The following is a 57,671-nucleotide window of genomic DNA, read 5'->3' on the forward strand; positions in this document are numbered from 1 at the left end:
CATCGAGACGGTTGTTCCGACGTGTGTGTGAGCCTTCGCTGTCAGGGCGTCGGGTGTCGGGTGGAACCCGTCGGTTTCGAACACGTCGTCTCCCACCCGAATCTTGGCCTCGATCGCTTGCGAGTCCCGGAACCACTGGGGGAGCTCCGAGACGTACGTCCGAACACTGTCGTCGATATCCTTATCGAGGGCAACGAAGAGTTCACTCGCCCGTTCGAGCGCGTCGAACGCATCCGTCCACTCATGGAGTTTTCTTTCGGCCGCCTCTCCGAACTCGGGGTTCTCGTCCGCCCCGTTGTCTCCGTCCGGTGTGTGCGCGTCTGACTCGGAAACGTCGCGGGACGCATCGGAATCGGCTTCGACGGAGTCGGCGCGTTTCGGCCGCTCACCTCCCCCACCGTCCTCCTGCCGATCCTGTCTGTCCATCACACATCAAACGTCTTCACCCATATATAAATAACACGTTGCCGATCGCTGTATTTCGGGACGCTCGCGCCGGTCTACACTCTCTATGAGTTTCGTGACTTCTTCAGAGACGTTCGTCCGTTCCGATCATCCAGTTATTCCGTATTCCCCGCACGCGGAAGGCCAACTTCGACCACACCGCTGCTCGAGAGTTGGATCGTGAGCCCCTCATAAGTGAACTCGACGAGCCGGTCGTTACGGGATGGTCCGGACGGACGGTGTCTCACGATTCGGTCGAGAGCGTCCGGGTCGACGACGTGGTGCAGTGGTTGGAGATCAGCTACCGACTGTCCGGTTATTTTTGTAACCACCGAAATAACTGCGACACTCGGGGACACGTCACCACCGTCGAACTCCGCAGCGTACGTTTCTTCATCGGCGTCGAACGTTAGCGACCGAATGGGGGGATCGCCGTCGATTTCTCCCTGTTGGAAACGATTTCGGTCGCGCTGGGTCGAATCGGGCATAGACGTGCAAACACCGACGGAGAAGGTAAGTCACCCATCTAGATAACGGGAGACGCCCGGAAGCGTACCTCGGATAGCGTCCCTCAGAACGGTTCGAACAGCGAAGCGAGCGAGACGGCCGCCGGTTCTCAGCTGCGATACTCATACTGGTATCTAGAATGGTCAGTTATTGGGTTTGCTGCGGGAGAATAGCTCATGTTAGAACAGGTGAAACTCGATCGGTTCGACTTGCGGCCGAAACTCATCCTGGCGTTCGTGCTCGTGGCGTTGCTGGTTGGTGCAACGGGGCTGGTGGGATACCAAGCGGTCGGTGCCGTCGACGGCGAGGCCCACGTCATCTCCGAGGACGCCGACAAGATCGACGCGTCGATGGAGATGTTGGTCGCCGTCGAGGAACAGCAGGTGGCGGTTCAAGCGGCCCTACTCGGTGAAGACGGTGCCAGAGCCGACTTCGAGGAGGCCAATTCCCACTTCGAAGAGTGGGCAGGGCGGATGGAGGGTAGCGACCTGAGCGAGGACGAACAGCAGGCATTCGCCGATTTGCAGTCCAGACACCGGGAGTACACGGGCGTCGCTCAGGAGGTGTTCGACGCGGCAGAGGCCGGTGAGATGACGAGTGCTAGGCAGAACCTGGCGGAACTGGATCCGATACTGACCGACATGCGCGAGGACGCACACACGCTCGAAGAGCTCGCTGCCGAGGATAAAGACGCAGCAGTCGCGTCGGCAGACAGCACCACGGTGACGGTCCAGCGGTTGCTTCTCGGACTGACCGCCGGGGCGTTCGTCCTGGCTATCGCTGTCGGGCTGTTCGTCGCGGGACGAATCATCCCTCCGATCACCAGGTTGGAAGAGACGGCACAGGCCGTCAGTGCAGGTAACCTCGACAACGACCTCGACGGCCACGTCGAAGACGACGAACTCGGCCGCATGATCGAGGCGTTCACCGAGATGCAGACGAACCTCCGGGGCGTATTCTCGCAGATCGGAACCGCCAGCCGTGGCTTGCGACAGGGCGACCTCGGGTGGGAGTTCGAGTCCAGCTATCCCGGTCGGTACGGCGAAACCGTCGCCGATCTCGAAGCGGGTGCCGACGAACTCGCGGAGAGTTTCGACGAGATTCGAGGTGTGAGTGACGATCTCCAGCAGGGAGTTCTGGACGGAGACGTTGATGCGAACCGCCCCGGCCAGTACGGCGAAGTGCTCACCGATCTCGCGACCGGGACGACCCAGTTATCGGAGAGCTTCGCACAGATATCGGCCGTGAGTCGGGGTCTGAACGACGGGCAGCTCGATCAGGACGTCGACACGGACTACCCTGGAACGTTTGGATCGACATTGAGTGACCTCGAGAACGGGATCGAGCAGTTGGATACGAGCGTCGCACGTGTCCAGTCCATCGCGGACGACGTCGCAACGTCGAGTCAGAGCGTGGCGAGCAGTTCGGAAGAGATCGAGCAGGCCAGCAAGCAGGTCGCGGAGTCCGTCGAAGAAATCTCGCGCGGTGCGGACACACAGAGCGAGAACCTCGACGAGGTGGCCGGCGAAATGAACGACATGTCGGCGACCGTCGAGGAGATCGCCTCATCGGCCGAGGAGGTGGCTGCAACCGCCAGCACGGCCGTCGAGCGCGGCGAGACAGGCCGACAGTACGCCTCGGAGGCGACCGAGGAGATCCAGTCGATCGAAACGCGGGCCGACGAAGCGGCCACACAGGTCGAGGCGCTCGACGAGAAGATGGACCGGATCGGCGAGGTCGTCGAGATGATCGCCGACATCGCCGAACAGACGAACATGCTGGCATTGAACGCCTCGATCGAGGCCGCGAGGGCTGGAGAAGCGGGTGAAGGGTTCGGTGTCGTGGCAGACGAAATAAAGTCCCTGGCAGGGGAGGCGGCCGAGGCGACTACCGACATCGAACAGCGCATCGAAGAAGTCCAGGCGACGACGGACGAGACCGTCGAGGGCATACAACAGATGAGCGACCGCGTCGAACGCGGGTCCGACACGATCGAGGACGCCATCGAGATGTTCGACGAAATCGCCAACACCGTCCAGGAGGCCGAAAGCGGCATCCGGGAAATCAGCGACGCCACCGACGACCAGGCGGCCTCGTCGGAGGAGGTGGTTTCGATGGTCGACCAAGTCTCCAGCGTCAGCCAGCAGACGGCGGCCGAGGCGAGCAACGTCTCCGCCGCAACCGAAGAGCAGACCGCCTCCCTGTCCGAGGCCTCGGAGAACGTTCAACGACTGTCCACGCTCGCTGAGGAACTGCACGATCAAGTGTCGGATTTCGACACCGGATCAGGCGTCGGTGCAGGAGCCGAGGCGACAGCGGGATCGGCGGCCGCAGCCGACGGCGGACACCACATCGACGAGACCGATGGTCGATCGACGGAGTACGATGGAGAAACGTGACCCAATGAGCACACAGCACGTTCCCGTGTCCACACTCGTGGGAGAGCAGTACGCTATCGGCATCGGGTCCGTCTCCGAAATTGTCGGCTGTTCGGAGGACTGGGACGTTGGTTCCGGATTCCTCCCCTCACGTTGGAGCGGGGATGATGAGCATCCTCGATTGCGAAACGGGCTGACGTTCCGGCTGGTAACGGACGGACTTCGAATCTCGGGAGTCGACGCCGAATCCGTCGAGGCGGCCGGTGAGCGGATAGGAAACGGGGTCCGCACCGGGGACGGGTACCCGTCTGGATGGATCCGGACCCGACCTCGGCTGAAACATGAGTGAGGCGAACGTCCTGATCGAGACCGGAGAGGGGGTAGAGGTTCTCCTCGTCGATGACGAATCCGATTTCGCTGATCTCGCTGCGACGTTCCTCGAGCGAGCGGACGACCAGTTCACCGTCGAGACGGCGAGTAGCGCCGACGCCGGGTTGGCGAGGATCGACGATCGGCGGCCCGACTGTATCGTCTCGGACTACAATATGCCCGGCATGAACGGGTTCGAGTTCTTGGAAGCGATCCGAGAAAGGTACCCCGACCTTCCGTTCATCCTGTTTACTGGCAAGGGCAGCGAGGCCATCGCCAGCGACGCCATCTCGGCTGGCGTTACCGACTATCTCCAGAAGAGTCCCGGTACCGAACAGTACGAACTCCTGGCCAACCGGATCCGCAATGCCGTCCGAACGCGATGCGAGGCACAGCGGGCCGACAGACAGCAACAACTGATGCGGCTGACGGAGTTCGCCGGCGATACCGGTGGGTGGGAACTGGATAGAGGGAGTGACAGGATCCTGCTGACGGCTGCTACCCGGCGAGCAATCGGCCGTCCCGACCAAGCCGAGATTCCTCTGGAGGAAGCGATTGCACTATTCCACCCGGATGACCGCGAAGACGTCCGGCAGACGCTCTCCAAGGCCTTCGAAGCGGGCGAGAAACTGGAACGAAGGTGGCGACTGCAGCCAAGTGACCGCGACGAGCGTCTCATAGACATGACGATTACTCCGGTCGTCGAATCGGGGGGAAGGGTAACGAAGCTCCGTGGTGCTGGCCACGATATCACCGACCGCGAGGAGCGGCGACAGGAACTCGAAACGTACGAGACGATCATCGAGGCGCTGACCGATGCGGTGTACGTGCTCGACGAGGAGGGACGATTCACCTACGTCAACGACGAGTTCGTCGAGTTGGTTGGCTACGACCGGGAAACGATTCTCGAAAGCACGCCGTCGCTCATCAAGGACGCAGATGCCATCGAACGGGGCGAAAACCACCTGCGACGGTTGTTATCGAGTGATGGCCCGGAGACGATTCCTTTCGAGGTGACATTGCAACCGCGCGAGGGTGACCCAATCGTCTGTAAGGATCTCATGGGCGTTCTTCCCTACGAGGGCGACCAGTTCCGAGGATCGGTCGGCACGCTTCGGGACGTTACCTCGGCCAAAGAGCGCGAGCAACGGCTGGAACAACAAAACGACCTGTTCAAAAAGGCCCAAGATGTCGCCGATGTCGGCGCCTGGAGTTACGACGTACAGACCGGCGAGGCGTTTTTGACGGACAAAGCGTACGAGATTCACGGCCTTTCGCCGGACGAAGAACTGAATCCCGCGACGAGCCTCGGTTTCTACCACCCCGACGATCGACCGGCAATCCGCGACGCATTCGACCGAGCAGTAGAGACGGGCGAATCCTACGACCTCGAACTCCGACTGATCGACACAGCGGACGACCTCCGCTGGGTGCGCACCCGTGGCGATGCCGAACTCGAAGATGGCAACGTCGTTTGCGTTCGCGGCACCCTGCAAGATATTACCGAACGCAAACGACGGGAACGGGCGCTCGAAGAACAGACCGAGGAACTGGACACACTGACCACCGAACTCGAGGAACAGTACCGGTATCTGTTCGAGGAAGCACCGCTCATGGCGGTCGTTACGCGTGCCGAGGACGGGAGGCCGATCATCGAGGACTGTAACGACCTGTTCGTCGATACGCTGGACTACGAGAGGTCAGAACTCGTCGGAGCGGAACTCGAACGGTTCTACACCGCCGAGTCCCAGCGCGAACTGCTGGACGAAGGCGGCTACGAGCGTGCACTGGGTGGCGAGTTCGTCCGCGAGAACAGAGGCTTGGTGGCCGCTGACGGGGAGACAGTCGAGACACTCTTCCGGGCGGTTCCTCGGAAAAATACACCGGAGGGGTCGCGCGGGACGCTCGCGTTCTACATTGATATCAGTGAGCGTAAACGATTGGAACGGGAACGGGACCGTCTGGAGGAGTTCACGAGCATCGTCAGCCACGACCTCCGGAATCCGCTCACAGTGGCGGAGGGATACACCGAACTCGCACGAGAAGATTGCGATAGCGACCATCTGGCTCGGGTAGACGACGCAATCGACCGGAGCCAAGCACTCATCGACGACCTGCTGACACTGGCGCGTGAGGGGAAAAAAGTGACCGGAAGCGAACCGGTGGAACTTAGCGACGTGGCCAAGCGCAGTTGGGAAACCGTCGATACGGACCAGGCGACGCTGGAAACTGACGCGACACACGTCATCGAAGCCGACAAGAGTCGACTCCAGCAACTCCTTGAGAACTTCTATCGGAACGCGGTCGAACACGGGGGCGATGAGGTAACCGTTCACGTCGGTGACCTGGACGGTGGCTTCTACATCGCGGATACGGGGTCTGGGATTCCCGAGAGCGACCGGGACGAGATTTTCGAAGCCGGCTATTCGACCGCAGACCACGGAACCGGGTTTGGCCTGCGGATCGTAGAGCAGATAGCTGAGGCGCACGGTTGGGACATCCGCGTCGTCGACGGCGAGCGGTGTGGCGCACGCTTCGAGATTACCGGCATCGTGACCGCACGCTGAGCGAAACCAGCGTCAACAGACCGCTTCCGGTATCTCGTTATCTAGACCTTCGACTTATCTTTTCGAAGGCCCGCTTTAGTAACACGATATTCGATGTCCGACGATTCCGGCAGTACGACGACCGAGGAAATCGAGCTGGTAGCGTCGGGTATCCCCGAGTTGGACGGACTACTCAACGGCGGGTTGGTCCGGGGCCGGACGTATCTCGTCCAGGGCGTCTCGGGAACGGGAAAGTCACTGCTCGGCCAGCACTTCCTGCGGGCAGGACTCGATCGAGACGAGACAGTCGTCTACATTCACGGCGAAGAGTCCAGACACGATATTCTCGTTAACGCCGCACGGTTGGGGGTCGATATCCAGGATGCCGAGTTCCTCGACATCGGGCCCGGAACGGACTTTTTCGCCGAGGACAAGTCGTACAACTTGGTCGAGGCGACCGAGGTCGAATCCGAGCGGTTCACGCAGGATATCAAACAGGTGATCGAGGACGTCGACCCGACCCGGATTCTCATCGATCCGATCACACAGCTCCAGTACGTGGAACGGGACGAATACCAGTACCGGAAGCGGCTGCAATCGCTCATACGATTCCTCCGGGATCGGCAGGTGACGACAGTTGCAACGCGAACACTCAACAGGCAAAGTACTCCCGAGACCACGCACGACGATTTCGAATCGCTCAGTGACGGCGTCATCAACCTGTATCTCGACGAGCACGAACGCCGGGTCGCGGTTCCGAAACACCGTGGTCTCGGACAGGTAGACGGCACTCATGGGCTCGAAATCCGCGAAGACGGGATCGAAGTCTACCCACAAACCATCCCGGAACACGACAACCGAACGTTCGATCTGGAACTCATCCCAACCGGACACGATGCCCTCAACGATATCCTCGGTGGTGGGATCGAACGCGGAACCGTCTCGTTTATCAGCGGTCCGACCGGGATCGGCAAATCGACCACTGGCGCACAGATCCTCTCGGGTATCGTCGAACAGGGCGGTACGGCACTCGGATACCTGTTCGAAGAGTCTACCGACCAGTTCGTCCACCGCTCGGAAACTCTCGGACTCCCGATCTCGGAGATGCAAGCGCAGGGATCGATGCAGCTGACAGAAACCGAACCACTCGTGCGTTCGGCCGAGGAACTCAGTCAGCATATCCTTGACCAGGCCGACGAGCACGCACCGGATGCGGTGTTCATTGACGGGCTTTCGGGCTACAAGATCTCGCTTCAAGGCGACGACCAGCGACTCGTTCGCCGGCTGCACGGTCTCACCCGAGTACTCAAGAACCGCGGGATTGCAGTCATCATCACGGACGAGGCGGACCGGCTCACCGGCATCCCGGAAGCGACAAGTACGAACACCAGCTACATCGCCGATAACATCGTCTTTCTCTCGTACGTGGAAGTCGACGGCGAGCTGGACCGTGCGATCGGAGTCGTCAAAAAGCGACTCGGGGATTTCGACAGCCGGTTCCACCGGTTCTCCATCGAATCCGACACAGGACTCGTGATCGAAGGACCGTTCGATAACGTACGGGGGATCATGCAGGGACGTTCAACGCACCGTGTTTCAGACGGCCGCCACCAGCCAACCGATCACTCATGACCGGCCGGTCGAGCCACGAAGCGACTGAGCGACCCACGATACAACTCCTCGTACACGGAGACAACGACCGGGACGCCCTCGAAGTATCGCTCCGCGAACGGTACGACGTTATCGACGGCGAGACGCTCCACCCTGCCGATTGTTATGTCGTTGATGAGCAGATGGTGCCAACGTATCGAGACGTATTGCGAGCACACAAAACGGAGGTCCACCCCACCTTCATCCCAGTACTGTTGATTCAGAAGGAAGGGTCGCGGGGAACTGTCCCACTGCCGTCCGAGCAGAACGGCGACGGCCCACCGCTTATCGACGAAGTGGTGCCAGCTCCCGTCAACCGGAAGACCCTGTTTCGCCGGGTGGGGAATTTGTTGGCCCGGCGAGAGCAGTCGGTGGAGTTGTCCGAACGTTACGAAGACGTCCAGATTCGATTTCAGCGGCTGTTCGAATCGACGAACGACGCTCTCTTCGTGGTTACCCCAACCGGTGATGAGATCATCGAGTGTAATCCGGCCGCGTGTGATCTCGTGGGATATCCGCGCGATGAGTTGCTCTCGTGCTCCCCGACTGAGACGATCTACGCCAACGACCGCGAACGGTTCCAGTCCTTTCTTCGAGACGTACAGGAGACGGGTCAGGGGTCGACCGACGACCTCACGTGTCAAACAAACGAAGGCCAAAAACGACAGTTGGAGGTGTCGGCTGCGGCACTCGAGGACTCCGAACCGTCCTCGATAATCCTCTCCGCACGCGACGTTACGGAACGAACGGAGTACGCACGCGAGCTCGAACTGAAGTCCCGGGCGATGGACGAAGCCCCGGTCGGGATCTCGATTACCGATCCCGATAAAGAGGACAACCCGATGATCTACGTGAACGAGGGGTTCGAGACGCTAACAGGGTACTCCGACTCGGAAGCGATCGGTCGCAACTGTCGGATGCTTCAGGGGGAGGCGACGCGGGAGCACCCCGTTGCCAAGATGCGGCAGGCGATTGATGCAGCCGAACCGGTCTCCGTGGAACTCCGGAACTACCGTAAGGACGGGAGCCAGTTCTGGGACCGTGTCAGTATCGCCCCGGTGAGAGACCAGGACGGAAACGTAACGAACTACGTCGGATTCCAGGAGGATATCACCGAACGCAAAGAGCGCGAGATGGACTTGCAGCTGTTCAAAAACGCTGTCGAGAACGCGGGACAGTCGATATTCATCACCGACAGCGACGGGATTATTGAGTACGTGAATCCGAAATTCGAGGCCCGGTCAGGCTATACTCGTGAGGAAGCCGTCGGTCGAACGCCCCGTATTCTCAAGTCAGGCAAACAGGAGGGCGAGTTCTACGATCGGATGTGGCAGACGATTCTCGCAGGCGACCAGTGGGATGCCCATCTCATCAATCGCCGCAAAAATGGAGAGTTATACCACGTCGACCAGACGATTTCGCCCATAGCGAACGACGAAGGAGAGGTCACGCACTTCGTCGCGATCGAAGCCGACGTGACGAACCGGCGGTTGCGCAAACAGAAACTCGAGGTCCTCAATCGTGTGTTGCGCCACAACCTCCGGAATGGAATGAACGTAATCGAAGGCCATGCGGCAATGCTTCGGAAGGCGCTACACGACGAAGAACTCCGAGCAGACGTGAGAGCGATCGAAGATCGATCGGCGGCACTGTCGAGTCTGGGTGACAAAAGCGCGACGGTGCGCTCCCTGTTCGACAACGAAGCAGCTACTCAGACGGCCTGCGACGTGACTCGGCTGCTGACCGAGGTCGTCGACGAACTTTCCGACGAGTACCCCGATGCGATGCTCACGGTCAGTACGCCCGATTCCCTCCACGCACGGGCCGACGACCGGCTGAAAACAGCACTTGCAGAGCTCATAGAAAACGCAATCGTCCACAACGACCAGTCCACGCCGGAGGTTACGGTTACGACCGGATCACCGAGCGAAGATCGAACCGGCGAGTGGATCGAACTCGTAGTCGCCGATAACGGACCCGGAATTCCGGATCAGGAACAGGAAACGATCGAAAGCGGAGAGGAAACATCCCTGCAACACGGTACCGGAATCGGACTGTGGATCGTCTACTGGACAATCTCTTTGTACGGGGGTGAGATCTCGATCGAAGAAAACGCACCGCGTGGAACGCACGTTGTACTGAGTCTCCCACAGGGGTCGGTCGACTCCTCGCCCCGGATCGCGCCCGCCGATACTCACTGAGCCAATGACGGAACGAAGGACTTCGGAAAAGGAGAGCGAGAAACGAACCCACCGGTATCGGGCGCTCGTTGAAGCGTCGCACGACGTCACCACCACCATCGACACGGACGGAACGATGACGTACGTGAGCCCCCCGCCGTCACACGAGTTCTCGACGACGACTCCGAGGAATTAGTCGGGCACACTGGATACGGATACGTCCATCCCGACGACCGAGAGCGAAACGAAGACGTGGTCGAAGCCGTGCTGTCGGCCCAGGACGAACCCCAGACCGTCGAAGTCAGATTCGAACACGCCGACGGGTCGTGGTGCTGGATCGAAGCCACGATGCGGAATCGACTCGAAGACGATGTCATCTTTCTACAAGCGGGAAACCCCGCCGTTTACCGCGGGGAGGAACGCGACACGGTGAGAAACAACCGCCGTTCGGTGGCCGACCGACTCCCCACACCAAACGCAACCTATATGAATGTAAGGTTCTACATATGAAGTATGGCGGAGGTACGTCGCACGGTCGTCGTCAAACTCGATATGGACGACAGCGACGCGACTCTCCTCCACGGAACCGTCAAGCAGTACCTGTGGGCGTGCAACTACGTCGTCCAAGACGCGTGGCAGGACGACTACAAGCCCACCTCGAAAACCAAACTCCACGACCGGACGTACTCCGACGTTCGCGAACAGACACGGCTTCAAGCCAACCTCGTTCAATCCGCACGCAACAAAGCCGCCGAAGCCATCAAGGGCGTCGTCGCCCGCTGGCAGAACGGCAAGAAGGCGTCACAACCACACTTCACGACCCCATCCGTCAGATACGACAAACGGAGCGCGACGTTCTACGACGACCGCGTATCCCTCTCCACGGTGAACGGACGTATCGAAGCCGAATACGTCTTTCCACCAGAGGGAGACAACCCGCACACGAAGTTCCTCCACGACGACGACTACAAGGTCACGGGTGCGACGCTCCAGTACCGCGACGCGACGGACACCTTTTTCTCCACATCGGAACAAAGGCCGATGTGGAGTCCGAGATACCGGACGAAGGCGACGCCGAGAACAGCACAGTCCTCGGCGTGGACCTCGGTATCGAACAGATTGCCGTCACGTCAACCGGAATGTTCTGGAGCGGCGACTACCTCAATCACCGCCGTCGGGAGTACGAGCGGGTGCGTGGCGACCTGCAACGGACAGGTACGGAATCAGCCCATCGAACTATCGAACGGATGGGCGACCGAGAAACACGGTGGGTCGAAGATTACCTGCACCGGATCTCGAAAGCCATCGTCAAAGAAGCCGTCGCGCACGACTGCGACCGGATAGCCTTCGAGGAGTTGACCGACATCCGCGACCGGATGCCGGGCGCCAAGAAGTTCCATACGTGGGCATTCCACCGTCTGTACGACTACACGGCGTACAAGGCCGAAGCGGAGGGCATCAAAGCCATGCAGGTAGACCCAGCGTACACGTCAAAACGTTGCTCGAAGTGCGGGACGACGCTGGACGAGAATCGTCCGTCACAAGCGAGGTTCTGTTGCCAGAAGTGCGGGTACGAGGTTAACGCGGACTACAACGCGGCGAAGAATATCGGATTTCGGCTACTCCGTGCGGAGCAAAAGTCTCCGCATGGAGGGGCGACACGTCACCTCGCCCTGAAGTCGGGGACGCTGAACGTGAATGGCGGCTACTCGCCTGCCACCCAGTAGGGTCGGCCAGAACGGGAGTTCACCGACAAGCTCCGCCCTTTAGGGCGGAGAAGGTGACTTTGTGTATCTCACCAAGATGTACGAGTATGTGAGTAACAGCGTTTTTCAACAGTCTGTCGAGGAACGGCCGTTCGTGGACGAGGAGGGGGAAGGCTTACGTCATTCCCAGCGATTAATATTATTAACTGAGCATGGCCACCGCTACAGAGCCGCCGGCCGGCGTCGAGTTCGTCCACGAGGAGGACGGGCGAGTGACGGCCCGGCACGTCGAATCCGGCGTTGCATCGTTCGGCGACAGCGAGACCGATGCACTCCGCCAGCTCGCCGACGCTCTTGACAGTCACTTCGGCGCTGGGGAGTCCATCGACGATCCCGAGACTTGGCTCGCCGAGGAAGGGATCGACGCCGAGATCGGCGAGGCCGGCTCGCCACCTTGGCTCGAATAGCGTGGTTCGGACGACGTTCTCCTCGCGGGAAATTATCAAAGCGCTCACCAAGCACGGCTTCGTTCCGGTCGGCGGGAAGGGGAGCCACACAACGCTCCGCTACGAGAACGCCGACACCGGCGAGGTTCGGACGGTGACGGTTCCGAAAGGTGACCCAATTCCGGTCGGGACGCTTCAGGACATCGCCGATCAGGCCGGCGCAAACGACTTCCATGAGTTTTGCCGGTGGGTTGACCGGACATGTTGAACGCGGCAGTAGAGCGCCATGACAGTGACCCGGGGCGAACGTCGGGATTTCGATCGCCTCGCAGCTGACGTTACTCCGGGGTCCAGCCGTCTATGCGTGTCCAGGTGGCGGGAGTTACGCACTCGCTCCCTGCCGATCCGGCGTGTCCACGTTCGATGCCCTATGAATCCCGACAAACCACGTATAGTATTCTTCAACAGTCCTCGGTAATTGAGACTCGATTCTCAAATTCAGATTCGTAATTCCGGGATTCATTTCGACTTGTCTATTACGCGTAACTTAGTCGGAGTTCTTCCCGTCCCCTCATGATCCTGAACATTGTTACAGATGATCTCTCGCAACTCGTAGCCAATTCTGTGATGCTAGGTCTCCACTGGTGGGTATCCCTCTTCACGACGTTATGATCCGTCAATGAAAACATCTATGATGAATTCGTGGAAAGTTCATTCATGGACACAGGCCCCCATAACGATGCTTTGGGGGATAACGGAGAGAGTACCAGCCGCTATAGATCCATCATCGAAGCTGTTCGAGACGGCGTTTTCGTCGTCAATCTGGACGGGACTATCATCTACGTCAACGACTCGCTTTGCTCATTGACTGGACGTGAGCGGAACGAACTGGTTGGCAACACGTTCGACACGCTGGTTGAATCAGGACTGGTTGAATCAGCCGAGTTTGATCGATTCGTTACAACCATCAACTCCATTGCCGACGGAGAAATCCAGGATGAAATTCTGACCTTCGAGATTGACCAGGAAACCGAACAGATGGTAGACGTTCGCGTCTCGAAACATATCCGGGACGACGGCACTGACGATATCGTCGGCGTGGTCCGGGATGTGACAGAGCGCGAACGAAGGGCCCGAGCGGCAGAACAAAAACAGGAGGTGCTGGCAAAACTGTATCAAGTTGGTGCAGAGGACGCTCTCACGTTCGAACAAAAAGCCGAGCGTATCCTCTCCATCGGGTGTGAGTACCTGTATCTGCCGTTTGGGTTCCTGTCGAGAATAAAGGAAGACACACAAGAGATTGTACACGCTGTTGGCGATCATACACTGCTCCAGCCAGACGAAACCGCACCGCTGGAGCAGTCGTACTGTCGGAAAACCATCCAAAGCGACGACCTGGTCGGTATGCAGGACGCACAAGCGGAGTTAGGCGAAGACGACCCGGCGTACGAACTGTTCGACTTGGGCTGTTATATCGGAACGAAGGTCATGGTCGGAGAGAACCTCTATGGGACGTTCTGCTTTGCGGCCCCACACGACCGTGACCGGGAATTCACCGCCGGCGAACGGGAGGTGATCAAGCTCCTTGGACAGTGGGCCGGGTACGAACTCGAACGGCAACGGTTCGAAGAACGCTTGGAAGGTCTGCATCAAATATCACAGCAGTTGCTGGCGGCTGAAACGACGACGGACATCGCAACCATCACGATCGAGATGATTGTGGACCTGTTCGATCTCCCGGTGAGCGCGTTTTGGGAGTACGACGCCAGTGACGACATGTTACGCCCGGTGGCTGAAACCGACGAGGCAGTACGGATCGTCGGGGAGGCTCCGACGTTCGAGCGAGGTGACGCACTCTTGTGGGAGAGTTTCGACAGTGGTGAGATCCGGAACTACGAGGACCTGGCCGAACAACCAGGAGCGTACAACCCGGAGACACCATTGCGGTCAGAGGTCCACGTTCCCTGCGGGAATCATGGAATTATCACGAGTTCTGCGACCGAGCCACGTGCGTTCGACGAGATCGATATCGAGAGCCTCCGACTGCTTGAAGCACTGGTCACGGAGGCAATGACCGCAGTCAAGCGCGAAGAACAACTGGCCGAGCGTGGTGAAGCACTCCAGCGACAGAACGACCGCCTCGAAGAGTTTGCCGATGTCGTGGCACACGACCTTCGAAACCCAATGACGGGGGCGATCGGCTTTCTCGAAATCGCTCGCAAAACGAACGAGTCACAGCATTTCGAGCGCGTCGAACAGTCCCTGGACCGGATGGAGGAACTCATCGACGAGTTGTTGATGATCGCACGCGGTGATCGCCAGGCAGTCAACATACGCACACTTTCGTTGCAACCAATCGTCGAGGAAGCGTGGTCGTATACCGACGCCCCTGAAGCGACGCTGTCCGTAGACGACCCGCTCGGTGAGATACAGGCCGACGAGACACGACTGTTGCAACTGTTCGGTAATCTCTTTCGCAACAGTGTCGAACACGGCGGCGACGACGTTACCGTGGAAGTTGGCCCCCTCGCTGACGGGGGGGGGTTCTACGTCGCCGATGACGGGCCAGGGTTTTCCGACAAGCAACGGACGGAGATCGAAGCACTCGGAGACACGGACGAGATGTCGGGATTTGGAATCGGACTCATGAGCGTTATCGATATCGTGGAAGCACACGGGTGGGACCTCTTAGTCCCCGCCACAGATCAGGGAGCACGCATCGAAATCCGAACTGGTGAACGGAGCGAATGACCCGTGGAACCAAGCGTCGCCGTAATAAAGTGTGGATAGGAGACTCACATGACCACCGAAATAGTCATTGCTGAGGACGATGAGACGACCCGGGAAGTCGTCGAGTTCAACCTGACTGACAACGGATGGGACGTGGTGGCGTTCACAGATGGTGATGCGTGTTGGGAGCATCTCGGATCACGGACCAGCGATCCACCAGATCTCGTGGTGTTAGACGTGATGATGCCCGAACTCGATGGCCTTTCGGTCCTCGAACGTATCCGGGATCACGACGCACTCGTGGATCTGCCAGTCGTCATGTTGACGTCCCGCAACCGGGAGGAAGATATCGTGCAAGCACTCGACGCCGGTGCTGACGATTTTGTGGCCAAGCCTTTCTCGGAAGCCGAACTTGTGGGGCGAATTGAGGTCGTTCTCGACGCAGTCTGAGTGTCGAGTAGTAGTCGTTCATATGCGTAGACCTTTAACTATCAGTCTCGTTTCTTTTTTAATGTGGGTTGCTACGTTGTTGGCCGTCGTAGGGTTACTTGGCGTAGCAGTGACGACACAGTTTACTGGCTACCGACTCGGTGGAACGATCACCGTCCCGGTACTCGCAGTGTACACCCTCAAGAACGTCCTGATGGTGCCGGTGTTCGTCCTCAGTACTATCGCAGCGTACATCGGCCTCTGGTATCTTCGAGAGCGAACTCTGATCTACGGTCGAGACCAATTTGTCGCCGCGTTGGTCATCGGAACGTCAGTCCCGTTGGTAACGCTTCTTGGGCTGATTCAGGTCGGGTTTGATGCAGATCTCATCGTGTTTATCGGCAGTATTCTCCCCGGTCTCGCGGCCTACAACTTCCACAGCATCAAGCCGGAGTTTCGCCGGAACGATTTGCTCGCAACGATAGGACTGTTTACAGGACTGGTCATCATCGGTTGGGCACTGGTCACGCCGGGGATAGCTGCCCGATTCGGGACGGTAACGCCACCGGTGTTGTTCGCAGAAACCGCCGACGTTGCGTTGTTTAATAATGCAGTCGTTGATATTTCAACAGGAACAGTCGTCATTCCGAGGGAAATCGTGGCTGGCCTATTTGTTCTCGGTCTTCTGTTATCTGAGCGTATCCGGGGGAGATTCGGCGTCCGGGTGGGCGTCATTACGGCTGTCCTGTTGGCAGTCTACGCACTCACGAACGTCTGGCTGATCGCCATGTATCTGGTTTTATTGGTTCTTGCATTCGGCTTCGTTCAGGCGATGAACTCCGCAACACTGCGGTATGGCCGGGTACTGCTCGGGACCACCACCGCGTTTGCACTTCTCGTGGCAGTGCCACTCACGCTCTCGCTCCCGATTAGTCGTGGGCTGTCTGCGTTTTTTATTGCCTTCCTCGCGGGCATCACAGCATATAACGCTCACGTGACAGGCTCGTTTGATCGGCGTCTGGTACTACCTCTCCAGGCAGTCGTATTCGTTCCAGCGTTGCTCGTGGCGCGACTGTTCGCTACACCGGAACCGAAGGGAATCCCAAAGGAACTCACGCTTCCAGTGATACTGATAGGCGTGTTCGTCGTGTTGGTCGGCTTGGGTATCGGGCGCTGGTATGCGGTTGACAAGCCTGACGAGTCCGAGGTCCTGTCGGCATCCGTTCTTTCAGGGGGTAACTCATGAGTACGAATGCATACGAGATATACGGGCGAGGGTTCGGCTGGTCGTGGCGACTTCGGACTCAGGAACGCGTGGTAGCGACCGGCGGCCATCACTACGATACATCACGCGAGGCCCGACAGGCTGTAGACCGAGTTCGAGGAGCAGTTGCTTCGCTCACTGGTGATGACGAGGCGTTCGAAAGCGAGGATATCAGCGACCCGCGAACGATTGTCAGAGAGGACCCGACGCCGTCCGGCGAGCTTCCACAAGATCGGAACAATTGGGTGTGGCAATTACAGATACCCGAGCGCACCCTCGCCAACAGCGCAGACCGGTTCCCTACCGAGAGCGATGCCAGGCATGCGTTGGATCGGTTCCTAGAGCGGGCCGCGGGTGCCCTCCCCATGTTCATGGTCGGTGCCGAATACGAGTGGCGGGACGGACCACGATCTATCGAGGTCGGAAAGCCGAGCCTGACCGGTATCATTAAAGAGTTAACACGAGGGTTCCGTCACCGCAAGGCACTCCGACGCCTGGACACTCGCATCGCCGTGGCGGGGAGCCGTGGCAAGACATCGACGACCCGCCGCCTCGACGACGTGTTCAATCGCCGGGGCTACGATACGCTGACAAAGATCACCGGGAACCACCCGACACTCATCCACAACGGCGAGGTTCACCCCATCGACCGACGCGGGCCTCGGACGACGCTGTACGAGAACATCAGCGTCATCGGGGAGTTCGCTCCGGAACTCGATGCCTATGCCGCCGAGGATATCGGCATCTTCGAAAACCAGGGCATCACCGAGTACACCACCCGGCTCATTAATCAACAACTCATCGATCCGGACATCGTCATTCTCACCAACGTCCGCCAGGATCACAACGACACGCTTGGCAAGACGCGGACCAATATCGCCCGATCATTCGCACGGTCGGTCTCCGCCGGGACACACGTTATTAGTGGGGAACAACACCCTGTTCTCCACGAGTATATGCGAGAGGAGATCGAACGGCGGGGCGGTACCATCGAACAGGTCGAGATTCCAGAACGACACGAGGGGATGATCGGGGCAGAGACTGCGCACGCGATTGACGCGGTCCTGTCGTTTCTCGGCGAATCGCCTCTGCCCGACGGTGAACTCGAAGCGTTTTTAGATGCGATCCAGCCGGAGTGGACCCGACTTCCTGACGGTCGTGTGTTCAACGCAGCACAAGTGAACGACGTCGAGAGTACGGAAATGGTCCGTCAGGCACTCGTTTCGGAAGATGAACAGATACTGCCGTTCGTCTATCTCCGGCGAGACCGGCGCGGTCGAACCGCCTCGTTCGCAGAGTACGTTGACCTCCTCCACGATCAAGGCCACGTCAATGAAGCCCACGTTGGTGGGGCCAATACGCGTGCGTTCGCTGAGAATACCGAGCTGCCGGTCATCCGACACGACAAAGGAAGCGACGCCGAGACTGTGCTGACCGATCTTCTTGCAGAGGGCGAGCCTGTCGTCATCATGGGAAACACCGTCGATGAGTTCATGCGTGAGTTCGAGGAGGTTGTACGTACTCAGGAACAGGAAGCAACCGAATCTATCAAACCGACGTAGAACTCTATTACTGCTCATTGACTGAATAGGTTGTGCCGACGAGTACGATGCCAGCAACGACCGGGAAGAAGCCCAATACCGGAGCCCGTCGCAGTACTACGGTGCGGAGGATGAAGTCAAGATGGATGATAGGTGACACCTGCTAATTTATAACCTATACAGCAGTAACGTCCCGGAAGCGTGCCGAATCCTCCACAGGAGTTTGGATCTATCGATCTCGACTTTTCGTCGAATCCCGAGCTGGCGGCAGAGTTCCCTGATAACTCGAAGGCACTCCTGATGCTTGGTTTCGAGCTGCTACACGCAAAGAGGTGGCCGATGGCATCCATCTCGGAGCAACTTCAGGCCTACCTGAACCAGGGCTTCGATCCAGCCGAAGCCGTTGGCGAGCTTGACCTCGTCACCGACACCCTCCCGTTCTGGAAGCTGGAGAAGAACTGGTACAAACTCGACAGGGAGGACGCCGCACGGCTCTATCTCTACCGGTCCCTCACCGCCTCGAAGGACTACGCCATCGAAGAGGAGTTGAAGGACGGCGTTGCGGAACATCTCGGCCTGAACGACACCGTCACGGAAAATACCATCGAGCGCATCAGCGAGGAAGTCGAGAAACAACTTGGCGGTGAGGTACGTACCGAGGTTCGGGAGGTCCTAGAGGAACTGGAGGACAACGACGAGGTCGTCACGCTGCCGGAATCCTCAGCCGACGGGCGCGGAGAGCCGCCGCTCGTGCTCATCTCGCGCGAGATGCGGAAGAGAGCGTACCAGTATTTCCAGCTTGACCGGGACGAGTCACGGGTCACGTACCCCAAGTGGCAGTTGTTCAAGCTGATGGAGATCGCCGGGCTATGCAACATCCACCCCAACGACGCCGAGGAACCACTCCGGTTTCTCCCGTACTTTTACTACCGAGACGTGCCCGGATTCAAAGCGCTCTGGAACCAGCTCCGCGAGTATGACATGCTCAAACTGCGGAAGATGTACCTCGCCGCCTTGGAGTCAATCATTACCGTAATCGACGAGTACGGCTACCTGCCCGAGACGACCGATATCGCCGTGGACCTCACGAATATCATGTGGTACGGTCGGCACTCGAACCAGAAAAACAAGAACGGGGAGCCGCTCGACCGGGATGAGATTCCGCACGAAGACCAGCCCATCGGCGTCGAGGGTGTGAATGAGAAGGCGGGAAGCGCCTACGCGTTCCAGATCGCGTCCGTGAGCCTCGCCAACGTCGAGATACCCGTGACGCTGGCCGCGAAGAGCATCCAGCGCCGCGGGAACATCGAGCACCAGATAGACGAACTGCTCACCTACGCCGATCAGTACGTTGATCCCGATGTCGTCTGTATGGACGGGGGATTCTACGGTCGCGGAATGCACGAGTGTCTCGAAAATCACAGTCTCGACTTCATTTCCCGTCTGCGAGGGCGTATGCCCTCTATCGTGAGGGAACTCAAGCAAGGGGCGATTTACAACGACTTGGACTACAATGCAGCGGGATACGACGTTCGCATCGGTGAGGAAGTCCCGGAAAGCGAGGCCGAGTCGTGGCTCATCACGATGCCGTCGGAGAAACGTATCTCCAGGGCTGACACCGGAACCGAGGACCAGGGGAATTGGGAGATCTACTACACCAACCTCAATCCCAAGCAGTTCGGCGGGTTGGAGATCGGGCGGCGATATCGGCAGCGTTGGGCAGTGGAGACATCCTATCGACTGATGAAACACGATTTTACCGCGAAGTCGGCAAGCGAACTCCGGAGCCAGCGAGAATTTATCGCCAGCATGGCGTTCATCTACAACGCGATGTGGATGGCGTCGAACGTGAAGTACGCTGTGGAGAACGACCGCCCGGTGAAAGATGACCAGGGGCGTTACCCCTTCACCGCCAACCAGTTGATGGTCGCCATGCTGCTTGACATGGAGGATATTGATATCGGAGAAGTGCGAGATCTATCAGTTCGAAGTAACATTGTTCGGGAGGTGTTCGGAGATGGCTATCCGTTCCGTCTCGAAGGCCATCCTGAATTTGAGAACTGAGGCTCAATTACCGAGGACTGTCAAGCAAACCTTCGCGGTCCTCGCCACCACCCACACCGTGGACCGCCATGTCGGAGAGGTCGGCGGTCCCTGGAGACAGGCCGTCCTCAACCCAGCACGAGTTCCCGCTTTGTACCATCGTCGCGCCGGTCCAGGTGGCCGAGTTCGGCTAACTCCTTGAGCGCCCGCTGGACCGTGCGCCAGGACACGTCAACGTCGTCCGAGAGATTATCGACGGTGAACCGTTGGCCGACGTAGCCAGTTGCCGCCTTGGTCACTTCCCGCGTCCCGACAGAGAACGCTCGTTGTCGTCCAAGATTTAGTCATCTGAGGAGGCAGATCAGTCACTACAGATATTCTCGTAGCTGTTGATGTCATTCAAATATGTGAAATGCAAAAGATCATAACCCTTCGAATTGACCTGCTTGTAGTGGCGGCCTGCGGCGGATATTGAGTCGGCCTATCTTTCTACGAGGAGAGAATCCCGGCGTTTACGCCGAGAGTGAATCCGACAACGCTGACCCAATCCATCACGGACGGCAGGTTGGATATTCCACGCACATCCACACCATTAAGTTAGTTTGTCTACATAGTCTATGTATGGCGATTAAGGCCACACGTACCTACGTTGGGTCCATCCAGAACCACCAACAGGTCTGTGATGGTCTTGATTCGCTCGGAGACTCCGCCTCGAAAATCTGGAACGTCGCACGATGGACAGCCGACCGTATCTGGGACGCAACCGGCGAGATCCCAAACGGGAGTGTGCTGAAATCGTATATGAAAAACCAGTCGTGCTGGAAAGATTTGAACGCACAATCCAGTCAGAAAGTCATCGAAGAACTTTCTGACGCTTTCCAGTCATGGTTCGATCTGCGACACAACTCCAAAGAGGCGAATCCCCCCGGCTACCGCAAACACGGCGACAACCGACCCAAGAGTACGGTGACGTTCAAAGAAGACGGGTTCAAACACGACCCTGAGAACAACCGGGTCCGGCTCTCGAAGGGCTCGAATCTGAAAGAACACTTCTCGGATTTCCTGCTCTGTGAGTACCAGACTCGACCTGATGTTGATCTCTCGGAAGTCAACAGCGTCCAGAATGTTCGTACCGTCTGGAACGGTGACGAATGGGAAATCCACTTCGTCTGTAACGTCGAGCTCGAATCTGCTGACACAGCAGACGACGGTGTTGCGGGGATCGACCTCGGAATTACAAATATTTCCACGGTCGCGTTCCCGGACGAATACGTCCTGTACCCCGGCAACTCGCTCAAAGAAGACAAACACTACTTCACCAGAGCTGAGTACGACACCGAGGGAGAGAACGGCCCGTCAGAGAAGTCGATGTGGGCGCGTCGGAAACTCTCCGAACTTGAGACACACTTCTACCACACGCTGACGGACGCCATCATCACGGAGTGTGTCGAACGCGGTGTCGGTACGCTCGCGGTGAGTTGGCCTGAAGACGTGCGAGCGTCAGACTGGGGTAAAACCGGCAACAAGAAGTTACACTCGTGGGCATTCGACCGCATCTACCAGTACCTCGAATACAAAGGCGAGATGCGGGGTGTTGAGGTACTGAAAGAGAACGAGTGGAACACCTCGAAAACGTGTTCACGCTGTGGAGACGACACGAAATCGAACCGTGTCGAGCGTGGCTTGTACGTCTGCTCGTCGTGTGAGTTGGTAGCCAACGCGGATTGTAACGGGGCGGAGAATATGCGTCAGAAGATAACTCCGAGTCCTCACGGTGAGGATAGGAGTAACGGCTGTGTGGCACAGCCATCGACATACCTGTTCGACCGCGAGAGCGGGACGTTTCACACGAGAGAACAGGTCGTGTCGTAGACCAGCAAATATCCCACCTGCGGCACGGGAAGCCTCGCCGTTTACGGCGAGGAGGATGTCACTGCTGTTCTTGCACACCACCAATCAGTACCACTCGGCCATTCAAGATATTGATTCGATAGCGTTGGGGTACCTTGGTCTCATTCTCTTCGGGGTGTCAGTATCGGTCACTGGCGTCGCCCTACTGCTGAGGACGAACGGTGAGTGACGAGGCCATCGGACTGGCAAGGTAGTCAAATCGACGACCAGGTGATCGATATGCACCCTGTATTCAGCACAGTCAGTGAGGCCTAGACAGGTCTTTGCAGAAAGTACGCACCTGCATAGAGGGTGTCTTCGGCACGATTCTTGAAACAGGGATTTGTATGGTGTGACTGCCTGTTGATCGGACCGTTCCGGATGATATTCGCTGAGTATCTCGAACGTTTTGGCGGGACCGCTCGCGGGCGTAGGCCGCAAATCCAACTTGGCCCCCCGGACGCGTGGCACGGAGGTGTCTACCTACCGATTCTCTGAGACCCCGGCAAGACCGAAGTCGTAAATCCCGGTTCGGTACGCATCCACGATGTCCTCGTAGTACGTATGCACGTAGCTGTCGATCGTCTCGCGGCTCATCTCGACGCCTTCGATCCGGTCGCCACGCATGTACTTGACCAACTCGCGGTTCCAGTTCTTCGTGACCAGCCAGTGCGTCGTGAATCGATGCCGCCCGAAGTGGCTCGTCACCGCGCGGTGCGTCTCAGTCTCGGGATAGTCGTCTTGGAAATGCTCCGCCCAGATGCGCCGTACGTCCTCGGTACCCAGAGGATTGTGTGTGGATGTTGTGTAGAACACCTCCTCAGCGCCCGTGTCAGGCCGTGTGAACAGAAGGCTGACCAGCGTCGCGCGCAGCTCGTCGTCGAGCGGTAAGACGCGTGGCCGCCCCGATTTGTTCCCCGACCGCTCGTACCGTGAGGGGATACATACGGCGTTGGGTCGACCATCAAGCAGTGGATGTGATCCCAACGCAGGATAGCCGGCCTTGAGTTCCGGGTGATCGATCGCGATATCCGAGAGCCGGAGGTTGCACAGTTCGCCCGCTCGCACCCCGAGTTTGAGTTGCGTCATGACGACGGCGCGATCACGGATGTGCGATAGCGCCGCCACATAGTCAGCGAGGTCTGCGACCGAGAGATGTGGCGGGTCCTTCTGTGGTGGCCGTGTCAGATCGAGCTTCGAGAGAACGATGTCGAATGGGTCGTACGTCCGTGGATGGGGAAAGGCGGGATCGCGCTGCCAGAAGTGGTAGATCGCGTCAAGGCGATGCAGTTTCGATCGGATCGTATCGGGTTGATTATCCCGATCCTCACGACAGTGCTGAACGAAGCACCGCACGTGTGTTTCGTGCGGACAGGCCGGATGGCGACCCGCCCGGCGCATGTGGGTCGTCCACTGGTCGATGACATGCCGGTACTCACGCTGTGTTTTTGCCGTCAGGTTTCGCGGAGCGGCCACCTCGTCGAAAAACAGTGCGAAGGGATCCACGTCGAGGTCGTCGAACGTCGGCGCATGCGCCGCAAGCGGATCCGCCGTCCGATCGAACGCCTCGGCGATGGCTTCGTGGTCGTCACTCATCGCCACGTCGCACGCCGTGTCACGCATCCGTCTCACCGCCGCCTGTCGTGTCAAGCCGTCCCAGCTTCGTCTCCCAGATTCGACCGGCCGTGTCCGTTGTCGCCGCCGCCATCAACACCGGCTGATACCGATGCGGATGGTCCGCGTGGAATCGCAGCCACGTGTAGAACTCCTCAAGGCGCACCCAGTACTGGGAGTAGACCGTTCGTCTCGTCCGCGATGCGGCAAGGGCCGCACACCACGTCTCGACGTCCGCTGGCTGCGCCAGCGCGTGATGCCGTCCGCGCTCGCGCAGGTGTGCCTTCCACGACCGCGCGGTCTTCGTGAACGTCCGTTCGTACCCCTGTGAGTCGAACTCGTTCGACCGACTCGCGCGGAAGTCTGCCCAGACGTCCCATCCATCGTACCGCTCGGCGTAGGTGGCGAAGCGATCACCGGGCGGAACGTCGCTGAGTCGTTTCTGACATCCTCCCACGACTGAAGTCGTGGGGTTCCACGGTCACAGACCGTGCCCACGACGGAGAGGTTCCCCACTCGCGTCGTTCGGTGGGGTTGTGGGCCGTGCCAGTCCGGCCCCCGACTCGGATAGCGGGCTTCATCTACCGCCGCGCTGGCGTGCATATCCTTACCCAAGACTCGGTAGCACAACCGACGATACGAACCGTGGTAGTTGTTTCGGCTGTTGTCGGATTCATCCCACGGCTGAAGCCCTGTCTCTTACCCACAAATCCTATCGCCGTAGTTCGTGGAACCTGTGGCCAAGATGCAGAGCGGTTCACGAAGCCGGCGAGCTGATGTAGAAGAGGCTGAACTGTGTCAAACGGACGTCTCTGGCACAGTTCGCAAGGAGTTCAAGTCTGCTGAGTTTGGTGACGAACGGCTCACTGACCGATTGATGCAGGTCGGAGATCGGCTCGGCAGGGCACCTGCCGAGTCGATCCCTAACGCCTGCGAGGACTGGGCCTCCACAAAGGCTACGTACCGATTTTGTGATAACGAGCGTGTGGATCCGAACGAGATTCTTGATGCGCACAAGCGAGAACAACGCTCACGCGTCCGTGATACGGAGGAGCTTCTAGTTATCTCTGACACGACCGAGCTTGTGTTTCCGAGACATCCGTCAAAGGAAGGACTCGGTGACATCGGCAACTCCACCACGGATCTCGAAGGTGTCAAGGTTCACTCGACGATCGGAGTCGATCCACAGACACATCGTATGACTGGGGTCATCGATCAGCAGTCGCTGATCGAGGACCAACAGGCCAGCACCAAACACGACGCGAATGGGAAGGGTGAGCCGATCGAATTAGAAAGCGAACAGAAAAATGGATTCGAGGGGACAGGCAAGCCAGCGACTGGCTTGCCGAGGAGATTCGACCGATATTCATCCACGACCGAGGAGCCGATGCATTTGCGTTCTACCGCGAAGTTACAGACGAGCTAGACGCTGGATTCGTCATCCGTGCAAATCAGAACCGCTGTATTCAGACGCCGTCCGGAACGGACGGGCGTCTGATTGACTGGAGTGAAGACCTCCCCGAACAAGGTCGCACGTCTATCGAGATCGAACAAGGAAGTGGAAGAGAAGCTAGAGAGGCTGAGCTCATCGTCAAAGCCGGCTCGTGTGAGTTACTCCCTCCAAAGAACGATCCAACTCACACCGAGCCAGTCGAGGTAAACGTCGTACGAATCGACGAACTTGGAGAACAAGATGACCCGATTCAGTGGGTGTTACTCACCACTGAATCGGTCGCTACGTTCAATGACTCGCTGAGTGTGGTAGAGTCCTATCGCGCCCGATGGACGATCGAAGACTGGCACAGGGTGCTGAAAACTGGATGCCGAATCGAGGAACGTCGGCTAGAAACGTGGGAACGTATGGAGGTCTTGTTGAGTGTCTACTCGGTGATTGCGTGGAAGGTGCTGGAGTTGCGGGAACTTGCTCGGGGAGAGACATACTACTCACCTGATGTCCTTCTGAGCGAGACTGAACGGTCAATTCTGGAAACGAAATTTCCAGAATTGACCGACAACGAGGCTCAAGCGTACGCAATTGCAGTTGCGAAGATCGGCGGCTACCTTGACCGAAATTCCGATCCACCGCCCGGTTGGGAGACGATGTGGAAAGGCCTCAAGAAACTTCAGACCTGGGCGGAGGGATACGAACTGCACTCCTGAGACTTATGGGTAAGAGACAGGGCTGAAGCCGTGGGCTTTCTCCTTGAACCGCTGTAAATGCCCATGCGTCGATCCGGATCGCCTGCTTTCTGTCGTGTCATGCGTTGGCGTCGGCTCCCTGTGGGCAGCCGGCACTCGTTGCCGGCTGCCCATATCCGGGCCGTGCGATGGCTGGGTGGGTCTCCCATACTGCGGTGTCCCCGGAGCGTGTGTAACTGCGAAACGGGGTGGGCGACGGGCTGTCCGTGGGCGAGCGCCGAGTTCGGTGGGTCTCGTGGAGTCCATCATCGGGGTGACGCACCGGTAGGACGTGGGTGGCGACCGGGAGTGGGTGGTGGCTGGTGGGACCAGTCGCAACTCCGGCTGTCGCGCGGTCGCTGTGCGCGGCGTTCGGACGAGAGAGGTTCCTGAAGTGGCGCGGGAGGTGCGCTGCTGAATCGGCCGCGTCTCGACGTCTCGCCAGCGTTCTTCGGGGAATGGCGAGCAGAGTGATGAGACGACCGCCGTGGGCACGGCCGTACCCACGCGTCGTGTGGGCCGCGGTGGGTGTCGTCTGGACGCCGCTCTGTGTGGGCACGGTGCGGTCTTCATACTCAACCGAATCGGCAGACGGCAACCGTGTATGAACGATCCATCGTCCAGCGTGACGCGTGTTCCCCCTGCCGTGCGCTCACCAGACAGCAGGCGCGGCCACATCGAGACTCCCTGTTCGTGACCGCGTTGCGCGCTTGATCGGCCAGCCTCGCCACGCAAGCGTTCGCATCCCTGCGGTCCACAGCTCCATCAGACACGCCCGCAATGGCTCGTGACACAGCCGCCTTGCGGGGAGCGATACCGATTATGAAACACCTCACAACCACCGAGACGTCCCAAAACCGCCGCACGCCACGTTAGTCGCCCCGACCCAATTTCCACACATACGTCCGGAGACCTCGTCGATGGTGTCGAGGTGAGCTGCCGCTCGCGCCAGTTCGTGCGTCAGAACGGCCGACCTACACCACCTTGTACTGATCCGTCGTCGGACTGTACACGTCGCCTTTCCGTCGCAGTCCCTCGATCTGGTCCATCACTTTCTCCTCCTCGATACCCTCGGCCTGGGCGCGCTCGACGATGGCGTCGATCGGCGCGCCGGCCTCGCCCTCGTACTCGGCGTCGACCGTCTCGATCACGTCCTTGATGCTCTTGATGCGGTCGCGCTGGCTCTTGGAGGTCCCCGTCTCGATCACGTCGGCGTCGAACTCGCCCGTCTCGGGGTCGACACCGATGTCCTGCAGACAGGAGCGGACGATGTCGATGACGCGTTCGGCGTCCTCGTGTTCGACGGTATCGGAGAGGCGCACCCGGGCGCTGGCCTCCGCGAGACGGACCAGCGCTTCGAGTTTCCGGGCGGTGACGGGCACGGGCGCGTCCTCGTCGGCCCCCTTCGCGCGGAGGTCGACGTAGAAATCGCGGATGGCCGCCTTCGCCTCGTCGCTCATCGTCGGGAAACAGGAGCGCTTGGCGTAGGCGATGTACTTCCGCAGCAGTTCGGGGTCGATGGCCGGTTCCACGGTGTCCGTCACCTCCTCGACCTCCGCCTGGCTGTGGTTGGCGTTGGCCACCTTCGTTCGCTGGGTGTTCAACTCCCCCGCGTAGTTCGTCCGCAGGATGTGTTCGGCCAGGGCAGCGTCCTCCTCCGGATCGGGCTGGTCGGTGACCGTGAAGATCAGGTCGAACCGCGAGATCAGCGCGGGTTCGAGGTCGATCTGTTCGCCGATGGGTTCGTACTGGTCGAACCGACCGTACTTCGGGTTGGCCGCCCCGAGGAGGGAACACCGGGATTTGAGGGTGGCGTTTATTCCGGCCTTACTTATGCTAATTTCTTGCTGTTCCAATGCTTGATGCATTGCAGATCGATCCTCGGAATTATGTACCACCATCCCGTTGGCGACGAAGTTGTGGGTGCCCTCGACGGTCAGGTCGTACACGTACGGGCCGCCGTTGGTAGACGTTACTGACACGACCTGACGTAACGCCACGTCTTCGGTAGTCCGTTCATCGTACGCCTCGGATCGATACTTCCCTAATGAATCGACGGTACCGCCGTCCGTCGCCGGTTGTGGCCTCTCCCGCGGCACGTACACCCAGTCTCCGGACGATAGATCACTGGCCGCCCGTTCGACCCGTTCTCCGTCCTCGAAGACGAAGAATGGGTGGTCCGCCGTCGAGGTGAGTCGTTCGCCCGTCTCCAGACGCACCTCGGTGAGCTGTTCCGGTGCCTCGTACTCGTGGATAGCCGTCACGGGGCGGGAGACGATCCGGCCGTCGTCGGTCATCGTCCACGCGTCGACGTCGACGTCCCTGATGGTCCGGCCGTTGTCGAGTTCCTCGATCGTTCCCGTGGCAGCGGCGTCGCGTGTGAGTTCCTCGATACGCTGGACCGTGCCATCGGCGAGATGGACGAGCGTGTCGCCGGTTACACACCGCATCTTGTCGAGTTCGTCGACTGCAGCGATCCCCTGATCGGCCAACACGAGCGCCCCGGCTTCCAGACTCCACTGTTGGCCCTCGCCGAAGTCGTCGCGGACGGCGGCGGCAGTGTTGTGGGTTACGATTCCGTTGCCGACGAAGTTGTTCGTCTCGGGAACCGTGAGATCGAAAAGTTCTTTCTCGCCGGTGTCGACAGCGGCGACGACCTCGTCCCACACTAGATCTGCGTCGACTGCCTCGCTGATGATCGGCTCGACGGGGCCGAGATCCCGGTCTTCGAGCATTGCGCGAGCACGTTTTCGTTCGGGATTGTCGCCGCGGTGTATGTTCTGATAGTAGGCTCCAGCGGGCCCCGTTGCGGCTGCCAGTGCCCCCCCGACCGGGATGCGTTCGCCCCGGCGTCTCGCGTCGCCGACGATCCGTTCGAGCGCCGCCGTCTTCGACGATGATTCGAAGCCGATTCGATCGGCGAAGTCGTCGACGTGGCGGCCGTAGATGGCCAGGTGCGTCTGGATCGCTTTCGATTCGATCTCGTAGCCGCTCTCCAGCTCGTACGTCCCACGCCGATCGCGTTCGCGTCGACGCGAACGAACGCCGTACGTATCTAGCATCAACTGTACCTGTCGGCCGAGATCGTCGCTGATGGTCGAGAACTGGACGCTGGAGCCGCCATCGTCGCGGGCGCACACCGATCCGTCGGCGTCGAACAGCCCGCGTAAGAACGCGTCCGAGTGGTCGGCGGTCGTCAGCCGCGAATCGAGCGAGAGGTCGTCTTTCGGCGATTCCATCCCGAGATTGCGGAAGAACCGCGCGAGCGTCGCGCTGTGGATCCGGACACACGGCACACGCTCATCTTGGTATTCGATGTCGATCGACTTGTCGAACTTCTCTTCGACGATGCGGGCAGCCCTCCGCAGCAGTTCCTCGTCCGCGTTGGAGACTCGGACGTGGCCGCGATTCCCACCCCGACGGGACACCATGATGTCGCCGTCGCCGAACACGAGACCGACGAGATACATGAGATCTGCGTCGAACGCGTCGGGAATCTCGACGCTGTTGCCGTGGCCGAGCATCGCCCGTGCGACATCGATGTCCGAACGGTCGGCGCCGATCCCGTCGAGAATTCGGTCGAGACGTGAAAGTGGGAGATGCCGGTTCGACAGCGAGTCGTAAATGAAATCCTCGGATAGGCCGAGTTCGGACGCGGCATCTCTGAGCGTCCCGAACTCCTCGCGGAGGCGACGTCGAAGGAAGTCGACGGACTGGTCGGTCGGTTTCAACTTCTCTTCGGTAAACTCGAAAAACGTGCGTGGCGTCGGGCTTGTCCGCTCGATGTCGTCGTAGTTCGGTACAGCGACAAAGTCGCCGGCCTCGATAGCGTGCATCTCGCGCCATTCGATACCGTTATCGCCACAGACGAGAACGGTCGTGTTCGCCGACGTTTCGAGTTTCTTCCCGTGGGCTGTCTCGATGCGTCGACACGGCTTCTCTGGCATCCGCCAGACGTGCGAACTGGACCGCTGGACCAGTTCGCCGTCCGTTCGATCGAACGTATAGATATCGTGGTCGGCCGGCGCACTGGTCGCCATGTCGACCGGATCGGGATGATGTGGTTCGGCGAGGTCACGGATCGGCTCGAATCCCTCCTCCGTGTGAACGAGCGTTTCACCCGTGACACAGAGGCCGGCCGAACTGGATCCCTTCCCCGACGTGTAGACGGATCGGGGCGCGATGTTGCGGATGTAGGACAGCAACTGCGAGTTGTGCGAGACGACGCCGTTGGCGAGGTACGTGTGTATGCCGGCGACTTCGAGGTCGTACACCCAGTCGTCGTCCGGTTCGACGGTGTCGATGGATTCGATGCGGTCCCACACGACATCGTTCAAACGGCCGTTGCTCGCCGATTCGACCGTCACCGTCCCGCCGTCGGATGCGATCTGACTCCGTTCGGTACTCTCCGGGAGGCGAGCCACCGCGTCACCGACGCTGAGGTGTGTCGCTTCGACGGGGGTCAGATGGCCGTCTTCGGAAACGAACAGCGGATGCGACGGCGTCGCCTCGATTTCCCGACCGCTCGCGGTCCGAATCCGATACATCCGCTCGGGGGCCTCCCGTTTCCACACCTTCGTCGCTTGCCGTGTCGTAACCGTTCCGTCCTCCGTGACCGAGACCAGATCGATGTCCGTCTCGTCGTAGACGCCGTCGTCCACGGCTGTCGGGTCGTCGAGGTGGCGTTCTACGAGGTCGCGAATCGGCACCTCGCGCCCGTCCTCGATCGCCACTTTCGTATCACCTTTCAAACATTTTCCAGTACCGGGATCCCCGATCAACAGCATATGCAGATCCCCCCGAATCCGCGAGCCGTCCGGCAGATGCTTCGTCACACCCGAGAACAACTGGAGGATCATGGCGAGTTTCTCCTCGTCGTAGCCGTAGATGGAGGGCGCGACGGAGGCGACCATCTCCTCGTAGATGTCGGGGTGGTTCGACAGTTCGACGATGTCGGTCTTGTCCGCCTCGCTGATCTCCATCTCCTCGAACTGTTCGTCCTCGATCTGGACGCTCAGCCCGTCCATGTAGAGGTCGAACAGTTGGGACTTCTCGTTGCCCTCGGTCACCTGGTCGATGTGGAGGACGCCGGTGACGGTGACGTGGTCGCCGGCGGTCACCTCGCCGGTGATGTCGTCCTCGATGTCGATGTCGATGCTCTGGGGCGTTTCGCCGCCGCGCAACCCTTCGGGGCTCTCCTGGACCCGGAGTTTCTGCGAGTCGACGAACTCGGACTGGTCGTAGTTGACCCGGAAGGGCCCCTGTCGCTCACAGCCCTGACACTCGTGGGGTTCCTGGAACCCGCCGTCGGTCTGAGGGATGTAGGTCATCGTGCCACAGCGCTGGCACTCGAAGGCGGCCTCGGTGATCTTCGGGCGCACGTCGGTCGCCTTGCGGATGATCCCGGAGACGGCGATCAGGCGACCGACGTGGTTGTCGTGGACACGGATCGAGCGGATGTCGACCGTATCGGGGAGGTTCCGCAGGCGGACGTGGGCCTGCCCGAGCGACACGTCCGCGGGCAGGTCGTACACGCGCAGGGCCTCCTCCGCGAACTCGCCGATCTGGTCGGGCTGTGAGAGGAAGTCGTCGGCGAGGTCCTGATCGAACTGGTAGAGGTCGTCGTAGTCGACGTGGAGGGACCGCTGCTCGTTCGGGTAGCGCTGTGCGAGGCGACTGATCTCGTCGCGATAGTAGTTTCGATAGAAGCGAACGAACCGATCGATCAGCTCCTGGTTTTGCGACGACTGCGCCATTGACACTCCCTGGTTCCGGATCGCCTAAGAGTCTTCGCAAGGACGGCGGTCAGAAGGACACGTCGGTTTCGATGTCCTCGGTCGCCTCCCGCAGTCCGTCCTCCCGGGAGTCGCTCGCGAGGCGGTCGCCGAGGTCCGCATCCGTCAGGAGTTCCGCGAACGCGTCCCGAAAGCGGTCGTTGGCGCGGGTGGCCTCGCGGTCGGCGGCGAGGGCGCGCTCCCGGATCGACCCGTCGTCGTGGTCGGCCTCGCGCACGAGGTGGCAGTCGAGACGGGCCCCGAGAACCGTCTCGGCGTCGACGCCCAGCGCCTCGGCGAGCGTCGCGTCGTCCTCGCCGTCGTGGAACCCGTACACGAGGCGGACGTACGCGTCGGGATCGAGGTCCGTCTCGAACTCGTAGCGGTCACGCATGGTCGCGACGAGGTCGCGCAAGCGCGTGTCGACCCGCTCCGGGTCGGCGGCGTCGACGAGCGAACCGCGGCCCTCGGCCTGTCGCTCCGTGACCGTCTCCTCGCCCGTCGCGTCGAGGAAGATGTCCCGTAGCTCCGCGGTCTTGTCGTCCATGCTTCAGAAAGTCCACTCGGCGACAAAAACCCACCGGCGCCCCGCCCGCCACATCTCTCGTCAACCATCAGGTACTAAGTGGTTTACGCGAGTCGTGGCGGTATGGCAACCACGACGGACTCGGTCGAACTGGTCGGCGAGGAGGTGACCGGCAACGTCGCCCGCGCGGTGCTGTTCGCGGCGGCGACGAGTGCGACGGCGCCGGTGGATATGGTCCATCCGCTCGCGCCGAACGTTCCGATCACGCTCCAGACGCTGTGGGTGTATCTCGCGGGAATCGTCCTCGGTCCCCTGTGGGCGGGCGTCGCGTTCACGCTCTACTTGCTCGCCGGCGTGATCGGCCTACCGGTCTTCGCCGGCGGCAACGCCGGCCTCGGCGTCATTCTCGGGCCCACCGGCGGCTTCCTGATCGGCTTTCCCCTCGCCGCGATGACCACCGGTGCCGTCGCCCACGGCGTCGACGGCCTCGACGCCCCCGGCGACATCCCCGTGCCACGGCTCCTCGCCGCACTGATCGCCGGCACGGCCGTCGTCTACGCCGCCGGGGCGGTCGGCTACGCCCTCGTGCAGGCCATCGGCCTCGTCGCCGCCGTCTCGGCGGTCGTCGTCCCCTTCCTGCCCGTGGCGGGGCTGAAGGTCGCCGCGACGGTCGCCATCGTCCGCAGCGACGGCTTGATCGCCCGATGACGATCACCGTCGAGGACTACACCTACCGCTACGGCGGCGACGACCGGGACGACGGGACCGGCGTCCCCGCCGTCGACGGCGTCTCGCTCACCGTCGACGACGGCGAGTTCCTCGTCCTCGCCGGCCCCAACGGCTCGGGGAAGACCACGCTGGTTCGCGGGTTCAACGGCCTGTTCACTCCCGACAGCGGCACCGTCCGGGTGAACGGCACGCCGATCGACGAGGACCCGGTCGCCGCCCGGTCGAGCGTCGGCATGGTGTTCCAGAACCCACGCGACGGCTTCGTCGCCGCCACCGTCGGTGCCGACGTGGCGTTCGGCCCCGAGAACCTCGGGCTGGACCGCGAGGTGATCGACCGCCGGGTGACCGACGCCCTCGACGCCGTCCGGATGGCGGGGCGTCGGGCGGAACGCATCGACGAACTCTCCGGGGGTGAGCGCGAACGCGTCGCCATCGCCGGCGCGCTGGCGATGGACCCCGACCACCTCGTCCTCGACGAACCCTTCACCGGCCTGGACTGGGCGGCCCGCCGGTCAGTGCTGGCGCGTCTGGAGGCGTTGCGCGACGACGGCGTGAGCGTCGTGGTCGTCACCCACGACCTGCGGGACGTGGCGGCGCTGGCACACCGGATCGTCGCCCTCGCCGACGGGGCGGTCGCGCTCGACGCCGCCGATCCCGCTCCCGACACCCTGCGCGACCTCGGCGTCCGCCCCCCATGAGCCTCCGGTACGTGGCGGGCGACACTCCCGTCCACCGCCTCGATCCGCGGACCAAACTGTTCGTCCAGGCGAGCGTCGCCGTCGCGGCCTTCGCACACACGACGCCCCGGGGGCTCGCCGCGCTGACCACGTTCGTCGGCGGCGTCTGCTGGCTGGCGGCGACGCCCGTCCTCGCCAGCCTGCGCACCTATCGCGCGTTCCTCCCCTTCCTCGTCGCCGGGCCGCTGGTCGAAGGGGCGACCCTCGGCGCGCCGTGGTTCGTCCCCGGCGACGCCGTCACGCCGGCGCTGGCGAGCTACCGGGTGCTCCTCCTGCTTCTCGTCTCGACGGCGTACATCCGCACGACCCGGGTCCGCGAGTCGCGGGTCGCCCTCCAGTGGCTCCTGCCGGGACGGGCCGGCGTCGTCCTCGGCGCCGGCGTCGGCTTCGTCCTCCGCTTTCTGCCCGTCCTCCGCGACGACCTCGCGACGATCCGGGCGGCGATGGACGCCCGCCTCGGCGGCGAGCGCTCGCTCCGCGAGCGGATCCGGCTGATCGGCGTGACGGGGCTCCGGCGCGTGTTCCGCCGCGCCGACCGGTTCGCGCTCGCCCTCCGGGCCCGGTGTTTCGCCTGGAACCCGACGCTGCCCGCCCTCGACCCGACGTGGCGGGACGTGCCCGCGGCGGTCGTGGGGGTGGCCTTGCTCGCCTGGGCGGTCGCGTGACCGGGCGCCGTGACAATCTTTAATTCCCCTCTCTGCCGCCAACTACGTATGCCCGTCCTCCAGACCGGCGCCGTCACGCGGGAGACGTTCTGGACCATCGGACCCGTCGGCGAGGCCGCCTTCTACTACCTCGCGGCCGTCGCCATCCTCGTCTTCTGTTACGGCGTCTACGCACGAATCCGCACCTACACCGCGGCGACGGCCGACCCCATCGACCGCCTCGACGACCTCGGTGGCCGGATCGCCCGCGCGACCCGCCTCCTCCTGACCAACGAGGCGCAGTTCGACCGCGACACCTACGCCGGCGTCATGCACACGTTCATCGTGTGGGGGTTTCTCACGCTGCTCATCGGGACGACCATCCTCGCGATCGACATGGACGTCTGGACGAAACTGCTGGGCCAGCCCTCCTTTTTCGTCGGCGACTTCTATCTGTCGTACTCGCTGGTGATGGACGCCTTCGGCCTGCTGTTCGTCGTCGGCGTGGGGATGGCGTGCTGGCGGCGCTACGGGGTCCGCGACCCACGGCTGTGGGGGAAACACACCGACCTGGAGGACGACGCCTTCGTTCTCACCCTCTTTGCCCTCGGCGTCGGCGGCTACGTGGTGGAGGCGCTTCGCATCCTCGGAACCGGATTCCCCGCCTTCGAGACGGTCAGTTTCGTCGGGTACGGACTCGCGCTCGCCGGGCGGGCGGCCGGCGTCTCCCCCGCGGCCGCCGAAGCGGCCTACGCCGCCGTCTGGTGGAGCCACTCCCTGCTCGCGCTGGGCTTCGTCGCGCTGCTCCCCTACGCCAAACCCGTTCACATGCTCACCTCGATGGCGAACGTGGTGACGCGGGACGAGAAGGCGGGCAAGCGACTTCCGGGGGTCCCCGCCGACGCCAGTCCGGAGGAGATCGGGACCGGCTCCGTCGACGACTTCACCTGGCGCGAACTCCTCGATCAGGACGCCTGTACCACCTGTGGGCGGTGTTCCTCGGTCTGTCCGGCCAACGAGGTCGGCCGCAATCTGGATCCACGCGACGTCATCCTCGATCTGAAGGCCTACCGTGAGGACCGGGCGGCCGGCGAACGCGGGGAGGTTCCCATCGTCGCCGACGGCGGCGAGAGCGTGATCGCCGCCGAGTCGATGAACGCCTGTCTCTCCTGTATGGCCTGCATGGACGCCTGCCCGGTCGACATCGAACACGTCCGACAGTTCACGGGCATGAATCGCCGACTCACCGAGTCGGGGGAGATGGACGGCCACGTCCAGGACGCGATGATGAACGTCTTCCAACAGGGCAACGTCTTCGGCGACCCCGCCCGCAAACGGCCCGACTGGACCGACGACCTGGACTTCGAGGTGCCCGACGCCCGCGAGGAATCGGTCGATCTGCTCTGGTACGTCGGCGACTACCCCTCCTACGACGACCGAAACAAGCGGGTCGCCCGCTCGCTCGCCCGCATCTTCGAGGCCGCGGACGTCTCCTACGGCATCCTCTACGACGACGAGGCCCACGACGGCAACGACGTGCGCCGCGTCGGCGAGGAGGGCCTCTACGAGATGCTCGTCGAGGACAACGCCGCCGCCTTTTCGGACGCCGAGTTCGACGAAATCGTCTGTACCGATCCGCACAGCTACAACACCTTCACCCACGAGTACCCCGAGATGAGCGAGGATTTCGACTACCCCGTCTCTCACTACACGGAGGTGGTCGAACGCCTCGTTCGCGAGGGTCGCCTCCCCCTCTCGCCGACCCTCGACTCGACCGTCACGTACCACGACCCCTGCCACCTCGGCCGCATGAACGACGTCTACGAGGCACCCCGCGAGTTGGTGCGGGCGACCGGCGCCACGCTCGCGGAGATGCCGCGCAACCGGGCCGACTCCTTCTGTTGTGGCGGTGGCGGCGGCGGCGTCTGGACCGAAGTCGACGAGGAGATGAAGCCGAGCGAGGAGCGTCTCCGCGAGGCCGTCGAGGACACCGACGGCGGTGTCGAACAGTTCGTCGTCGCCTGTCCGATGTGTACGACCATGTTCGAGGACGGGCGCAAGACCGGCGACTTCGAGGACGACCTCGAGATCGTCGACCTGACGGAACTGCTGGTGGAGGCGATCGACGACGGCGTGACCGCGGCCTGAGGCGGGGGCCGGTGACCCAACGATCGGCGGGCCGAAGCGTCGGCGAGATGGACCGTCCTGAAGAGCCCGACCCCCACCATCTTTGCCACCGGCCGTCGAACCCCCGCCATGCGCGTCAACGAGGCCGACCTCGACTGGGACGCGGTCGAACGCGAAGAGACGTCCTTTCGCCGGAAGCGACTCGCGACGGCGGCGGGTGGCGAGGAACTCGGCTGCTCGCTCTACGAACTCCCGCCGGGCAAGAAGTCCTGGCCCTTCCACTTCCACACCGGCAACGAGGAGGCCATCTACGTCCTCGCCGGGGCGGGACAGCTCCGCACCGCCGACGGCGTCGAATCGCTCGACGCCGGCGATTACGTGGCCTTCCCCACCGGCGCCGAGGGGGCCCACCGCGTCGTCAACGACGGCGACGACCCCTTGCGATATCTGGCGCTGTCGACGATGAACGATCCGGACCTGACGGTCTATCCCGACTCCGAGAAGATCGGCGTCTACGCGGGGGCGGCACCCGGCGGCGACGATCCGCGGACGGTCGACGGCTACTACCGCCGCGACGACGACGTGGACTACTGGCTCGACGAGACCTGACCGTCGAGCGCCGTCAGAATCGCGCGCGCCGGCTTCCGGTCGCGTGCCGGCGCGTCCGTCAGGTAGGTCGTGAGCGCGTCACGGACGAGCGCCCGGTCCGCGGGGTCGAGGGGCTCGCACGTCTCGGTGCGCTCCAGGATCGCGACCGCTCGGTCCGGCGAACGACCCGCGTCGACGGTTCGTTCGACGTGATCGAGCAAGGCGGCGTGGAGCACCCACGCCTGCTCCCGGGAGAGGTCGACGCCGTCGGGGCCGTGACAGGTGGCGGGGGACATGGTTCGTCACCTCGTTCGGGCGTTCGCCCACGAGACTCTTGTGGCTACGCCACCTGTGCGCCGGTGGCACACGACCCCTACGAGAACGCCGACAGCCCCGTCAGGTCCTCGCCGAGGATCAGCGAGTGGATGTCGTGGGTTCCCTCGTAGGTGTACACCGTCTCCATGTTCGCGAGGTGGCGCATCGGCGGGTAGTCGGCGGTGATACCGTTGCCGCCGAGCATCTCCCGGGCGACGCGGGACTGCTCGCGGGCCATCCGGACGTTGTTGCGCTTGGCCATCGACACCTGCTGGGGCCGGAGGTCACCCCGCGCTTTCAGGTCCGTGAGACGGTGAGCGAGCAACTGGGCGGTCGTGATCTGCGTCGCCATCTCCGCGAGCTTCTCCTGTTGTAACTGGAAGCCACCGACCGGGCGGCCGAACTGTTCGCGGTCCGTGGCGTACTCACGGGCCGTCTCGAAACAGTTCCGAGCGGCGCCGACCGCCCCCCACGCGATGCCGAATCGCGCCTGCGTGAGACAGGAGAGCGGCCCCTTCATCCCCTCGACGTCGAGGACGGCCTCCTCGGGCACCCACGCGTTCGAGAGGCTGATCTCGCCGGTGATCGACGCCCGCAGGGAGAGCTTCTCGTGGATCGCCGGCGTCGTCACGCCGTCGCGATCGGTTTCCACGAGGAACCCCCGGACCGGCGACCCCTCGGCGCTCCGATCCCGCGCCCACACCACCGCCACGTCGGCGATGGGCGCGTTCGTGATCCACGTCTTCGATCCCGAGAGCCGGTAGCCGTCGCCGTCGCGCTCGGCCGTCGTCGCCATCGACGACGGGTCGGAGCCGTGCTCGGGCTCCGTCAGGCCGAAACACCCCACCGCCTCGCCGGTCCCCAGGTCGGGGAGCCACCGCTCTTTCTGTGCCTCGGTCCCGAAGGCGTGGATGGGGTACATCACCAGCGCCCCCTGGACGCTCGCCATCGAGCGGATACCGGAGTCGCCGGCCTCCAGTTCCTGCATCAGGAGGCCGTAGGCCCGCTCGCTCACGTTCGGCAGGCCGTAGCCGTCGAGGTTCGAGCCGTAGAATCCCATCTCCCCCATCTCGGGGATGAGGTCGGTCGGAAAGGTCCCCTCCAGAAAGTGCTCGCCGATGTCCGGGCGGACTTCCTCGTCGACGAACTCGCGGGCGGTGTCACGGATCAGGCGCTCCTCCTGATCGAGGTCGGCTTCCAGGTCGACGTAATCGAGCATGGCGGTGGTCGGCACTGCCCCGTGAAAATCCTTCCTACCGCACGCGGCCACCGGGACGGGGATCGGGAGCGAACCCCGGGCGGGTCAGAGGAACTCCCGCACCTCGGAGTACCACATGTCGTGGTGGTCGACGGCGCCGACGCGTTCGGCCACCTCGACGGCGAGGGCGTGCCAGCACCGCTGGCTCGGATCGCTCGTATCGAGGTTGTACGCCGCGTCCTTGCAGGTACAGCCGCCGTCCTCGACCATGTACTCGTCGTCGTGGCCGACGACGACCGTGAAGTCGCGATACTGCTTGACACGCTCCTCGGAGACGGCCTCGATGGCGCGCCGCCCCCGGTCGCCGTGGGCCGAGAGGATGGCGTCGACGATCGGTCCGGATAGCTCTCCGGCCGTCGAGAGCGCCTCGCGCCAGTCCTCCACCTCGCTCACGACCCGACACCTCGGGCCTCGCCGTCTAAAGGGGTTCGGTCGGTGCGACGACCGCGTGACGGACGTCGGACGGCGACGCCGGCCGAACCACGTCGCTTTTCGGCACGCACCGCGCAGGTCACCCATGCGCGTCACCGAGGGAAAGGTGGAGTTCGAGGTGCCCGACGCCCGCGACGGCGCGAGCGAGGGCCGCGGCGACGACGTCTTCTACAACCCGACACAGGAGTTGAACCGCGACGTTACCGTCGCCGTCCTCCGGGCCTACGCCGACCGCGAACCCCGCGCCGAGTCGTACCTCGATGCGACGACCGCCAGCGGCGTCCGTGCGCTCCGTGCAGCCAGCGAGGGGTGGGCCGTGACCGCCGCAGACACCGATCCCGACGCCGTTTCCCTCGCCCGGGAGAACTTCGACCGTGCCGACCTGCCCGGCGAGGTGGTCGAGCGAAACGCCAACGCCCTCATGCACGAGTCGACGTTCGACGTGATCGACGTCGATCCCTTCGGGACGCCCGTCCCCTTCGCGGACGCGGCGTTCGTCGGCGCCCGCGACCTGGTCGCTGTCACCGCCACCGACACCGCGCCGCTCTGTGGCGCCCACTTCGAGAGTGGCGTTCGCTCGTACGGAGCGGTCCCGCGCAACACCGACTACCACCCCGAGATGGGACTGCGCGTCCTGCTCTCGGCGATGGTGCGGACCGCCGCCCGCTACGACATCGCCGCGCGTCCCGTCTGCTCGCACGTCTCCCGTCACTACGCCCGGACCTACCTCGAACTCGACGGCCGGGCGACGAAAGCCGACGACTGCATCGACGAACTCGGCTACGTCCACCACTGCGAGGACTGTCTCACCCGCGAACACGAGTTCGGCCTGATCGCTCACCCGCCCGACGACTGCCCCGCCTGTGGCGGGAATCGCGTCGTCACCGCCGGCCCCCTCTGGCTCGGCGCGATCCGCGACCGCGAGTTCGTCGCCGCCGTCCGCGACGCCGTCGACGACGGCATGGGCGAGGCCGCCCGCGCCCGTCGGATGCTCGACACGGTCGCGGCGGAACTCGACGAACCAACTCACTACGACCAGCACCGCCTCTGCAAGCAGTGGGGCCGCTCGGCCAACGCGATGGACGAGTTCCTGTCCGACCTCCGAGCCGCCGGGTACGAGGCCTCCCGCGCCCACTACGGCGGGACGACGTTCAAGACCGACGCCGACGTGGCCGCCATCCGGTCGGCGACGGCCGAGTGAGCCCCGTGGTACCCATCCAGACAGGTCGTACCCTTATCCACCTGTGTGCCAACGTTACACGTGGCCGGATGACATACGGGTCACGGCACGGATTCGTGCCGTCGTGGACGTTCCCCTCGCCGAACCCATCCGGCCCACACACGTCGGGCGATCGCAACGACGTCGGGTCCTCCCCCTTCCCCCCGCCGTCGTTTCGCTCGCCACAACCCCCATATACACCGGCCGCGTTGGAACGGGTATGTCAATTTCTGCCGGACGTATCGTCGCTGCACTCCTCGTGACCGTCGCGCTGGCCGGCGGAGCTCTTCCCGCCGCCGCGCAGTCGAGCGACCAGCCACAGTGGGCCGACGACCTCTTTGCCGACCTGCAGGACATGCAGCCGCGGTTCAACGCCAACGTCACCGAAACCGACATGAACTTCGCCGAGCGGCAGGTGTTCAACCAGCTCGCCGGCAACACGGTCAACGTCTACTTCGTCGGGACCGACGTGGTCTTCTCCTTCCGGATGCGTCCCGACGGGACCATCACCGACCTCCGCCAGTCGCCGCGCGACGACGCGGGCCTGAAGATGCAGATGACCCGCGACACCGCCGAGACGCTGGTCGCCCAGTCGGATCCGGTGCCGCAGTTCGTCGACGCCGTCCGGAACGGGAAGACCGTCACCCGCGACGGGGAGCGAACCGTCCGCGGCATCGTCATCAACGGCGAGGACGGCAAACCGGTGAAACAGGCGACGTGGACGGTCATCAACACCGTCAAGGGCCTGCTGTAGCCAGACGCTCGGAACGACCACCCCGATTTTTCCCGTCTCGTACTGAGGGTGGGCGTGATGGTCGAGCACAGACGGACGCTTGATTTCAAAATCGCCTTCGCCATCGGGCTGGGGACGATGATCGCCGCGGGGATCTTCTCGCTCTCGGGAACCGCGGTCGCCGAAATCGGCAGTAGCGCCATCGTCGCGTTCGTCCTCGCGGCCCTCGTCGCCGGTCTGACCGCCGCCTCTTACTCCGAATTCGCCTCCATCTACGCGGAAAACGGCGGCGGATACCTCTTCTCGGCGCGCACGCTCGAACACGAGACGCTGATCTACGCCGTCGGCGCGATGCTCTTTCTCGGCTACACCGGCACGACCGCATTCTACCTCGCGACCATGGACGAGTGGTTCTTCAGGTTCGTTCTCCCCGAATCCTTGCACTTTCTCCCCCACGGAACGACCGGGGTCGTCGCCGCCCTGTTGCTCGGGACGCTCAACGCCCGCGGCACCGAGGAGAGCGGCACCTTCCAGTTGGTCGTCACCGGCGCGAAGGTGGCCGTCCTCGTCGCCTTCGTCGCCGGTGCGTTCAGTTTCCGCGGCCCGTCCGCCGCCGTCGGGACCTTCACCGCGCGGTTCTCGGCCGATTTCGTCGGTATCGTCACCATCGCCGCCCTCGCGTTCATCACTTTCTTTGGCTTCTCCGCCATCGCGGCGAGTGCCGGTGAGATCGTCGAACCCCGCAAGACGGTGCCGCGGGCCATCGCGGCCAGCATCGTCACCGTGACCGTCCTCTACGCGCTGGTGATCGTCGCGATGGTCAACTCGCCCGTCCCCGCCGAGATCATCGCCGAGGAGGGTGAGACGGCGATGGGCCGCGTCGCCGCCGGGTTCCTCGGCCCCGCCGGTCGGTCGCTGATCGTCGCCGGCGCCGTCTTCAGCATGGTCAGCGCCTCCAATGCGAGTATTCTCGCCGCCAGCGGCATCGGATCGCTCATGGGACGACAGGGACAGGCCCCACGTCCCTTCTCCCGCATCCACACCCGGTACGGCACGCCCTTCTGGAGCGTCGTGGCCACGACGGCCACCATCGTCACCCTCATCGTCGTCTTCATCGGCCTGTTCCCCGCCGAGGGCGGACTCCTCCCCGTCGAACTCACCCTGGCGCTCCCGGCGCTCGGTCCGCTCACGCTGACCGAACTCGGCCTCACGACGCTCACCGGGTTCGCGACGCTCAACCTCCTGCTTCCCCTCTCGGTCGTCAACGTCGCACTCATCTACTCCAGACGCCGCTTCCCGGATCTGGAACGGGGTTTCCGGGTGCCCGGCGTCCCCGTCGTCCCAGTCCTCGGTGTCCTCGCCAACCTCGCACTCATCTCGAACCTGCCGGTCAAGGGCGTCCTCGTGGGCCTGCTCCTCGTCGCTCTCCTCCTCGCGGGCTACCTCGCCTGGGGTGGCGCCCCCGGCGTCGAGGAACTGTTCGAACGGGTGGTGCCCCCCTCCCGGTCCGGGACGGCCGCGGGGACCGGCGCCGCGCCCGAGACCACCGAGGAAGCGACCGGCCGCCACCGCATTCTCGTCGCCGTCGCCCGCCCGGAGCGGGCGGCCCGGTACGCCTCGCTCGCGGCGACGCTCGGTCGTCTCCGGGACGACGACCCGTTCGTGCAGGTCGTCAACGTCACTCACATCCCGGATCAAACCCCGTGGGAAACCGTCGAGGACACCGCGCGCCGGCGGACGGCCCGCATCGAGGAGCACCTCGCCGACGCCGACGTCGACGCCGACTACACCGTCGAGGGCCACGTCTGTCAGGACGTCGCCTTCGACATCGTCCAGACCGCCCGCGACGACGACGCCGACCTGATCATCATGGGCTACCCCGAGGAGCACACGCGCATCGCGGAGCAAGTGGAGTACACCGCTCCCTGTGGCGTCCTCTTTGCCAGCGGCGTCTCCGACCCCGACACGAGCGTCGTCAACGTCGGTGCCGGCGGCGGCCCTCACCACCTCGGCCTCCTGCCCCTGGTCGAGCGGATGGGCCAGGAGGGCTCCGAACTCCACGTCATCAACGTCGACCCCGAGGGTGGCAACGGCCGCCGGGAGAACACCGAGGCGACCATCGCCGGTCTCTCCGGGGCACCTTCGGTGCAGGTCCAGAACGTCCGCGCCGCGACCGTCGCGGAGGGCCTGGTCCGGACGGCCACGGAGAACGGCGGCATCCTCGTCATCGGCGCTACCCGCACCCGTCGGCTCCGGCGCTGGGTGTTCGGCAGCACCCCGGATGGCGTCATCGACCTCGCGGACGGCACGGACCTTCCAGTCCTCGTTTACGCCAGCCCGCGGGGCGTCCACGGTCCCATCGAGGACTACATCTACCCAATCTATCGCGCCCTCACGGGACGGCGGCGCGGCCCCGCGAACGGCTCCGATGGGTCGGCGTCACGGGCCGACGGTCGGTCTCGCTGACCGATCCCTCCCCTTTCAGTAGCGATTTGTGCCCCGACGCCCTCGTAGGCATCCAATGAGCGTACAGGCAGAGTTCGACGCGTGGGCGGAAGCGGGCAAGGACAGGGGGATGGAGGAGCGCCACTGGCACACGGCGAAGGAGGCCCTCGCCCGGATGCCCGTCGAGGCCGGCGAGACGGTCCTGGATCTGGGAACCGGCTCGGGGTACGCCCTCCGGGCGCTGCGCGAGACGCGGGACGTGGGGCGAAGCGTCGGGGTGGACGCGTCGACCGAGATGGTGCGGAACGCCCGCGAGTACACCGACGACGCGGCGCTCGAATTCCTGGCGGGGGACTTCCAGCACCTCCCCCTCGGGGACGGGAGCGTCGACCACGTGTGGTCGATGGAGGCGTTCTACTACGCACGGGATCCGGAGGCCGTCCTCCGGGAGATCCGGCGGGTGCTCCGCCCCGGCGGTACCGTCTACTGTGCCGTGAACTTCTTCGAGGAGAGCGAACACACCCACGTCTGGCAGGAGAAGGTGGGCGTCGAGATGCAACTCTGGGACCGCGAGCGGTACCGCGAGGCGTTCCGGTCGGCCGGACTCCACGTGGTCGCCCAAGACACCATTCCGGATCGCGAGATCGACATCCCGCCGGCGTCGGCGTTCCCGACGGAGGGCTGGGAGCGCCGCGAGGCGATGGTCGATCGCTACCGGACGTGGGGGACGCTCCTCACCGTCGGCGTCGCGCCGTAGCCTCCGCCGCCGTCCTCACGCGTCAGTGAGCAGTCCCACGAGCACAAGCACGCCGAGCATCAGCCCCGCCAGGACGAGATATCCCTCGTCGAAGTAGCCACGATCGGCGACGGCCCCGAAGAGGACGGGGCCGGCCGCCCCGGTCGTCGCGGTGGCGGTGCGGACGACGCCGAGTCCGGTGCCCCGCGTCTCCCCGGCGAAGGCGTCCGAGAGGAACGACTGGGTGATCGCACCGGATCCGAGCATGGTGCTGATACACGCGGTGACCGCGACGAGGGCCGGAAGACCATGGACGAAAGGGAGCGAAACGAACCCGACGACGGGCGCGACGAGCACCATCACGAGCGAGCCACGGACCCCGATTCGATCGTAGGCCGCCCCCGCGAGCGGCTTGACGACGATTCCGATCCCGAAAAACAGGCTGAACAGGACCGACGCCGTCGAGGAGGCGAGTCCCTTCTCCTCGACGAGGTACGTCGGATAGAGTCCCGTGAACGCCTGCCAGACGAGGATGTACAGAAAGAGTACGAAGACGATGACGCGGGTGTTCGGCCCGCGAAGGTCTCCCAGGACGTCGCGGACAGTCTCGACGCTGAATCCACCCTCGATTCGGTTGTCCTCGGTTCCACGAGGCACCTGCACCCACAACGCGACCGTCGCGAGGACGAGACACGGGAGCAACATCCCGAGGCCGGCCTGCCAGGCGACGGCGGCGGCGACGGCGCCGGCGAGGGGCGGCAACACGGTCTGTCCGAGATCACCCGTCGCCATCGTCACGCCGAGTGCGCTCCCGATACGGTCCGGATAGATGTCCGCGAGGATCGTGATCCGAGCGATCGGATACAGCGACTGGCCCAGGCCGAGCAGTGCGGTCGCCGCGAACAGCCACAACGCCGTCGGCGCCGCGACGACCGCCCCGATCGAGAGCGCAACCAGTACGATCCCGACGATCATGATCGTGCGCTCGCTGTAGCGATCGGCCAGGATCCCCCCCGGCAACTGACCGATCGCCGAGCCGAGCCACAGGATCGTCACGAGCAGTCCCGCGACGGTGAGGCTCAGATCGAACGAGGCCCGGAAGTACGGCAGGAGGATGGGGTAGATCATCCGCACCCCGAGCAACAGCCCCCACGACCCGGCGATGACGGCGAGCGAGCGGCCGCGGCTCCCCCCGAACAGTGCCTTCGCTTCCCTGGCGACCGAGGCGGCGAGGCTCATCGCGACGCAGTGTCGACGTCTCCCGACCGGATCGATTCGTGTGCGTGGCGGCTCATCGGCGCATGCTCGCGCTACGACGACGGTCGTATTCGTCTTTCCGATCCTCGCTCCCGGGCCCCCGCACTTTGCGTTCCGCGTCCGAGGCACGGCCTTTTAGCGGCGCCGCCCGAACCGACGGCACGTGTCAGCCAGACCGACCGGCTTCCGTGCCATCGCCCGCGCCGTCGTCCGCGAGGTTCGTCTGCGCGACGTCACCACGCTCGCAGCGAGCATCGCCTACTACGCCTTCGTCTCCGTACTCCCGCTGTTCGTCCTCGCGGCCGTCGTCGCGACGGCGCTCGGCGGGCCAGCGCTCCGGCGGGCCGTCGTCGACCTCGCCGGGCGATATCTCCTGCCCGTGGGCCAGGAACTCGTCGCCGACGCGCTGGCGAACACGGCCGGCCAGAGCGGCGTCACCATCGTCGGCCTCGGCCTCCTTGTCTGGAGTTCGCTGAAGTTGTTTCGCGGTATCGACACCGCCGTCGCCCGTATCTACGACACCACCCCCCGGGGATTCCTGCGGAGCGTCCGCGCCGGCGTGACCGTCCTCGTCGCCGTCGGGATCGGTGCCTTCGGCGGAGTCGCCCTCGTCGGGATCGTCGCCGTCCTCGACCTTCCCGGGATTTCGGCGCTCGCGCCCGTCGTCTTCTTCCTCGTCCTCGTCGCCGCCCTCTTTCCGGTGTACTACCTGACGCCCGCCGTCGACGTGTCGATCCGGGAGGCGCTCCCCGGCACGCTGGTCGGTGCCTGCTGCTGGACGCTTCTCGGGACCGCTTTCGCCTTCTACACCGCCATCACGGCGGCGAGCAGCCAGTTCGCGCTCTACGGCGTCCTCGGCGCCGTGCTCCTCCTCGTGACGTGGTTCTATCTCGCGGGGCTGGCGCTGCTGGTCGGCGTGACGCTCAACGCCGTCCTCGCCGATCGGACGACTGCCCGGAACCGGCAGGTACAACATCCACGGGACCGAGACCACGTGACGACGGCAATGACCGGAGACGACACGCGAGGCGGCGACACGGATCCCTCCCCGGCACCGGACATCGAGGAACTCGCCGACCGGGTCGAGGCGGTCCGTGCCGACCTCGACGCCTTCGAGTCCGACGTGGAAGATCGGACGGTCGATCGGCCGGAACTGGAGGCGGACCTGAAGGCGTACGTCCGCCGCCGGATGCGTCGCGGTCACGCCCGCGGCTGGGGGCCGTATCTCGTGCTCCTCTATGGAACGATCATGACCCTGGGTGCCTTCTACTTCCTCTCGGATCTGCTCGCCATCGTCGCGATGATCGTCATCTTCCTCTCGACGCTCGGGCTCTACGCCCTCTTCGTACTCGTTGGCGCCGGACTCTCCCTGCTCGGCACACCGGGACGGGCGCTCGACGCGGTCCGGCGGTTCCGGCGCTGATCGTGAGTCCCGTGTAGATCGCGGTTGCACACTGATCGTTCCACGGAGGTGATCACAGGAGCAGCGGCGTCTCCCTCCCGGCCTTTCGTCTCATCGCTCTCGGTCGCAGAACGGCGAATACGATTTCGAGGATCCCAGTCCGAAAACACCGCCATCTGGGATCCGCAAGTGGTAAGTCTCCGACCGAAACGGTGGGACTACCATTCTCTCAAAGAGCCTGGTGCTCGCGTCCACTGGGACGGTCAGTCCGGTTTCCATCCGATCGAGATCACTGCATTACCCGAGAGGATCGTACGTCCGATCGTCCCGTAATAGCCTTGATCTTCCCAGACGTAGTCGTCACGGAAGTCCCCCGCACTGATGGAGTCCGCGACGACCCCGCCGTCGCGGCTGTTCACCTGGAGGTGCCCCGAAGAGTCGTCTCGGGTAACGAGACGCCATCGTGAGTCTGGTCCGATACTAGATTTTTCACGGAACCGATCGGTCGCCGCCTCGACGGAATCGTAGACGGAGTACCTCGAAGCCACGTGTAGTGGTCCTCTGTGGGTGCAGGCGGCCGGTTCGTACCACTCCTCGACATCGGGCAAGAAGGGATCGTGCGTTGACGGCCCCTCGGCGTAATAGGTCTTGTACGTATCGTTGGCAGGGTCCTCGTCCTCGTGTTCGATGCCGTTCTGAGGCTCGATTTCGAGTTCGCTGGCGACCTCGGTGAGCGCGAACGCCGCCACTCGCGACCGGAGGTCGTGTTGACCGAAACGGATCGCCTTTCGCCACGTTCGACCGACTGCCAGTCGTCTCCGGGCGCTGGCCGACACCGGCGGTTGCCGACCGGTCGTGCGGGGAGAAGTGTCGCGGCCGTGAGCGGCGGTCGACGGTCAGTCGCTCTGGATGCGCGGTGCGAGCATGAAGGTCACCCGACCGAGCCCTTCGCTGAACTCGTAGTGGAGCTTCACCGGGAACTCCTCGCCGAGTTCGACCGTCACCTCGGCGTCGCCGGGGATGGCCTTGTTCATATCCTTGAGATAGTCGAGCGAGAACAGCGAGTCCGCCGGCCCGGCCTCCAGGTCGATGAGGTCGTCGGCCCCCATCTCGAAGTCGACGTCGTCGGTGTCGCCCTCGGCTTCGATGTGGAACGTCGCCGCCGCCTCGTCGACGCGGAGATTGATGTGATCGGACACCATGTCCGCGGCCGTGATGCCGCGGTCGAGCTGGTTGCCCTCGACGACGATCCGTGCCGGGAGATCGAGATCGGGAATGTCGGGCTCCTGCCGAATCGAATCGGGATCGATCAGCGCGAGCGTATACGAGAGGCCGTCGATGCGGATGTGGAGTTTGCGGGTCTCCTCGTCGAGTTGGAGGTGGACCAGGTCGCCGGCGTTCCCCATGCCAGCGATGTCCTCCAGACGTGCGAGGTTGACGCCGATGACGCCGCCGTCGGCCTCGTAGGATTCGAACGCCGCCGCATCGAGGGAGAGGTCGACCATGCCGACGTTCGCGGGGTCGACCGCCCGAATCGACAGGCCGTCCTCGTTGAGTCGCACCTTACACTCGTCGACCAGCACGCTCACGGAGTCGAGGGCATCCCGGAGCGTCGACGCGCTCACGATGGCCTTGAACATGTACCCAGTGGTACGCCCCGACCGTTAAAAATACCCGCTGTTCGTTGCGGGCGAGCGCGCGTCGCGAACGGGATCGCCGCCCGCGGGCCGACCCCGTTTGCCGTCCTGCGGGGCGGCCGGCTCACCGATGTTTGTGACGATGCGCTACGCGGCGAAGGAAACTTGGTGAACCAAGCATACGGTCTATGACCCCCCGTCGTTATCGCACTAACGCCATCTATGGGTATCATCGTAGAACTACGACTACCGACTCACCAGTTCGCGTTCGGTCGGTACCTGCCGACCCGATCCGGGGGTACTACGGAGATCGAACGGATGAACGCGGTGGGGGACGGATCCACCCCGATCTTCTCGTTCGCGGATTACGACGGAGGCCGACCCGACGACGGTGATCCGTTCGACGACGTGGACGGATGCCGACTGGAGTTCGTGGACGCCTTCGGCGACTGCGAACTCTGTATCGTCTCGTGGGATCCCGAGGCGGACCCTTTCTTTCGGATCCTCGACGAACACGACGGTACGATTCGGCGCGGGACGGGGTCCGACGAGACGTGGACGTTCGAGGCGGAGTTCCCGAGCCACGACGACCTCTCGACCTTTCGGTCGGCCTGTGACGACATCGACGCCTCCGTCGAGATCCAACGCGTCTACAACCCGACGAGTACGGGCACGGGCGCCTGGTTCGGGCTGACGCCTCGACAGCGAAGGACGCTCGAACTCGCGGTCGAACGGGGCTACTACGACATCCCTCGCCGATGTACGACTATCGAACTCGCCGACGACCTCGACATCTCCGATCAGGCCGTCACGGAACGACTGCGCCGCGGCATCGTGACGTTCGTCACCAACGCGCTGTTGTTCGAGGACGAATGACGGCAAGCGTGACCGTCATCACAGCCGACAGTTTCTTCAGCGCGCTAGTCGAAGCGAGGTCCGTGTTCCTGGGGGGGAGCCGATGACCACATCGAACGCAGACGCACACGACACCGTGGCGGCCGACGAATCGGAGGACGACCGAAACTGCGGTGCCGAGACGGAGCGGCTGGATGCCGTCTTCGGCGCCCTCGCCGACGCACGGCGCCGGCGTGTGATCCGCATCCTCGCCGCGAGGATAGAGGGAGACGCGACGACCGTTTCGACCCTCGCCGAATCGCTCGCGGCGTGCGAACCCGGCCGACCAGCCACGGACCGACTCGCCGTCTCGCTCAGACACGTCCACCTGCCACAACTCGACGACGCCGGCATCGTCGACTACGACCCCGACCGCTCGCAGGTCCGGTACGAGGACGTGTCGCTCGTCGAGCGACTGCTGGCACAGCTCTGACCGTCCGGACCTCCGCGGGCGCGGATCGGGGACGGCGGCCGAGCGCGTCCACTCCGAAGGGCCTGTGTCGCCGGTCCCATTCGATGTGCCTTTCCGCTTCCATGGCGTTTCTCCCCGTATGAACGCTGATTCGCCTGCAGTCCCGGTACGAACCGAGCCACAGCCGTTGGTGAGTGTCCGATGACGGGGCGAGACGAGTACTACAACTACTCGGCCCGATCTGTTGTGACTACTAATTAGCCCCCGAGCCATTCGTCTTTAGCTAAGAAGAAAAGGGCGTGACAGCAGCGACTTATTGAGGCGTCGCTTGAACAGGGTGTGATAGAACAGTTCAGACGCCTGTTTATCTCTGATTCACTCAATACAAGAGCGGAACTAACCAATTAGTGTAAAGCTCCGACACCAAGAATGGCACCACACTCCGGGCACTCGTAGGCCTGCCCATTTCCTGACACAATTTCATCATTCACATTCAACGACGTTGCAATCTCGTTTCCGCAATCCGGACAGTGCGTCATGCTACTTCTCTCTCAGTGTCGTACACTTAATTAGGGAACGATGTAGGTTATAAACCTACAATTTGAGTAGAAAAGCTGTCTCGATAAGCCGCTACCGTCTTCCAATTCCTCACTTAGCTAAAGACGTATGGCCCCCGAGCACTCGGAGGCAGTATCGGACGCCCCGAGTACGTCACAGCTCTTTCGTCTGCCCGCGTGCCTCGTCGCGGCGTGCTTCTTCAAGATCGGCGAGCAACGCCTCGCGAAGCTCGTCTGAATCCGCCGCTCGCAACCCCAGCTAATCTCTATTCCTGCTCGCTGGTTAGAATGAGCCACCAATTCCAAGATACACAAAAATACCAACGACGGTTGCAATCACGTCGAGTACAAACAGGACGGCATAGTCTTTCGGTTCCATACTAGGTTCGGAATCTGGCAATCACTAAGAAGTTCTGGAGCTGATAGTTGCTCGCCTCGCATTATACGCGAGTATGTCAAAGACACTTGATTCACCACTTCAACGGTATTTGAACAATCGGGGAGGGAAATGTAGATGGTCGAACTCAGTCACGATACTCACGTCCCAACCGTTATTCGTTGTCTCAATCACGCTGTACATAATGAGCAACGGCTCTCCAAACTCCATTCAGGTTCTTCACGTCGACGACGAACCTGATTTCGCTGATCTGACCGCTACTTTCCTCGAACGTGAGGACGACCGGTTTGCCGTCGAAACAGCCACCAGTGCGAGCGATGGAAAAGACGAACTCGAACAGAACGAATTCGACTGTGTGGTATCGGATTATGAGATGCCCGGACAGAACGGGATTGAGTTCCTCCAGTCCGTCCGGGAGCACCATCCCGAACTGCCGTTCATCCTCTTCACTGGCAAGGGTTCAGAGGAGGTTGCCAGCGATGCCATCTCCGCTGGCGTGACCGACTACCTCCAGAAGGAAGGCGGCACCGACCAGTACACGGTACTTGCGAACCGCATCACGAACGCTGTCGAACACCACCGAGCACAGGAGCGAGTCGAGCGAAGCGAGCAACGGTTGCGCGAGATTGTCGATGCCCTTCCTCATCTTCTCTACGTGGTTGACGAGGAAGGGAACTATCTGCTGGCGAATGAAGCACTCGCGACGTTCCACGACACGACTGTTGAAGATATTGAAGGGTCGAATATCGCTGAGATTCTTGAAGCATCGGCTGCTGACCAATTTCGACAGCATCTGGACGAAGTACTCGAAGATGAGACGACACAGCGAGTTCCCGAAGTTGAGATTACCGATCCAAACGGTGAGACACACATCTTCGAACCGCGATTACAGCCGTACGAGTTCGGCGATGTCGATGATCAGGCCGTCCTCGGTATCGCAGCGGATGTGACCGAGCGCAAGACACACGAACGGACACTTGAACGGACGCGCGAGCGGATGCAACTCGCGCTCGAACACACGAACTCGGTGATCTTCGAGATCGACTGCAACACAGACGAAGTCGTTCGACACGGGGCCTACAACGAGTTTTTCGAGCTGTCGGCAGACGAGGTACCGACGTGGGAAGACCATCTCGCGCAGGCGGTACACCCTGACGACCGCGACCAATTCCAGCAATTCTACCAACAACTGGTCGACGGTGAGAGGGATGGCGGCCAATTAGAGTACCGAACAACACCCGAGATGGGCGATGTACGTTGGATACGGGATACCATCTCTGTCCAGAATGAATCCAGTGGTGAGTCACGCCAAGTGATCGGTATCGCTCGCGAGATTACCGAGTACAAGGAGCGAGAGCAAGAACTCGAGCAAAAGGAACGTCGCTATCAAGCGATCTTCGACGATCCGAACATCCTCGTCGGTCTGATCGACACGGACGGGACGGTTCTCGAAATCAACGAGACCGCGATGGACTACGTTGACGCCACACGGGAGGACGTGACGGACAAACCGTTCTGGGAGACGCCGTGGTTCAATTATTCAGAGAGGCTTCAAGAAGACGTGAAAGGTTGGATCAAGCGGGCGGCAGACGGCGAATACGTGGAGTTTGAGACTGATCTTCTCCAACCCGGTGGTGAGCAATATACCGTCAAGGGTGTCTTCAGGCCTGTCCGAGACGAAGAGGGCGACGTCGTCTCACTCATCATCTCCGATCGCGAGATTACAGAGCAAAAGGAGTACGAGCGGGAACTCGAGCAGACGAATGCGCTCCTGTCGACGTTGTTCGATACACTCCCGGTTGGCGTGCTCGCCGAAGACGAACAACGCAACGTCGTCGCCGTCAACGAACAGATGTTCGAGCTGTTCGACCTGCCGGGTTCCCCCGACGAGATTCGCGGCACGGACTGCGCCCAACTCGCGGCAGATATCAGTGACACGTTCGCTGACTCTGAGGCATTCGTCGACCGGATTGACGACCTGATCGCTGGGCAAGAACCGGTGTATAACGAAGAGCTGGAGCTTGCTGACGGGCAGACGTATGCACGGAGCTACCATCCAATCGAACTCTCAGAGGGTGACGGGCATCTGTGGGTCTACCGTGATATCACCGCGAGAAAGACGCGCGAGACACGCCTTGCAACCCTCAACAAAACGACGCCGGAGCTGATGGCCGCTGAGACGCGAACGGATGTCGCCGAGATTGGCGTTGAGGCTGCCGCCGACGTGCTGGGGTTAGAGGCGAGTGCGATTCATCTGTACGATGAGCAGGACGGGCTCGTTCCTGTCGCGCAGACCGACGCTGGACGCGATCTCATCGGTGAGCCACCGACGTTCACGGGCGAGGACAGCATTGCGTGGCGCGTCTACCAACAGGGTGAGGGACGTGCAATCGAGGATGTCCACGATAATCCGGAGATCTACAATCCGGACACCCCGGTTCGGAGTGAACTCATCCTTCCACTCGGTGAGGCGGGGATTTTGATCGCCAGCTCACCGACAGCGGCAACCTTCGACGATGAGGATCGCGTCCTCGCGGAGATCTTGGCCAGCAACATTACAGCGGCACTCGAACAGGTCGAGCGGACTGAAGAAATACGCGCTCGCGAGGCAGAACTGACACGTCAGAACGAACGCTTGGAGGAGTTCGCCAGCGTCGTTTCCCACGATCTGCGAAATCCACTGCGGGTGGCCGAGGGACGACTGGAACTCTTGAAAGAGGACTGTGAAACCGAACAGGTAGCGCCTATCGAACGAGCACTCGACCGGATGGATGCGCTGATCGAGGATATCCTGACGTTAGCTCGCGAGGGCGACAGAGTGAGCGAGATGGAAGATGTCGATCTCGGGGATGTCTGCGATGCATGCTGGCAACACGTCGAAACGGCCGAGGCGACTCTCGAGATCACGACCGACACAACGATTCGAGCCGATCGAAGCCGTCTCCAGCAGCTAATAGAGAATCTCATTCGCAATGCCGTCGAACACGGAGATGACGACGTCACGGTGACGGTTGGAGACCTCGAAGACGGGTTCTACGTTGCGGATGACGGCCCGGGGATTCCACCCGACGAGCGCGAGTCGGTGTTCGATGCAGGATACTCGACGGCAGATGACGGGACGGGCTTCGGTCTGAGCATCGTCAAGCAGATCGCTGACGCCCACGGGTGGGATATTACGATCACGGAAAGCGAGGGCGGTGGAGCACGTTTCGAGATCACTGGAACCGAACACGCTTGATTGCGGACAATCATTACGCCGAGACAGCTACGTCGTTCTCGTAGAAGTTCCGGGTAAGCGGAGAGACAACGTGTTCGTGGGGGATGATCAACTACCCGTTGTACTCACCAAGCTGGTCTCGAACCGCCGGTTCGAGATTGCGCTCGTCTTCGATTGCCGCGAGGAGTGTCCGGAAGAGCCGATTGTACGCAGCCGGGCGTTCGATCATCGCGACGTGACCGGTGCGCTCCATCCGGCAGAACACGCTCTCGGGGAGCCGACGCGCAGTCCCGCGTGCCGCATCGACCGAGACGATCCCGTCGGCAGGGCCGTGGATGACGAGCGTGGGCACGTCGACCCGCTCTGTATCTGAGCGTCCGTCGTAGCCCCAGAACGCCTCGGTCACAGTCGTCCACGCCGAGCGGCGGCGAGGCAAGGGATTCGATTGCAGGAAATCCTCAACGACGGCCTCGGTTGTCTCCTCGTGAAAGCCGACGTTGTAGGCCAGTTGACGGATGAGCGCGTCGTTCGCAGGCAGATGATACAGCCGCAGCGCGAGGAACAGCCGTAACAGCGGTTTCTCCCACGCCGGCGTGAGGTCGTGATCGCCCCCTGCGTGGAGCACGAGGCCAACCGTCGAATGGCGTTTGGCGTATTCGAGCGCGATAGCGGTGCCGTAACTGTGGCCGTGGACGATCGGCCGGTCGACGTCGAGCGCATCGAGTAGATTCCGGAGGTCGGTGACGTGCCCGATGAGCGACTGCTTGGGACGCGTCGTGGAGTTGCCGTTTCCGGCCAGCGCATACGTCACCAGTTCCTGCTCGCCCTCGAACGCGTCCAGTTGCGGATACGGGTTCCACAGCGAGCCGAGACCACCGTGGACGAACACGATTGCTGGATCCGACCCATCCACGTGTATCGTCTCTAATGCGACCGATTCGGAGACCTGCATCCGGCGTGGCTTCGGCATCGAGCTGTGGACGTCATCGAACCGGACGTACCCGGGAGGAAATGGTGACGTGGACATGGTCGATCAGAAGGGGAGCTTGTCACGCGCTGATTGGAGGGCGAGCCGAGAGAGCAGGCGGGCGGGCCCACGCTTGGGGAGGTCTCGAATCGTCTCGACCGACCCCGGCGGTTCACCGCCTCCAATGTCCAGTTCCCATCCTGTCTCGTCGGCAAACCGTTCGACTGCCACCTCCACGCGCTCCTGTACCGCGTCAGCGTCCATCGTCATCGGTGTCCCACCTTGCATCACGATTTCTCCGTCGACGATAACCGTCTCCACGTCCGCCGGCGCGGCGTTGTTCACGACGTGGGCAGGCACGTTGGTCAGCGGCGTGAACTTCGGCTTGTGCACGTCGAGGAGGATGATGTCCGCCCGCTTGCCCGGTTCGATGCTCCCGATCTCGTCGCCAACACCCAGCGCATGAGCCCCCTCGATCGTCAGCATCCGCACCAGCTCCATCGAGGAGAACTGGCCGCTCGTTCGCTTGACGTTGGCCGCAAGACGTGCCTGCCGAGCTTCGCCGAACATGCTGTAGGAGTCGTGCCAGTAGTGGTCGTCGATGCCCAGCCCGACGTCGACACCTACATCCCGCAGTTCGGGAACGGGCGTCCACTGCATCTCGGCGTCCGGGTTCCAGTAGCAGAACACCGACGGGCAGTGTGCCACGGACGCGTCCGCCTCGGCAGTCCGCTCGATATCCGCCTCATCGGCGACGCGGAAGTGCGCTGCAACCAGCCGATCGTCGAGTAATCCGGCGTCATCGAGTAGATCGAGCGAATCCTCGCCGCCGTTCGCTCGCGCCATCGTGTTGCTCTCTTCGAGTTCCAGCAAGTGAGTGTGGACGAGCAGGTCGGGATACTCGGCCGCGAGAGCAGCCGTGCGCTCCCACAGGTCGCGCGTACACGACCAGTCGTCGTGCGGGCAGATCGTCGCCCGGATTCGCCCGCCGTAGGTGTCGTGGTACTCGTCGATGAACGACCGGGCGCGGTCGAACTGCTCGTCGACGGGAACGTCCCAGAACAGATCCGTGATGGTCGAGCCGAAGAAGCCCCGGAGTCCCGCTTCTCCGAACGTCTCCGCGCCTGCACTCGGACGAACGTCCATCGAGTTGATCGTCGTGACGCCCCCGAGAAGGAAATTCAAGGCGGCAAGCTCGTACCCAGCCTCGACCAGATAGTCGAAGTCGCCCTCGCCGAGGCGGCCGTAGATAGCCGTCATACTGCCCATCATCTCCAGCAGGTCGAGGTCGCTGAACGCCCCGATCAGCGGCGTCAGTTCGAGGTGGGTGTGGGCGTTGACCAGTCCCGGCATCACCAGTTTTCCGTCTCCGTCGATCGTGTGCGTTGCTTCAATTTCCCCATCGCCGTCCTTGGACTTCCGCACCTCCGTGATGCGACCGTCGTCGACAAGCACCGTCCCACGCTCGTACAGACGGTTCCGCTCGTCGACCGTGAGAACAAGCGCATCAGAGATAGCGATGTCAGCAGCCATATGTCCTCCCTGAAGCGGCAGCCGCGTCAAAGTTGTCGGTACCACCTCCGCGAGACAGTAGTAGAGGACAGGGCCGAACAAAAAACGAGAACTGTTCGGCAGTGGACTCGGTGTTAGAAGCCCCAGCGGAGGCCGGACATCGTGGCGACGATGGCAACCATGAGGACGAGTTCGACCAGACTCAGCATCCCGTACTTCTTGTTCAGGGAGGCGAGGCGCTCGTGGTCAGTATCGTCGGCGGCGATCTCGTCGAACATGCCTGCTGTGAACTTGTGGAGTGGGCCGAACCCGAGAACGAGCAGCGCAATCGCGAGAACGAGTGCCGCCCACAGCGATGGGGTCGGAGATGCCCACAGACCCATCATACTGGCGAGACCGATCCCCGAGCCGACTACACCGACCGAGACCGGTTCCATCAGCAGGTTCATTTTCGGGACGAAGCCTTCAGCGAACTCGACGTTAGCTTCCTCGGAGAGATTCCCCATCACGGGCCCGAGCACGACCGCCCCAAGTACTGCAGTTCCGAACCAGAATGCACCGAGGAAGAGGTGGACAGTAAACATGATTCGGACATCGCCCGAGAGGTAGCCCAAAACGGGAAGTACCAAGGGAACGGCGACGGCGCCGACCGCAAACGGTCGGGAGGCCGCATCAGTCATCAAGCGATACCGCTCGCGCGTGTTCGTCGGTCTGTGCGCATCAGCTAGTGACATACAATATTGCTCTTACTGGCGAGTAAACAGAGGTAGCACACAAAAAAAGTGGGTAAATCGGCATACAGAGGGATGACAGATGAGGCGTCCCTCCGACGGGCAAGGAAATCAAAATCAGGACGATGGAGATACACCACATCAAGGACGGTCAGCCGGTCATCGTCTTCCAGTAGCGCCAGCCAGAAGTTGATATCAGCGTATCTGCTCGACAGCCTGTTCGCGTGCCTCTTCTTGAGCTGCCTCTTCGAGATCCTCGAGAGATGCCTCGCGAAGCTCCTCGGAAGCCGCCGCTCGCAACGGCTCTAGTGGATCGTCGGGAATCGGCACCAGCTTGATACCGCTGTCCAGCTCGACGAGGCGGAACTTCTTACCGTAGCGGTCGCGTACCTCTTTCGGAATCGTCACGCGCCCACGCTCGTCCGTTCGCACTTCTCCACTCATATCCGAAACGATGGTGTGGGAATATTTACTCCTTGTTCCCACTTCTATTCTTGAGATGGGTGATGA

43 protein-coding genes and 3 pseudogenes (1 of these 46 only partly in view) are annotated in these 57,671 nt (G+C 62.2%); 29 read left to right on the forward strand and 17 right to left on the reverse strand.

Going from position 1 to position 57,671, the window contains the following annotated elements; translation table 11 throughout:
- Together NBT82_RS13810 and NBT82_RS20330 are read right to left on the reverse strand one after the other, a co-directional pair.
- A protein-coding gene (locus NBT82_RS13810; RefSeq protein WP_251328692.1) for a bacterio-opsin activator domain-containing protein crosses the window boundary here: on the reverse strand, nt 1–426 show its 5' end (the start). The gene continues 2,022 nt to the left of window position 1, outside the view; 426 of the gene's 2,448 nt are visible here — the first part of the coding sequence; the start codon lies at nt 424–426; its stop codon lies beyond the left edge, outside the window.
- 134 nt (nt 427–560) lie between these two features.
- Nucleotides 561–932: a HalOD1 output domain-containing protein gene (locus NBT82_RS20330; protein ID WP_425601757.1), complete on the reverse strand. Its 372-nt coding sequence runs from the start codon at nt 930–932 to the stop codon at nt 561–563.
- Between the two features lie 195 nt (nt 933–1,127).
- Here NBT82_RS20330 and NBT82_RS13815 point away from each other — a divergent pair, with 195 nt between their 5' ends.
- From NBT82_RS13815 to NBT82_RS13875, 13 genes and pseudogenes are all read left to right on the forward strand, one after another.
- Entirely contained in the window at nt 1,128–3,350 is a 2,223-nt protein-coding gene (locus tag NBT82_RS13815; RefSeq protein WP_251328693.1) for a HAMP domain-containing methyl-accepting chemotaxis protein, read from the forward strand.
- Between the two features lie 320 nt (nt 3,351–3,670).
- Nucleotides 3,671–6,265 (forward strand): PAS domain S-box protein, encoded by a 2,595-nt coding sequence (locus NBT82_RS13820; protein WP_251328694.1) that lies wholly within the window; start codon nt 3,671–3,673, stop codon nt 6,263–6,265.
- Nucleotides 6,266–6,358: 93 nt separating this feature from the next.
- Entirely contained in the window at nt 6,359–7,876 is a 1,518-nt protein-coding gene (locus NBT82_RS13825) for an ATPase domain-containing protein (RefSeq protein ID WP_251328695.1), read from the forward strand.
- Entirely contained in the window at nt 7,873–10,095 is a 2,223-nt protein-coding gene (locus NBT82_RS13830) for a PAS domain S-box protein (RefSeq protein WP_251328696.1), read from the forward strand. Before NBT82_RS13825 ends, NBT82_RS13830 begins: the two co-directional genes overlap by 4 nt.
- A gap of 144 nt (nt 10,096–10,239) precedes the next feature.
- A pseudogene (locus NBT82_RS13835) lies at nt 10,240–10,584 on the forward strand (PAS domain-containing protein); the annotation flags it as partial.
- A 3-nt stretch (nt 10,585–10,587) separates the two neighbouring features.
- Nucleotides 10,588–11,801: pseudogene (locus NBT82_RS13840) on the forward strand (RNA-guided endonuclease InsQ/TnpB family protein).
- Nucleotides 11,802–11,992: 191 nt separating this feature from the next.
- Entirely contained in the window at nt 11,993–12,247 is a 255-nt protein-coding gene (locus NBT82_RS13845; protein ID WP_251328698.1) for a type II toxin-antitoxin system HicB family antitoxin, read from the forward strand.
- Nucleotide 12,248: 1 nt separating this feature from the next.
- Complete coding sequence (locus tag NBT82_RS13850; RefSeq protein WP_251328699.1) at nt 12,249–12,494, forward strand: type II toxin-antitoxin system HicA family toxin; 246 nt, start codon at nt 12,249–12,251, stop codon at nt 12,492–12,494.
- Between the two features lie 449 nt (nt 12,495–12,943).
- Nucleotides 12,944–14,977, forward strand: coding sequence for a GAF domain-containing protein (locus tag NBT82_RS13855; protein ID WP_251328700.1), 2,034 nt, complete (start codon nt 12,944–12,946; stop codon nt 14,975–14,977).
- Nucleotides 14,978–15,025: 48 nt separating this feature from the next.
- Nucleotides 15,026–15,406, forward strand: a complete 381-nt coding sequence (locus NBT82_RS13860) for a response regulator transcription factor (protein ID WP_251328701.1) — start codon at nt 15,026–15,028, stop codon at nt 15,404–15,406.
- Nucleotides 15,407–15,467: 61 nt separating this feature from the next.
- Complete coding sequence (locus tag NBT82_RS13865; RefSeq protein WP_251328702.1) at nt 15,468–16,631, forward strand: poly-gamma-glutamate biosynthesis protein PgsC/CapC; 1,164 nt, start codon at nt 15,468–15,470, stop codon at nt 16,629–16,631.
- The gene (locus tag NBT82_RS13870; protein ID WP_251328703.1) at nt 16,628–18,211 is read left to right on the forward strand and encodes a Mur ligase family protein; all 1,584 of its coding nucleotides are present in this window, start codon (nt 16,628–16,630) and stop codon (nt 18,209–18,211) included. Before NBT82_RS13865 ends, NBT82_RS13870 begins: the two co-directional genes overlap by 4 nt.
- Before the next feature lie 180 nt (nt 18,212–18,391).
- Nucleotides 18,392–20,254 (forward strand): transposase, encoded by a 1,863-nt coding sequence (locus NBT82_RS13875; RefSeq protein ID WP_251328704.1) that lies wholly within the window; start codon nt 18,392–18,394, stop codon nt 20,252–20,254.
- A gap of 107 nt (nt 20,255–20,361) precedes the next feature.
- Here the strand turns inward: NBT82_RS13875 and NBT82_RS13880 are convergent, their stop codons facing one another.
- Entirely contained in the window at nt 20,362–20,532 is a 171-nt protein-coding gene (locus NBT82_RS13880; protein ID WP_251328705.1) for a GntR family transcriptional regulator, read from the reverse strand.
- Nucleotides 20,533–20,854: 322 nt separating this feature from the next.
- On the opposite strand from NBT82_RS13880, the gene NBT82_RS13885 reads away from it, so the two are divergent.
- Nucleotides 20,855–22,105 (forward strand): RNA-guided endonuclease InsQ/TnpB family protein, encoded by a 1,251-nt coding sequence (locus NBT82_RS13885; protein ID WP_251328706.1) that lies wholly within the window; start codon nt 20,855–20,857, stop codon nt 22,103–22,105.
- Nucleotides 22,106–22,606: 501 nt separating this feature from the next.
- Here the strand turns inward: NBT82_RS13885 and NBT82_RS13890 are convergent.
- Together NBT82_RS13890 and NBT82_RS13895 are read right to left on the reverse strand one after the other, a co-directional pair.
- Nucleotides 22,607–23,719 carry a tyrosine-type recombinase/integrase gene (locus NBT82_RS13890; protein ID WP_251328707.1) on the reverse strand — a complete coding sequence of 371 codons (1,113 nt, stop codon included), beginning with the start codon at nt 23,717–23,719 and terminating at the stop codon, nt 22,607–22,609.
- Nucleotides 23,720–23,738: 19 nt separating this feature from the next.
- On the reverse strand, nt 23,739–24,194 hold the full coding sequence (locus NBT82_RS13895; protein WP_251328708.1) for a hypothetical protein: 456 nt from the start codon (nt 24,192–24,194) through the stop codon (nt 23,739–23,741).
- A 288-nt stretch (nt 24,195–24,482) separates the two neighbouring features.
- Between NBT82_RS13895 and NBT82_RS13900 the strand changes: the two are divergent.
- Nucleotides 24,483–25,897 (forward strand): annotated as a pseudogene (locus NBT82_RS13900) (IS4 family transposase).
- 992 nt (nt 25,898–26,889) lie between these two features.
- Here NBT82_RS13900 and NBT82_RS13905 read toward each other — a convergent pair.
- Both NBT82_RS13905 and NBT82_RS13910 read right to left on the reverse strand, forming a co-directional pair.
- On the reverse strand, nt 26,890–31,671 hold the full coding sequence (locus NBT82_RS13905) for an LAGLIDADG family homing endonuclease (RefSeq protein WP_251328709.1): 4,782 nt from the start codon (nt 31,669–31,671) through the stop codon (nt 26,890–26,892).
- Nucleotides 31,672–31,720: 49 nt separating this feature from the next.
- The gene (locus NBT82_RS13910) at nt 31,721–32,236 is read right to left on the reverse strand and encodes a conditioned medium-induced protein 4 (protein ID WP_251328710.1); all 516 of its coding nucleotides are present in this window, start codon (nt 32,234–32,236) and stop codon (nt 31,721–31,723) included.
- A gap of 102 nt (nt 32,237–32,338) precedes the next feature.
- On the opposite strand from NBT82_RS13910, the gene NBT82_RS13915 reads away from it, so the two are divergent.
- The 5 genes from NBT82_RS13915 to NBT82_RS13935 all read left to right on the forward strand — a co-directional run bounded on the left by NBT82_RS13915 (nt 32,339) and on the right by NBT82_RS13935 (nt 37,061).
- Nucleotides 32,339–32,923 (forward strand): biotin transporter BioY, encoded by a 585-nt coding sequence (locus NBT82_RS13915; RefSeq protein WP_251328711.1) that lies wholly within the window; start codon nt 32,339–32,341, stop codon nt 32,921–32,923.
- Nucleotides 32,920–33,642 (forward strand): energy-coupling factor ABC transporter ATP-binding protein, encoded by a 723-nt coding sequence (locus NBT82_RS13920; protein ID WP_251328712.1) that lies wholly within the window; start codon nt 32,920–32,922, stop codon nt 33,640–33,642. Before NBT82_RS13915 ends, NBT82_RS13920 begins: the two co-directional genes overlap by 4 nt.
- Nucleotides 33,639–34,346 carry an energy-coupling factor transporter transmembrane component T family protein gene (locus NBT82_RS13925; protein ID WP_251328713.1) on the forward strand — a complete coding sequence of 236 codons (708 nt, stop codon included), beginning with the start codon at nt 33,639–33,641 and terminating at the stop codon, nt 34,344–34,346. Before NBT82_RS13920 ends, NBT82_RS13925 begins: the two co-directional genes overlap by 4 nt.
- A 48-nt stretch (nt 34,347–34,394) precedes the next feature.
- Entirely contained in the window at nt 34,395–36,473 is a 2,079-nt protein-coding gene (locus NBT82_RS13930; RefSeq protein ID WP_251328714.1) for a (Fe-S)-binding protein, read from the forward strand.
- A gap of 108 nt (nt 36,474–36,581) precedes the next feature.
- Nucleotides 36,582–37,061 carry a cupin domain-containing protein gene (locus tag NBT82_RS13935; RefSeq protein WP_251328715.1) on the forward strand — a complete coding sequence of 160 codons (480 nt, stop codon included), beginning with the start codon at nt 36,582–36,584 and terminating at the stop codon, nt 37,059–37,061.
- Here the strand turns inward: NBT82_RS13935 and NBT82_RS13940 are convergent.
- From NBT82_RS13940 to NBT82_RS13950, 3 genes are all read right to left on the reverse strand, one after another.
- Entirely contained in the window at nt 37,040–37,336 is a 297-nt protein-coding gene (locus tag NBT82_RS13940) for a DUF7853 family protein (RefSeq protein ID WP_251328716.1), read from the reverse strand. The two genes, NBT82_RS13935 and NBT82_RS13940, sit on opposite strands and share 22 nt — an antisense overlap.
- 77 nt (nt 37,337–37,413) lie before the next feature.
- On the reverse strand, nt 37,414–38,574 hold the full coding sequence (locus NBT82_RS13945) for an acyl-CoA dehydrogenase family protein (protein ID WP_251328717.1): 1,161 nt from the start codon (nt 38,572–38,574) through the stop codon (nt 37,414–37,416).
- Nucleotides 38,575–38,658: 84 nt separating this feature from the next.
- Nucleotides 38,659–39,006 (reverse strand): hypothetical protein, encoded by a 348-nt coding sequence (locus NBT82_RS13950; protein ID WP_251328718.1) that lies wholly within the window; start codon nt 39,004–39,006, stop codon nt 38,659–38,661.
- Between the two features lie 124 nt (nt 39,007–39,130).
- Between NBT82_RS13950 and NBT82_RS13955 the strand changes: the two genes are divergently transcribed.
- From NBT82_RS13955 to NBT82_RS13970, 4 genes are all read left to right on the forward strand, one after another.
- Nucleotides 39,131–40,246: a tRNA (guanine(26)-N(2))-dimethyltransferase gene (locus tag NBT82_RS13955; RefSeq protein ID WP_251328719.1), complete on the forward strand. Its 1,116-nt coding sequence runs from the start codon at nt 39,131–39,133 to the stop codon at nt 40,244–40,246.
- Nucleotides 40,247–40,484: 238 nt separating this feature from the next.
- A complete protein-coding gene (locus tag NBT82_RS13960; RefSeq protein ID WP_251328720.1) occupies nt 40,485–41,018 on the forward strand; it encodes a hypothetical protein in 534 nt (177 codons plus the stop codon).
- A 57-nt stretch (nt 41,019–41,075) separates the two neighbouring features.
- The gene (locus NBT82_RS13965; protein WP_251328721.1) at nt 41,076–43,463 is read left to right on the forward strand and encodes an amino acid permease; all 2,388 of its coding nucleotides are present in this window, start codon (nt 41,076–41,078) and stop codon (nt 43,461–43,463) included.
- A gap of 55 nt (nt 43,464–43,518) precedes the next feature.
- Nucleotides 43,519–44,199, forward strand: coding sequence for a class I SAM-dependent methyltransferase (locus tag NBT82_RS13970; protein ID WP_251328722.1), 681 nt, complete (start codon nt 43,519–43,521; stop codon nt 44,197–44,199).
- A 15-nt stretch (nt 44,200–44,214) separates the two neighbouring features.
- Here the strand turns inward: NBT82_RS13970 and NBT82_RS13975 are convergent, their stop codons facing one another.
- Nucleotides 44,215–45,417 carry an MFS transporter gene (locus tag NBT82_RS13975; protein ID WP_251328723.1) on the reverse strand — a complete coding sequence of 401 codons (1,203 nt, stop codon included), beginning with the start codon at nt 45,415–45,417 and terminating at the stop codon, nt 44,215–44,217.
- A gap of 181 nt (nt 45,418–45,598) precedes the next feature.
- Here NBT82_RS13975 and NBT82_RS13980 point away from each other — a divergent pair, with 181 nt between their 5' ends.
- On the forward strand, nt 45,599–46,858 hold the full coding sequence (locus tag NBT82_RS13980; protein WP_251328724.1) for a YihY/virulence factor BrkB family protein: 1,260 nt from the start codon (nt 45,599–45,601) through the stop codon (nt 46,856–46,858).
- A gap of 242 nt (nt 46,859–47,100) precedes the next feature.
- Here the strand turns inward: NBT82_RS13980 and NBT82_RS13985 are convergent, their stop codons facing one another.
- Nucleotides 47,101–47,673 (reverse strand): hypothetical protein, encoded by a 573-nt coding sequence (locus NBT82_RS13985; RefSeq protein ID WP_251328725.1) that lies wholly within the window; start codon nt 47,671–47,673, stop codon nt 47,101–47,103.
- A 60-nt stretch (nt 47,674–47,733) separates the two neighbouring features.
- Entirely contained in the window at nt 47,734–48,477 is a 744-nt protein-coding gene (locus NBT82_RS13990) for a DNA polymerase sliding clamp (RefSeq protein WP_251328726.1), read from the reverse strand.
- 219 nt (nt 48,478–48,696) lie between these two features.
- On the opposite strand from NBT82_RS13990, the gene NBT82_RS13995 reads away from it, so the two are divergent.
- The 4 genes from NBT82_RS13995 to NBT82_RS14005 all read left to right on the forward strand — a co-directional run bounded on the left by NBT82_RS13995 (nt 48,697) and on the right by NBT82_RS14005 (nt 53,972).
- Entirely contained in the window at nt 48,697–49,350 is a 654-nt protein-coding gene (locus NBT82_RS13995; protein ID WP_251328727.1) for a helix-turn-helix domain-containing protein, read from the forward strand.
- 82 nt (nt 49,351–49,432) lie between these two features.
- Entirely contained in the window at nt 49,433–49,801 is a 369-nt protein-coding gene (locus tag NBT82_RS14000; protein ID WP_251328728.1) for a DUF7344 domain-containing protein, read from the forward strand.
- A 645-nt stretch (nt 49,802–50,446) separates the two neighbouring features.
- Complete coding sequence (locus NBT82_RS20060) at nt 50,447–50,575, forward strand: hypothetical protein (protein ID WP_256476593.1); 129 nt, start codon at nt 50,447–50,449, stop codon at nt 50,573–50,575.
- Between the two features lie 214 nt (nt 50,576–50,789).
- Nucleotides 50,790–53,972 carry a hybrid sensor histidine kinase/response regulator gene (locus NBT82_RS14005; RefSeq protein WP_251328729.1) on the forward strand — a complete coding sequence of 1,061 codons (3,183 nt, stop codon included), beginning with the start codon at nt 50,790–50,792 and terminating at the stop codon, nt 53,970–53,972.
- A gap of 91 nt (nt 53,973–54,063) precedes the next feature.
- Here the strand turns inward: NBT82_RS14005 and NBT82_RS14010 are convergent, their stop codons facing one another.
- From NBT82_RS14010 to NBT82_RS14025, 4 genes are all read right to left on the reverse strand, one after another.
- Nucleotides 54,064–54,921: an alpha/beta fold hydrolase gene (locus NBT82_RS14010; protein WP_251328730.1), complete on the reverse strand. Its 858-nt coding sequence runs from the start codon at nt 54,919–54,921 to the stop codon at nt 54,064–54,066.
- Between the two features lie 63 nt (nt 54,922–54,984).
- Nucleotides 54,985–56,451 (reverse strand): amidohydrolase family protein, encoded by a 1,467-nt coding sequence (locus tag NBT82_RS14015; RefSeq protein WP_251328731.1) that lies wholly within the window; start codon nt 56,449–56,451, stop codon nt 54,985–54,987.
- Between the two features lie 113 nt (nt 56,452–56,564).
- On the reverse strand, nt 56,565–57,164 hold the full coding sequence (locus NBT82_RS14020; protein WP_251328732.1) for a hypothetical protein: 600 nt from the start codon (nt 57,162–57,164) through the stop codon (nt 56,565–56,567).
- 192 nt (nt 57,165–57,356) lie between these two features.
- Nucleotides 57,357–57,605: an AbrB/MazE/SpoVT family DNA-binding domain-containing protein gene (locus NBT82_RS14025; RefSeq protein ID WP_251328733.1), complete on the reverse strand. Its 249-nt coding sequence runs from the start codon at nt 57,603–57,605 to the stop codon at nt 57,357–57,359.
- Nucleotides 57,606–57,671 lie beyond the last annotated feature (66 nt).

The sequence above is a fragment of the Haloplanus sp. HW8-1 genome (genome assembly GCF_023703795.1).
Lineage (GTDB): Archaea > Halobacteriota > Halobacteria > Halobacteriales > Haloferacaceae > Haloplanus > Haloplanus pelagicus.

Excerpts from the sequence above, each read along its gene's own strand:
- NBT82_RS20060 (WP_256476593.1), top strand. The coding sequence starts at position 50,447 with ATGGCCCCCGAGCACTCGGAGGCAGTATCGGACGCCCCGAGTACGTCA.
- NBT82_RS13855 (WP_251328700.1), top strand. The coding sequence starts at position 12,944 with ATGGACACAGGCCCCCATAACGATGCTTTGGGGGATAACGGAGAGAGT.
- NBT82_RS13965 (WP_251328721.1), top strand. The coding sequence starts at position 41,076 with ATGGTCGAGCACAGACGGACGCTTGATTTCAAAATCGCCTTCGCCATC.
- NBT82_RS13990 (WP_251328726.1), bottom strand. The coding sequence starts at position 48,477 with ATGTTCAAGGCCATCGTGAGCGCGTCGACGCTCCGGGATGCCCTCGAC.
- NBT82_RS13825 (WP_251328695.1), top strand. The coding sequence starts at position 6,359 with ATGTCCGACGATTCCGGCAGTACGACGACCGAGGAAATCGAGCTGGTA.
- NBT82_RS13890 (WP_251328707.1), bottom strand. The coding sequence starts at position 23,719 with ATGAGTGACGACCACGAAGCCATCGCCGAGGCGTTCGATCGGACGGCG.
- NBT82_RS13970 (WP_251328722.1), top strand. The coding sequence starts at position 43,519 with ATGAGCGTACAGGCAGAGTTCGACGCGTGGGCGGAAGCGGGCAAGGAC.
- NBT82_RS14010 (WP_251328730.1), bottom strand. The coding sequence starts at position 54,921 with ATGCCGAAGCCACGCCGGATGCAGGTCTCCGAATCGGTCGCATTAGAG.
- NBT82_RS13955 (WP_251328719.1), top strand. The coding sequence starts at position 39,131 with ATGCGCGTCACCGAGGGAAAGGTGGAGTTCGAGGTGCCCGACGCCCGC.
- NBT82_RS13865 (WP_251328702.1), top strand. The coding sequence starts at position 15,468 with ATGTGGGTTGCTACGTTGTTGGCCGTCGTAGGGTTACTTGGCGTAGCA.
- NBT82_RS14020 (WP_251328732.1), bottom strand. The coding sequence starts at position 57,164 with ATGTCACTAGCTGATGCGCACAGACCGACGAACACGCGCGAGCGGTAT.
- NBT82_RS13830 (WP_251328696.1), top strand. The coding sequence starts at position 7,873 with ATGACCGGCCGGTCGAGCCACGAAGCGACTGAGCGACCCACGATACAA.
- NBT82_RS14000 (WP_251328728.1), top strand. The coding sequence starts at position 49,433 with ATGACCACATCGAACGCAGACGCACACGACACCGTGGCGGCCGACGAA.
- NBT82_RS13820 (WP_251328694.1), top strand. The coding sequence starts at position 3,671 with ATGAGTGAGGCGAACGTCCTGATCGAGACCGGAGAGGGGGTAGAGGTT.
- NBT82_RS13935 (WP_251328715.1), top strand. The coding sequence starts at position 36,582 with ATGCGCGTCAACGAGGCCGACCTCGACTGGGACGCGGTCGAACGCGAA.
- NBT82_RS13870 (WP_251328703.1), top strand. The coding sequence starts at position 16,628 with ATGAGTACGAATGCATACGAGATATACGGGCGAGGGTTCGGCTGGTCG.
- NBT82_RS13815 (WP_251328693.1), top strand. The coding sequence starts at position 1,128 with ATGTTAGAACAGGTGAAACTCGATCGGTTCGACTTGCGGCCGAAACTC.
- NBT82_RS13925 (WP_251328713.1), top strand. The coding sequence starts at position 33,639 with ATGAGCCTCCGGTACGTGGCGGGCGACACTCCCGTCCACCGCCTCGAT.
- NBT82_RS13845 (WP_251328698.1), top strand. The coding sequence starts at position 11,993 with ATGGCCACCGCTACAGAGCCGCCGGCCGGCGTCGAGTTCGTCCACGAG.
- NBT82_RS20330 (WP_425601757.1), bottom strand. The coding sequence starts at position 932 with ATGCCCGATTCGACCCAGCGCGACCGAAATCGTTTCCAACAGGGAGAA.
- NBT82_RS13915 (WP_251328711.1), top strand. The coding sequence starts at position 32,339 with ATGGCAACCACGACGGACTCGGTCGAACTGGTCGGCGAGGAGGTGACC.
- NBT82_RS13945 (WP_251328717.1), bottom strand. The coding sequence starts at position 38,574 with ATGCTCGATTACGTCGACCTGGAAGCCGACCTCGATCAGGAGGAGCGC.
- NBT82_RS13920 (WP_251328712.1), top strand. The coding sequence starts at position 32,920 with ATGACGATCACCGTCGAGGACTACACCTACCGCTACGGCGGCGACGAC.
- NBT82_RS13860 (WP_251328701.1), top strand. The coding sequence starts at position 15,026 with ATGACCACCGAAATAGTCATTGCTGAGGACGATGAGACGACCCGGGAA.
- NBT82_RS14025 (WP_251328733.1), bottom strand. The coding sequence starts at position 57,605 with ATGAGTGGAGAAGTGCGAACGGACGAGCGTGGGCGCGTGACGATTCCG.
- NBT82_RS13930 (WP_251328714.1), top strand. The coding sequence starts at position 34,395 with ATGCCCGTCCTCCAGACCGGCGCCGTCACGCGGGAGACGTTCTGGACC.
- NBT82_RS13995 (WP_251328727.1), top strand. The coding sequence starts at position 48,697 with ATGGGTATCATCGTAGAACTACGACTACCGACTCACCAGTTCGCGTTC.
- NBT82_RS13910 (WP_251328710.1), bottom strand. The coding sequence starts at position 32,236 with ATGGACGACAAGACCGCGGAGCTACGGGACATCTTCCTCGACGCGACG.
- NBT82_RS13885 (WP_251328706.1), top strand. The coding sequence starts at position 20,855 with ATGGCGATTAAGGCCACACGTACCTACGTTGGGTCCATCCAGAACCAC.
- NBT82_RS13975 (WP_251328723.1), bottom strand. The coding sequence starts at position 45,417 with ATGAGCCTCGCCGCCTCGGTCGCCAGGGAAGCGAAGGCACTGTTCGGG.
- NBT82_RS14005 (WP_251328729.1), top strand. The coding sequence starts at position 50,790 with ATGTCAAAGACACTTGATTCACCACTTCAACGGTATTTGAACAATCGG.
- NBT82_RS13905 (WP_251328709.1), bottom strand. The coding sequence starts at position 31,671 with ATGGCGCAGTCGTCGCAAAACCAGGAGCTGATCGATCGGTTCGTTCGC.
- NBT82_RS14015 (WP_251328731.1), bottom strand. The coding sequence starts at position 56,451 with ATGGCTGCTGACATCGCTATCTCTGATGCGCTTGTTCTCACGGTCGAC.
- NBT82_RS13940 (WP_251328716.1), bottom strand. The coding sequence starts at position 37,336 with ATGTCCCCCGCCACCTGTCACGGCCCCGACGGCGTCGACCTCTCCCGG.
- NBT82_RS13960 (WP_251328720.1), top strand. The coding sequence starts at position 40,485 with ATGTCAATTTCTGCCGGACGTATCGTCGCTGCACTCCTCGTGACCGTC.